The sequence below is a fragment of the Halopelagius fulvigenes genome, assembly GCF_055398025.1.
Genome location: NZ_AP043846.1, coordinates 771,461 through 825,724, shown reverse-complemented (window position 1 = coordinate 825,724; position 54,264 = coordinate 771,461). Strand labels below are relative to the sequence as shown.

Annotated in this window: 58 protein-coding genes and 1 pseudogene (2 of these 59 only partly in view); 28 read left to right on the top strand and 31 right to left on the bottom strand. The window is 67.6% G+C overall.

Features of this window, described 5'->3' with window-relative positions; genetic code table 11:
- A protein-coding gene (locus ACZ522_RS08750; RefSeq protein ID WP_379692826.1) for a DUF8015 family protein crosses the window boundary here: on the top strand, positions 1 to 184 show its 3' portion. The gene continues 35 nt to the left of window position 1, outside the view; the window shows 184 of its 219 coding nt (coding positions 36–219); its start codon lies beyond the left edge, outside the window; it ends in the stop codon at positions 182 to 184.
- Positions 185 to 398: 214 nt separating this feature from the next.
- Positions 399 to 1,358, top strand: a complete 960-nt coding sequence (locus tag ACZ522_RS08745) for a nucleoside hydrolase (protein ID WP_379692828.1) — start codon at positions 399 to 401, stop codon at positions 1,356 to 1,358.
- 7 nt (positions 1,359 to 1,365) lie between these two features.
- On the opposite strand, the gene ACZ522_RS08740 is transcribed toward ACZ522_RS08745, so the two are convergent.
- From ACZ522_RS08740 to ACZ522_RS08730, 3 genes are all read right to left on the bottom strand, one after another.
- Positions 1,366 to 2,205, bottom strand: a complete 840-nt coding sequence (locus ACZ522_RS08740) for an ion transporter (RefSeq protein WP_379692830.1) — start codon at positions 2,203 to 2,205, stop codon at positions 1,366 to 1,368.
- A 76-nt stretch (positions 2,206 to 2,281) separates the two neighbouring features.
- Positions 2,282 to 2,701, bottom strand: coding sequence for a hypothetical protein (locus ACZ522_RS08735; RefSeq protein ID WP_379692832.1), 420 nt, complete (start codon positions 2,699 to 2,701; stop codon positions 2,282 to 2,284).
- 140 nt (positions 2,702 to 2,841) lie between these two features.
- Positions 2,842 to 5,001 carry an alkaline phosphatase PhoX gene (locus tag ACZ522_RS08730; RefSeq protein ID WP_379692834.1) on the bottom strand — a complete coding sequence of 720 codons (2,160 nt, stop codon included), beginning with the start codon at positions 4,999 to 5,001 and terminating at the stop codon, positions 2,842 to 2,844.
- A gap of 326 nt (positions 5,002 to 5,327) precedes the next feature.
- Between ACZ522_RS08730 and ACZ522_RS08725 the strand changes: the two genes are divergently transcribed.
- A complete protein-coding gene (locus tag ACZ522_RS08725) occupies positions 5,328 to 6,971 on the top strand; it encodes a spermidine synthase (RefSeq protein ID WP_379692836.1) in 1,644 nt (547 codons plus the stop codon).
- A 6-nt stretch (positions 6,972 to 6,977) separates the two neighbouring features.
- Here ACZ522_RS08725 and ACZ522_RS08720 read toward each other — a convergent pair whose 3' ends face one another.
- Complete coding sequence (locus ACZ522_RS08720) at positions 6,978 to 8,243, bottom strand: CBS domain-containing protein (RefSeq protein ID WP_379692838.1); 1,266 nt, start codon at positions 8,241 to 8,243, stop codon at positions 6,978 to 6,980.
- A gap of 231 nt (positions 8,244 to 8,474) precedes the next feature.
- Between ACZ522_RS08720 and ACZ522_RS08715 the strand changes: the two genes are divergently transcribed.
- Positions 8,475 to 9,803, top strand: coding sequence for an erythromycin esterase family protein (locus ACZ522_RS08715; RefSeq protein ID WP_379692840.1), 1,329 nt, complete (start codon positions 8,475 to 8,477; stop codon positions 9,801 to 9,803).
- A 59-nt stretch (positions 9,804 to 9,862) separates the two neighbouring features.
- On the opposite strand, the gene ACZ522_RS08710 is transcribed toward ACZ522_RS08715, so the two are convergent.
- Positions 9,863 to 10,720, bottom strand: a complete 858-nt coding sequence (locus ACZ522_RS08710; protein ID WP_379692842.1) for a hypothetical protein — start codon at positions 10,718 to 10,720, stop codon at positions 9,863 to 9,865.
- A gap of 166 nt (positions 10,721 to 10,886) precedes the next feature.
- Between ACZ522_RS08710 and ACZ522_RS08705 the strand changes: the two genes are divergently transcribed.
- Positions 10,887 to 11,753 carry an SDR family oxidoreductase gene (locus ACZ522_RS08705; RefSeq protein WP_379692844.1) on the top strand — a complete coding sequence of 289 codons (867 nt, stop codon included), beginning with the start codon at positions 10,887 to 10,889 and terminating at the stop codon, positions 11,751 to 11,753.
- Positions 11,754 to 11,759: 6 nt separating this feature from the next.
- Here the strand turns inward: ACZ522_RS08705 and ACZ522_RS08700 are convergent, their stop codons facing one another.
- Complete coding sequence (locus tag ACZ522_RS08700; RefSeq protein WP_379692846.1) at positions 11,760 to 12,833, bottom strand: NAD(P)/FAD-dependent oxidoreductase; 1,074 nt, start codon at positions 12,831 to 12,833, stop codon at positions 11,760 to 11,762.
- 310 nt (positions 12,834 to 13,143) lie between these two features.
- Positions 13,144 to 14,295: a sugar-transfer associated ATP-grasp domain-containing protein gene (locus ACZ522_RS08695; RefSeq protein ID WP_379692848.1), complete on the bottom strand. Its 1,152-nt coding sequence runs from the start codon at positions 14,293 to 14,295 to the stop codon at positions 13,144 to 13,146.
- Positions 14,296 to 14,425: 130 nt separating this feature from the next.
- Here ACZ522_RS08695 and ACZ522_RS08690 point away from each other — a divergent pair, with 130 nt between their 5' ends.
- Positions 14,426 to 15,268 (top strand): GNAT family N-acetyltransferase, encoded by an 843-nt coding sequence (locus ACZ522_RS08690; protein WP_379692850.1) that lies wholly within the window; start codon positions 14,426 to 14,428, stop codon positions 15,266 to 15,268.
- Between the two features lie 17 nt (positions 15,269 to 15,285).
- Here the strand turns inward: ACZ522_RS08690 and ACZ522_RS08685 are convergent, their stop codons facing one another.
- Positions 15,286 to 16,116, bottom strand: coding sequence for an aldo/keto reductase (locus ACZ522_RS08685; RefSeq protein WP_379692852.1), 831 nt, complete (start codon positions 16,114 to 16,116; stop codon positions 15,286 to 15,288).
- 159 nt (positions 16,117 to 16,275) lie between these two features.
- Between ACZ522_RS08685 and ACZ522_RS08680 the strand changes: the two genes are divergently transcribed.
- Positions 16,276 to 16,725, top strand: a complete 450-nt coding sequence (locus ACZ522_RS08680; protein WP_379692854.1) for a hypothetical protein — start codon at positions 16,276 to 16,278, stop codon at positions 16,723 to 16,725.
- Between the two features lie 91 nt (positions 16,726 to 16,816).
- Positions 16,817 to 17,059, top strand: a complete 243-nt coding sequence (locus ACZ522_RS08675) for a PRC-barrel domain containing protein (protein WP_379692856.1) — start codon at positions 16,817 to 16,819, stop codon at positions 17,057 to 17,059.
- 18 nt (positions 17,060 to 17,077) lie between these two features.
- Here ACZ522_RS08675 and ACZ522_RS08670 read toward each other — a convergent pair whose 3' ends face one another.
- On the bottom strand, positions 17,078 to 17,725 hold the full coding sequence (locus tag ACZ522_RS08670) for an ERCC4 domain-containing protein (RefSeq protein ID WP_379692858.1): 648 nt from the start codon (positions 17,723 to 17,725) through the stop codon (positions 17,078 to 17,080).
- Positions 17,726 to 17,830: 105 nt separating this feature from the next.
- Here ACZ522_RS08670 and ACZ522_RS08665 point away from each other — a divergent pair, with 105 nt between their 5' ends.
- Complete coding sequence (locus ACZ522_RS08665; RefSeq protein ID WP_379692860.1) at positions 17,831 to 18,379, top strand: hypothetical protein; 549 nt, start codon at positions 17,831 to 17,833, stop codon at positions 18,377 to 18,379.
- Positions 18,380 to 18,462: 83 nt separating this feature from the next.
- A complete protein-coding gene (locus ACZ522_RS08660) occupies positions 18,463 to 19,038 on the top strand; it encodes a cupin domain-containing protein (protein ID WP_379692862.1) in 576 nt (191 codons plus the stop codon).
- A 198-nt stretch (positions 19,039 to 19,236) separates the two neighbouring features.
- Here ACZ522_RS08660 and ACZ522_RS08655 read toward each other — a convergent pair whose 3' ends face one another.
- Positions 19,237 to 19,479: a DUF7127 family protein gene (locus tag ACZ522_RS08655; protein WP_379692864.1), complete on the bottom strand. Its 243-nt coding sequence runs from the start codon at positions 19,477 to 19,479 to the stop codon at positions 19,237 to 19,239.
- Between the two features lie 95 nt (positions 19,480 to 19,574).
- Between ACZ522_RS08655 and ACZ522_RS08650 the strand changes: the two genes are divergently transcribed.
- A complete protein-coding gene (locus ACZ522_RS08650; protein WP_379692866.1) occupies positions 19,575 to 19,973 on the top strand; it encodes a DUF2267 domain-containing protein in 399 nt (132 codons plus the stop codon).
- A gap of 356 nt (positions 19,974 to 20,329) precedes the next feature.
- Here the strand turns inward: ACZ522_RS08650 and ACZ522_RS08645 are convergent.
- Positions 20,330 to 21,232: pseudogene (locus ACZ522_RS08645) on the bottom strand (baeRF10 domain-containing protein); the annotation flags it as partial.
- A gap of 177 nt (positions 21,233 to 21,409) precedes the next feature.
- Between ACZ522_RS08645 and ACZ522_RS08640 the strand changes: the two are divergent.
- Positions 21,410 to 22,186, top strand: a complete 777-nt coding sequence (locus ACZ522_RS08640) for a YihY/virulence factor BrkB family protein (protein WP_379692868.1) — start codon at positions 21,410 to 21,412, stop codon at positions 22,184 to 22,186.
- Between the two features lie 220 nt (positions 22,187 to 22,406).
- On the opposite strand, the gene ACZ522_RS08635 is transcribed toward ACZ522_RS08640, so the two are convergent.
- A complete protein-coding gene (locus tag ACZ522_RS08635) occupies positions 22,407 to 22,895 on the bottom strand; it encodes a YciE/YciF ferroxidase family protein (RefSeq protein WP_379692870.1) in 489 nt (162 codons plus the stop codon).
- Positions 22,896 to 23,089: 194 nt separating this feature from the next.
- On the opposite strand from ACZ522_RS08635, the gene ACZ522_RS08630 reads away from it, so the two are divergent.
- The gene (locus tag ACZ522_RS08630) at positions 23,090 to 23,932 is read left to right on the top strand and encodes a hypothetical protein (RefSeq protein ID WP_379692872.1); all 843 of its coding nucleotides are present in this window, start codon (positions 23,090 to 23,092) and stop codon (positions 23,930 to 23,932) included.
- 96 nt (positions 23,933 to 24,028) lie between these two features.
- Here the strand turns inward: ACZ522_RS08630 and ACZ522_RS08625 are convergent, their stop codons facing one another.
- Positions 24,029 to 24,199: a hypothetical protein gene (locus ACZ522_RS08625; RefSeq protein ID WP_379692873.1), complete on the bottom strand. Its 171-nt coding sequence runs from the start codon at positions 24,197 to 24,199 to the stop codon at positions 24,029 to 24,031.
- Between the two features lie 130 nt (positions 24,200 to 24,329).
- Between ACZ522_RS08625 and ACZ522_RS08620 the strand changes: the two genes are divergently transcribed.
- From ACZ522_RS08620 to arcD, 9 genes are all read left to right on the top strand, one after another.
- Positions 24,330 to 25,271, top strand: a complete 942-nt coding sequence (locus tag ACZ522_RS08620; RefSeq protein WP_379692875.1) for a pectinesterase family protein — start codon at positions 24,330 to 24,332, stop codon at positions 25,269 to 25,271.
- Between the two features lie 246 nt (positions 25,272 to 25,517).
- Positions 25,518 to 27,914, top strand: coding sequence for a hydrogen gas-evolving membrane-bound hydrogenase subunit E (gene mbhE / locus ACZ522_RS08615; RefSeq protein ID WP_379692877.1), 2,397 nt, complete (start codon positions 25,518 to 25,520; stop codon positions 27,912 to 27,914).
- A complete protein-coding gene (locus ACZ522_RS08610) occupies positions 27,911 to 28,375 on the top strand; it encodes an MnhB domain-containing protein (RefSeq protein WP_379692879.1) in 465 nt (154 codons plus the stop codon). The genes mbhE and ACZ522_RS08610 overlap by 4 nt, the downstream gene beginning before the upstream one ends.
- Before the next feature lie 46 nt (positions 28,376 to 28,421).
- Positions 28,422 to 28,766 (top strand): sodium:proton antiporter, encoded by a 345-nt coding sequence (locus tag ACZ522_RS08605; RefSeq protein ID WP_379692881.1) that lies wholly within the window; start codon positions 28,422 to 28,424, stop codon positions 28,764 to 28,766.
- Entirely contained in the window at positions 28,763 to 30,370 is a 1,608-nt protein-coding gene (locus ACZ522_RS08600; RefSeq protein ID WP_379692883.1) for a complex I subunit 5 family protein, read from the top strand. The genes ACZ522_RS08605 and ACZ522_RS08600 overlap by 4 nt, the downstream gene beginning before the upstream one ends.
- Entirely contained in the window at positions 30,367 to 31,032 is a 666-nt protein-coding gene (locus ACZ522_RS08595) for a Na+/H+ antiporter subunit E (RefSeq protein ID WP_379692885.1), read from the top strand. The genes ACZ522_RS08600 and ACZ522_RS08595 overlap by 4 nt, the downstream gene beginning before the upstream one ends.
- Positions 31,022 to 31,315 (top strand): MrpF/PhaF family protein, encoded by a 294-nt coding sequence (locus ACZ522_RS08590; RefSeq protein WP_379692887.1) that lies wholly within the window; start codon positions 31,022 to 31,024, stop codon positions 31,313 to 31,315. Before ACZ522_RS08595 ends, ACZ522_RS08590 begins: the two co-directional genes overlap by 11 nt.
- Positions 31,316 to 31,390: 75 nt before the next feature.
- The gene (gene mnhG, locus ACZ522_RS08585; protein WP_379692889.1) at positions 31,391 to 31,732 is read left to right on the top strand and encodes a monovalent cation/H(+) antiporter subunit G; all 342 of its coding nucleotides are present in this window, start codon (positions 31,391 to 31,393) and stop codon (positions 31,730 to 31,732) included.
- A 226-nt stretch (positions 31,733 to 31,958) separates the two neighbouring features.
- The gene (gene arcD / locus ACZ522_RS08580; RefSeq protein WP_379692891.1) at positions 31,959 to 33,413 is read left to right on the top strand and encodes an arginine/ornithine antiporter ArcD; all 1,455 of its coding nucleotides are present in this window, start codon (positions 31,959 to 31,961) and stop codon (positions 33,411 to 33,413) included.
- A 285-nt stretch (positions 33,414 to 33,698) separates the two neighbouring features.
- Here arcD and ACZ522_RS08575 read toward each other — a convergent pair whose 3' ends face one another.
- From ACZ522_RS08575 to ACZ522_RS08550, 6 genes are all read right to left on the bottom strand, one after another.
- Positions 33,699 to 34,175 (bottom strand): hypothetical protein, encoded by a 477-nt coding sequence (locus ACZ522_RS08575; RefSeq protein ID WP_379692893.1) that lies wholly within the window; start codon positions 34,173 to 34,175, stop codon positions 33,699 to 33,701.
- 284 nt (positions 34,176 to 34,459) lie between these two features.
- Positions 34,460 to 35,236 (bottom strand): SDR family oxidoreductase, encoded by a 777-nt coding sequence (locus ACZ522_RS08570; RefSeq protein ID WP_379692895.1) that lies wholly within the window; start codon positions 35,234 to 35,236, stop codon positions 34,460 to 34,462.
- A gap of 64 nt (positions 35,237 to 35,300) precedes the next feature.
- Entirely contained in the window at positions 35,301 to 36,026 is a 726-nt protein-coding gene (locus ACZ522_RS08565; protein WP_379692897.1) for a fumarylacetoacetate hydrolase family protein, read from the bottom strand.
- A 102-nt stretch (positions 36,027 to 36,128) separates the two neighbouring features.
- Positions 36,129 to 36,359, bottom strand: coding sequence for a hypothetical protein (locus tag ACZ522_RS08560; RefSeq protein ID WP_379692899.1), 231 nt, complete (start codon positions 36,357 to 36,359; stop codon positions 36,129 to 36,131).
- Between the two features lie 182 nt (positions 36,360 to 36,541).
- Positions 36,542 to 37,513 (bottom strand): aldo/keto reductase, encoded by a 972-nt coding sequence (locus ACZ522_RS08555; protein WP_379692901.1) that lies wholly within the window; start codon positions 37,511 to 37,513, stop codon positions 36,542 to 36,544.
- A gap of 115 nt (positions 37,514 to 37,628) precedes the next feature.
- Positions 37,629 to 38,156: an SHOCT domain-containing protein gene (locus ACZ522_RS08550; protein ID WP_379692903.1), complete on the bottom strand. Its 528-nt coding sequence runs from the start codon at positions 38,154 to 38,156 to the stop codon at positions 37,629 to 37,631.
- A gap of 110 nt (positions 38,157 to 38,266) precedes the next feature.
- Between ACZ522_RS08550 and ACZ522_RS08545 the strand changes: the two genes are divergently transcribed.
- Entirely contained in the window at positions 38,267 to 39,004 is a 738-nt protein-coding gene (locus tag ACZ522_RS08545) for a GIY-YIG domain-containing protein (protein ID WP_379692905.1), read from the top strand.
- A gap of 37 nt (positions 39,005 to 39,041) precedes the next feature.
- Here ACZ522_RS08545 and ACZ522_RS08540 read toward each other — a convergent pair whose 3' ends face one another.
- Both ACZ522_RS08540 and ACZ522_RS08535 read right to left on the bottom strand, forming a co-directional pair.
- The gene (locus ACZ522_RS08540; RefSeq protein WP_379692907.1) at positions 39,042 to 40,106 is read right to left on the bottom strand and encodes a deoxyhypusine synthase; all 1,065 of its coding nucleotides are present in this window, start codon (positions 40,104 to 40,106) and stop codon (positions 39,042 to 39,044) included.
- A gap of 69 nt (positions 40,107 to 40,175) precedes the next feature.
- The gene (locus ACZ522_RS08535; protein WP_379694528.1) at positions 40,176 to 40,940 is read right to left on the bottom strand and encodes a Nif3-like dinuclear metal center hexameric protein; all 765 of its coding nucleotides are present in this window, start codon (positions 40,938 to 40,940) and stop codon (positions 40,176 to 40,178) included.
- A gap of 374 nt (positions 40,941 to 41,314) precedes the next feature.
- Between ACZ522_RS08535 and ACZ522_RS08530 the strand changes: the two genes are divergently transcribed.
- Positions 41,315 to 41,683, top strand: a complete 369-nt coding sequence (locus ACZ522_RS08530; RefSeq protein ID WP_379692909.1) for a DUF8097 family protein — start codon at positions 41,315 to 41,317, stop codon at positions 41,681 to 41,683.
- 265 nt (positions 41,684 to 41,948) lie between these two features.
- On the opposite strand, the gene speB is transcribed toward ACZ522_RS08530, so the two are convergent.
- Entirely contained in the window at positions 41,949 to 42,782 is an 834-nt protein-coding gene (gene speB / locus ACZ522_RS08525) for an agmatinase (protein WP_379692911.1), read from the bottom strand.
- A gap of 5 nt (positions 42,783 to 42,787) precedes the next feature.
- Positions 42,788 to 43,162, bottom strand: coding sequence for a translation initiation factor IF-5A (locus ACZ522_RS08520; protein ID WP_379692913.1), 375 nt, complete (start codon positions 43,160 to 43,162; stop codon positions 42,788 to 42,790).
- A gap of 194 nt (positions 43,163 to 43,356) precedes the next feature.
- On the opposite strand from ACZ522_RS08520, the gene ACZ522_RS08515 reads away from it, so the two are divergent.
- Positions 43,357 to 43,893 carry a hypothetical protein gene (locus tag ACZ522_RS08515; protein ID WP_379692915.1) on the top strand — a complete coding sequence of 179 codons (537 nt, stop codon included), beginning with the start codon at positions 43,357 to 43,359 and terminating at the stop codon, positions 43,891 to 43,893.
- A 90-nt stretch (positions 43,894 to 43,983) separates the two neighbouring features.
- Here the strand turns inward: ACZ522_RS08515 and ACZ522_RS08510 are convergent, their stop codons facing one another.
- The 3 genes from ACZ522_RS08510 to ACZ522_RS08500 all read right to left on the bottom strand — a co-directional run bounded on the left by ACZ522_RS08510 (position 43,984) and on the right by ACZ522_RS08500 (position 46,597).
- Entirely contained in the window at positions 43,984 to 44,469 is a 486-nt protein-coding gene (locus tag ACZ522_RS08510; RefSeq protein ID WP_379692917.1) for a DUF5518 domain-containing protein, read from the bottom strand.
- Between the two features lie 67 nt (positions 44,470 to 44,536).
- Complete coding sequence (locus ACZ522_RS08505) at positions 44,537 to 46,216, bottom strand: ABC1 kinase family protein (RefSeq protein ID WP_379692919.1); 1,680 nt, start codon at positions 46,214 to 46,216, stop codon at positions 44,537 to 44,539.
- Positions 46,217 to 46,228: 12 nt separating this feature from the next.
- Positions 46,229 to 46,597, bottom strand: a complete 369-nt coding sequence (locus ACZ522_RS08500) for an Hsp20/alpha crystallin family protein (protein ID WP_379692921.1) — start codon at positions 46,595 to 46,597, stop codon at positions 46,229 to 46,231.
- Positions 46,598 to 46,730: 133 nt separating this feature from the next.
- Here ACZ522_RS08500 and ACZ522_RS08495 point away from each other — a divergent pair, with 133 nt between their 5' ends.
- The 3 genes from ACZ522_RS08495 to ACZ522_RS08485 all read left to right on the top strand — a co-directional run bounded on the left by ACZ522_RS08495 (position 46,731) and on the right by ACZ522_RS08485 (position 50,809).
- On the top strand, positions 46,731 to 48,002 hold the full coding sequence (locus ACZ522_RS08495; protein WP_379692923.1) for a molybdopterin molybdotransferase MoeA: 1,272 nt from the start codon (positions 46,731 to 46,733) through the stop codon (positions 48,000 to 48,002).
- On the top strand, positions 47,999 to 49,975 hold the full coding sequence (locus ACZ522_RS08490; RefSeq protein WP_379692925.1) for a molybdopterin biosynthesis protein: 1,977 nt from the start codon (positions 47,999 to 48,001) through the stop codon (positions 49,973 to 49,975). Before ACZ522_RS08495 ends, ACZ522_RS08490 begins: the two co-directional genes overlap by 4 nt.
- A 111-nt stretch (positions 49,976 to 50,086) precedes the next feature.
- Positions 50,087 to 50,809, top strand: a complete 723-nt coding sequence (locus ACZ522_RS08485) for a HalOD1 output domain-containing protein (RefSeq protein WP_379692927.1) — start codon at positions 50,087 to 50,089, stop codon at positions 50,807 to 50,809.
- Here the strand turns inward: ACZ522_RS08485 and ACZ522_RS08480 are convergent, their stop codons facing one another.
- The 5 genes from ACZ522_RS08480 to ACZ522_RS08460 all read right to left on the bottom strand — a co-directional run.
- On the bottom strand, positions 50,810 to 51,490 hold the full coding sequence (locus ACZ522_RS08480; protein WP_379692929.1) for an HAD family hydrolase: 681 nt from the start codon (positions 51,488 to 51,490) through the stop codon (positions 50,810 to 50,812).
- 91 nt (positions 51,491 to 51,581) lie between these two features.
- Entirely contained in the window at positions 51,582 to 51,950 is a 369-nt protein-coding gene (lwrS, locus tag ACZ522_RS08475) for an LWR-salt protein (RefSeq protein ID WP_379692931.1), read from the bottom strand.
- A gap of 4 nt (positions 51,951 to 51,954) precedes the next feature.
- The gene (locus ACZ522_RS08470) at positions 51,955 to 52,230 is read right to left on the bottom strand and encodes a 4a-hydroxytetrahydrobiopterin dehydratase (RefSeq protein ID WP_379692933.1); all 276 of its coding nucleotides are present in this window, start codon (positions 52,228 to 52,230) and stop codon (positions 51,955 to 51,957) included.
- 42 nt (positions 52,231 to 52,272) lie between these two features.
- The gene (gene hemA, locus ACZ522_RS08465) at positions 52,273 to 53,655 is read right to left on the bottom strand and encodes a glutamyl-tRNA reductase (protein WP_379692935.1); all 1,383 of its coding nucleotides are present in this window, start codon (positions 53,653 to 53,655) and stop codon (positions 52,273 to 52,275) included.
- Positions 53,652 to 54,264, bottom strand: the 3' portion of a protein-coding gene (locus ACZ522_RS08460; RefSeq protein ID WP_379692937.1) for a precorrin-2 dehydrogenase/sirohydrochlorin ferrochelatase family protein. It continues 35 nt past the right edge of the window; the window shows 613 of its 648 coding nt (coding positions 36–648); its start codon lies beyond the right edge, outside the window — the gene reads right to left on this strand; it ends in the stop codon at positions 53,652 to 53,654. The genes hemA and ACZ522_RS08460 overlap by 4 nt, the downstream gene beginning before the upstream one ends.

Genomic DNA, 54,264 nt, shown 5'->3' with positions numbered 1-54,264 from the left:
CGTCGGCGTCTTCGTGAGCATGGTTCTCGGCGTCGCCGTCGGCACCCTCACCTCGGTGTCTTCGAGTCTCTCCGTCGCGGGGTTCGGCGTCGTCGCCGCCGCGTTCATCGGCCACGGTCTGTTCGTCAACGGCCCCGTGGACGACCGGAGCGACCTGACCGACGAAGTGGACACGCTGAACTGAGGCGCGGAACGCCCGGGCGGGCGGTTCGACCCGCGGTCACGATTCTACCGACGCGATACCGACGACTTCCACCAGCGGAATCGACCGCTCCGTCCGCGTCGCCTCCGTCGCGCCGCGCACGACGCCCCACACCCGGACTCGCTTCTCCACCCGATGAGGTAAGGTATCTTACGGATCACGGCGGTTAAGAACGTCCGCTTCGAAGGAGGAGGTTATGTCTCGTCGAGTTATCGTCGATACGGACACTGCGGGCGACGACACGCAGGCGATACTCCTGTTGGCGGCCGCGGACTCTATCGACTTGGAGGCGGTCACCGTCGCCCCGGGGAACGTCGAGTTCGACTACCACGTGGAGAACGCGAAGTACACCCTCGATGTAGCGGGACTCGCGGGCGAGGTGCCCGTCTACGAGGGCGCACGCCGGCCGTTGGTGAAGGACCACGAACACGTCCCGCACATCCACGGCGAGGGCGGACTCGGCGGCGACTTCTTCCCGGACACGGGCGTCCCTTCCGCCGACGGGTTCGCGCCCGACGCCATCGCGGAGGCGGCCCGCGAGTCGCCGGGCGAGATTACGCTCTGCTGCATCGCGCCCCTGACGAACGTCGCCCTCGCCCTCCGGCGGGAGCCCGAACTGAACGAACTGCTGGACGAGGTGTGGGTGATGGGCGGGGCGGTCAACACCCTCGGCAACGACACCCCGTCGGCGGAGTACAACTTCTGGGCCGACCCCGACGCCGCGAAGATGGTCGTCCGGGAACTCGACGTGAATCTCGTCGATTGGGGCCTCACCGTCAGGGACGCGACGTTCGAGGCGGAGTTCCTCGACCGACTGGCGGAGATAGATACCGAGTACTCGGAGTTCTATCGGACGGCGACGAAACGGGTGCGGGAGTTCAGTCGCGAACGCCGCGGCGAGGACGCGACGACCCAACCGGACTCTTTGACCGCGGCGTGCCTCGTCGCGGACGACGAACTCGTCACCGAGTCCTCGCGGTACTTCGTGGACGTGGACGAACGCGAGGGGATGACCCGCGGGTACAGTCTCGTAGACGAGTTGGGCATCACCGACGGCGAACCCCGGACGCGCGTCGTCGAGTCGGTGGACGAGGACCTGTTCCGGGCGATGTTCGAGTCGATGCTCGCGGAGGGCGCGCCCGAGAAGCCGCTCTGACTCCCCTCTACCGCCGCGAATCGTACTCCTGATAGATGACGTGGCCGCACGCCTTGCAGTGGGAGGCGTCCGGGTCGTGGTGCGAGAGGCCGCAGTTCGGGCAGGTGACGTTCACCTTCCCCTTGTTCGACCACTCGCGGACAATCTTCCCCGCCTGCCACGGGACGAGGACGATGGCCGCCAGAATCGACGCGACGGTCACCAACCGACCCGCCGCCGTCACCGGCACGATGTCGCCGAACCCGACGGTGGTCAGTCCCACGACGGCGAAGTAGAAGGCGTCCCCGAAGTTCGAGACGCCGGGGTTCACCCGGTGTTCGATGCTGTAGAAGAGGCCCGCGGTGACGAAGAAGATGGACAGCACCGTCAACAGCAGCTTCGTCACCCGAAGCGTCTCCGCGGAGACGGTGCCGAAGAAGAACTCCTCGTCCTGCGTGAACCGGAAGAACCGCAGGATTCTGACGACTCGGAGCACCCGGAGGAAGCCGATGTTCGCCGCGAGGGGCGTCGGCAACAGCAACACCGCGAACGTCGGCAGGAGAGCCAGGAAGTCCACCATCGTGTACGGACTGAGAAACTCGGCGGCGGTGTCGCGCGCGCCGTACAACCGAAGCAGGTACTCCGCGAGAAACAGCACCGCGATACCGACTTCCGCGCGCCAGAGGAGGGTTCGAGTCGTCTCTGAGAGGGGATACGTCTCCGCGACGAAGATGCCGACGAAGACGAGGTTCCCGAGGAGCAACGCGACGTCTATCGCCTTCCCGAGCCTCGTCCGGTGGTCGAGGAGGTAGAACCGGACCGTCTCGCGGAAGTCCGTCTCGTCGGCGGGGAACGCTCGGCCACCCATGTGGGTGTCCCTTACGGCACGACGGGGAATAGCGTGTCGGCGCGGCGTGCCGACGCCGAACGGGCGAGGCGGGCGACTACGTCTCGCCCATCTCCGCCGCGCCCTCGCGTATCTCCGTCGCCCGTTCGCGGACCCACGAGACGTACTTCTCGACTTTCACCGGTTTCACGCCGTAGAACGACGCCACCCAGTTCACGTCGGTGCCGGGTTGGGTGAGGAAGTACGCCGCCAGCGTGTCACGTCCGGCCTGAATCACCTCCGGCGGGACGCCCCGTTCCCCAGTTCCGGCCTCCTCGAAGCCGTTGACGTCGAAGTACACGTCGGCGTACAACTCCGCCATCTCCGGGTCCTCGAACTCGACGCCCCGGTGCTTCGGCGCTTCGAACCGGTAGCGCCGACCCTCCGGCGCGTCGTACGCGACGATTCGCACGCCGAGGATGTACTCGCGGTGTATCGATTCTGTCGTCTCCGTCGTCGTCTCGTCTAATTTCGCCATGGTTAGGTGAGTGATGAGCGCTCGGTCGGGCGACTCGGAACGCGCCGGGCGCAGTCCGCGCGGACCGCGCCGTTTCGACGGTTCGCCGGGAGTCGGAACCCTCCGTCGCCGTCGATGGTTTCGGCCCTCTCGGAGTCGCTTCAGTTGCCGTGGCCGTTTCCGTTGCTGCCGTTGCCGTCGTTCCCGTTGCCGTGACCGTTACTGCCGTTCCCGTTTCCGTGACCGCTGTCCTCGGTCGTCTCCTCGCTCTCGTCGCCGCCGTCGTCGCCGTCGTCTTTCAGTTCCGGCGGGGTGTAGACGTACATGCAGTCGTTCTTGTAGGAGCGACCGAACTGGTCGGCGTCCTCACAGCAGAGGACCCGCCCGTCGTCCATCACGTAGACGTTGTCCACGTTCACGAGTGCGTCGTTCGCCACGTCGGCGGGGTCGGTGGCGTCCGGGCCGACGATGACGGGTTCGAGCGTCGAGATGTTGTAGTCGTCTTCGAGTTTCCCGCGGTAGACGAGTCCGCCGTCCACGCGTTCGGTCCGGATGTCGCCCGCGTCGTCGCTCATCCCGTCGTTGACCTCGGAGATGCCGATGTAGACGTAGTCGCCGGGTCCGGCGTCGTCGACGCTGTCGATGCCCTCGCTCTTGCGGAACTCGACGGTCGCGCCGATCTCCTTGGCGGCGGCGCGGGTTTCGAGGAACGGCACCTTCCGGAGGTCCTCCCGCCCCCTGTCGGCGACGGTGGACTCGGGGTCCTCGCTCCACAGTTCGCCCCACTCTTTGATCTCCTCGTCGGTGATGTAGTTCCGGTTCCCGTTCTCGGCGACCTCCTTGTCGGCCTCTTCGAGGGCCGCCTGGAGGTCCTCCTCCCAGTCGGTGTCGGCGTGGGTTTCGAGGTAATCGACCTGCGAGACGTCGTCGTACTCGGCTATCCACTCCGCTATCTCCGCGTTGCTCGCCCTGCTCAGCGGGAGCCACTCGATTTCGAGTTCGGCCTCGGCGGGGGACTTCTTCGCCGCCGCCTCCTTGTTGGTCACCTTCGCGGCGTAGAGCGTCCCCTCCACGTCCATCGGGTCGTCGTAACTCGGGATGGGTTCGTCCGCGACGAACTTGTAGAAGCCCTTGTTCGCGCCGTCGGAACTGACGTAGGCTGTCTTCTCGTCGCTCTGGATGTCCGGGCACTCCCACGCCGCCCGTCCGAAGACGTGGTACTTCACGGGCTTCGGCGTCTCGGACTCGGGTTCGCGGAAGTCGACGATGTAGCCGGTCCGGTAGGGGTTCGGGTAGTTGTCGGGGATGGGCGTCTTCGTGTTCTCCGTGTATCCGCTCGCCTGGTCCACCCGTTCGGCGCCGAGGTAGTACGCCAGCAGTTCGACGCCGCCGAGGGCCCAGTACCCCTGCACGTCCCACGACTCCTCGCCGTAGTACTCGTCGATGGCCGCCTGTATCTCGCTGGGGTTCGGTCGGTTCCAGAACTGCGCGCCGCCGCGGTGGCCGACGCCCGTGCCGTCCTCGACGATGTCGCTGACGGTGGAGGTGTACGCGGTGCGCGTGTGAGCGTACTCCTCTTCGGACGTGAGCGGCGTGTTCCACGGGCTGACGTCGCCGTAACAGTTGATTCGGGTGCCACCGAGGCTCCGCAGTTCCTCCGTGTTCGAGAGGTTGACTGCCTCCTCTAGGTCTGCGCTCCACACACCTTTCTCGTCCTGACTGATGGGCATGCGGGTGACGTTCCCCGGACTCGTCTCGAAGTTCGTGAACAGCAGTCCCTCGGTGCCCGCTTCGTTCGTGGGGATGAACTGGTTCATGTCGGGCTGATACCCGAAGTCCGAGTACCGAGAGCCGGCGAACTCGTCGATACTCAGTCCGTCCGGCGTCAGCGGCATGCCGAGGTCCTCGTTGTTGCCGAGGTTGTCGCCCTCTCTGGCGAGGAGGGTGTACTCGCCCTCCGCGGCGCGAACTCTCCTCCGTTCTTCCTCGGTGTTCGGGACGCTCAGTTCGTCGAAGTCGCTCCCCTCCTCGAACTGATACCCCTTCACGTACCCGATACCGCCGCTGTTGAACGGTTCGGGGTTCTCCCGACTCGGGTGTTGCAGGCTGAAGATGAGCGTCCCGTCCGGAAGGATGAACGGCCCGGTCACCTCCGCGCCGAGCGCCGTCGAGGCGAACCGCGTTATCTCCCCGTCTACGCTCGGTGCTTTCTCGGTGTCTGTGTCCTCTTGCTCGCCGCTGACGACTCCTCCGGCCACGCTCGCGCCGACCGACGCGGCGAGGGACGTCGCCATCAACTGCCGCCTGTTAAACTCTACCATGCATCAAATGTGCTATCCCTGTCACTATAATTATTTTTATAATGTGTCTAACAATATACACGTAATATAATTATTTCTAATTATCTTCATCGCCCGTTCCGTACCTTTCGTCGTTGAATACGGGCGTATCCGGCGTAGATAGCTTACGTGTGGATAATTTCTCTATATAGACAATTTAGATACTGTGAGATAGCCGGGCGTGATACATACATAAATTATCTAATTTATTCTGATTCGGTTGCCAGAAATATCTCGTTTCTTACCATAGTTCGGCGGCACCGCCGCTCCCGTCGAACACTTAATTGGTCCTCGTCCGTACTCCGACCATGGCGACGCTCCCTGCGTCCTCGCTCCGACTGTCGAAACCGGAGGTAGCGGTGTTCTCCTCCGGCGTGGCCAGCATGGGGTTGGAGATTCTCGCCGGGCGGATGATAGCCCCCCAGTTCGGCAGCAGCATCTACACGTGGGGGAGCATCATCGGCGTGTTCCTCGCCGCGCTCAGCCTCGGCTACTACCACGGCGGGCGGCACGCCGCCTCGCGCGCGTCGGACGACCGGCTGGTGAAACTGTTCCTCGCCACCGCCCTCTACGTGGCGGGCGTCATCTTCTTCGGCGACGTGATGCTGCAGTCGGCCGTCGCCTTCCCCCTGCCGAGTCGGTTCGCCTCGCTCCCGGCGGTGACGCTGCTGTTCGGACCGCCGACGTACCTGCTGGGGTTCGTCAGCCCCTACGCCGCGGAACTCTCCGAGAAGGAGGGAACCGGCGAGGCGTCCGGCCACGTCTACGCCGTCGGCACCGTCGGCAGCATCGTCGGCGCGTTCGCGACGACGTACTTTCTCATCCCCGCGCTGAGCGTCGCGCACATCGGTCTGATCTTCGGCCTCCTCTCCGTCGGCACCGCCGTCTACGTCGCCCGCCCCTCGATAGGTCGGGAGCGCGCGGGGCGGAGTTTGGCCGTCGCCGCCGTCCTCGTCGTCGCCGCCGCCTCCGGCGGCGTCGGCCTCTCCGCGACGGGGAACGTCGTCTACCACACGCAGACGCCGTATCAGGAGTTGGAGGTGGTCGATAGGGGCGACACCCGGACGCTCTACCTCGACGGCCAACCGCACAGCGCGATGGACTTGGACGACCCGAACGCCCACGTCTTCGACTACACGCCGTACTTTCACCTCCCTCTCTTGATGACCGACGACGTGGACCGAGTGTTGTTCATCGGCGGCGGCGGGTTCACCGGGCCGAAGCGCTTCGCCGCGGAGTACAACGTGACGGTGGACGTCGCCGAGATCGACCCAGAAGTCGTGGACGTCGCGAAGAAGTACTTCGCGGTGGAGGAGTCGGAGAACCTCACCATCCACACGACGGGCGGCCGCCAGTTCCTCCAAGAGACGAACCGGACGTACGACCTCATCGTCCTCGACGCGTACAAGAAGGACAAGGTGCCGTTTCAGTTGACGACGGTGGAGTTCATGCGACTGGCGAACGACAGACTCACCGAGGACGGCGTGCTCTTCGCCAACGTCATCTCCGCGCCGAGCGGTCCGGCCTCGAAGTTCTACCGGGCGCAGTACAAGACGATGTCGCGAGTGTTCCCGCAGGTGTACAGCTTCCCGACGCGGGAGGGCGTCGTCGTGCAGAACATCGAAGTCGTGGCGACGAAGAACGCGACGCACGTCTCGCAGGCGGAACTCAGAGCCCGGAACGAGCGGCGGAACATCGGCATCGACCTCTCCGAGGAGATTTCGACGTACCGCGACGAGGAAAAGACGGGGGACGTGCCGGTGCTCCGCGACGACAGGGCGCCCGTCGATGCCCTGCTGGACCCGATGGTCGGGCAACGCTACGTCGTCGGCGAGGCGGGCGACGCGAACGCGACGGCGTCGAACAGGTCGGACGCGGACGCGACTGCGACGGCCGGTGCGGCGTCGGACGCGATTCGAGCGCCGGAGGCGACGCACGCGGCGGCGGACTGACCGACCCTACGCCTCTCCTTCTTCCTCTTCCCCTTCGAGCCACCAATCGACGATGCTCTCTACCTGCTCTTGTTTCTTCGCCGTCGGCCGGTCGTTTCGCTCGGTCATGTCCCGGCCCTTGTCTTCGAGGACGTTCTCCTCGACTATCTCGCTGGCCGTGCCGAACGACGCTTCCGCGCCGTACTCCTCACCGGAGCCGAAGAACCGCCCCTCGTCGGTGAACAGCCTGACTGTCGTCTCGACCAGCGGCATCCCGCGGAGGCGTTCCTCGTGTTCGTGGAAGACCACCTTCGCTTCGAGGATGTTCATCTCGGTGCGTTTCGCGTCTATCTGCTCGATTCGCTTCGCCACGTCCTCCCGCGAGAGGGTGTCCAGCATCTTCACGTTGAAAATCTGGACGGGGATGCGCTCCTCGTCGGTGTTCGTGAGGGCGTCTAAGGCGTCCGTCACCGTCACGATGCCGATGACTTCGCCCGTCCCCTCGCCGACGACGACGAGCGACGAGCAGTTCTTCTCCAGCATCTCGCCGATGGCGTCGCCGAGTTGTTGGTCGGGCGTCGTCGTGTACACCGTCGGCGTCATCACGTCTCGGGCGGGCAGATCGAGGAGCCGATCCTCGAACCCCGCGCGTTCGCCGTATCCGCCGCTGGACGCTCGGAAGTCGGTGGTGGACCCCTCGCCGCCGTGCCCGTCGAAGCCGCCGGCGTCCCCGCCTTCCTGTTTCTCCACCTGTCGGACGGTGAAGTCCACGAGGTCCGCGATGCTCACCATCCCCTCGGCGTTGCCGTCCTCGACGACGGGCACGCGCGAAATCTTGTTCTCGATGAGGTGGTTGATGACCTGTCCGACCGTCGTCTCGCGTTCGACCGAGATGAGGTCCCGTGTGTACACGTCCTCGACGTCGAGGGTGTTGAGGTTCTCCTGAACCTCCTCGACGATGTCCATCGCCTTCACGACGCCGACGAACCGGTCTCCCTCGTCGAAGACGGGGAGTATCTTCAGTTCGTTCTCGACCATCAGGCGGGCCACCTCGCGGACGTCCTCGTGACGGGACACCTGCGGCGGGTCGATGGCCACGTTCATCGCCGTCTCGTCCGGCGGGTGGTGCGACGACAGTAACTGTTTCTGTGAGACGACACCCTCGAACGACCCGCCGTTCGTAATGATGATGACGCGGTCCTCGTTCGTGTCGAACGCCCCGCGGAGTTTCGACGCCGGCGTCTTCGCGTCCTGTTCGACGTAGTCCGTCGAGACGACTCCGTCAATATCCATGCTGTTCGCACTTCGTCCCCCACCCGCTTGAGAAGTGGGCCAATAGACTCATATCCACCTTCGATTCGGCCGCGGCGGTTCCCGTCGGACCGTCGGACCGCGCTACTCTGCCGGCGCACCGACACCGTGTACCGTCGCCCTTGCGTATGCGGGCGGAGTTCACTTGCCGCGGAGTGGGGTACTGTCTCGTATGAACGCGACTCCGACGGAACGCCCGGAGGTGACGGACGGATGAGCCTCGGACGCGGCGAACGGCGCGCCGAGGGGATGGACGCCGCCGTCGAGGCGGTGCGGCGGAACGCCCGCGACCTCTCGGACCCGAGCGACCTCGACAGACTCGTGGAGGCGGCGTCGGACGCGTCGGTCGTCATGATCGGCGAGGCGTCCCACGGAACCAGCGAGTTCTACCGCTGGCGCGCCCGCCTGACGGCCCGCCTGATCCGAGAGACGAACGTCTCGTTCGTCGGCGTCGAGGGCGACTGGACGGACTGTTACGACGTGAACCGCCACGTTCGACACCGGCCGGACGCGTCCGACGACACGATGGCGGTCCTCGGCAAGTTCGACCGCTGGCCGACGTGGATGTGGGCCAACTGGGAGGTGACGGAGTTCCTGCGGTGGCTTCGGGAGTACAACGAGGGCCGCGCGCGGTCGGAGATGGTCGGCTTCTACGGCCTCGACGTGTACAGCCTCACGGAGTCGATGGAGGCGGTGTTGGACTACCTCGAAGACGTGGACCCCGAGGCGGCCGAACGGGCGAAGGACGCCTACCAGTGTTTCGAACCGTACGGCGAGGACGCCCGCGAGTACGGCCGTTCGACCCGCATCGTTCCCGGCGACTGCGAGGACGAGGTCATCGAGGTACTGGCCGACCTGCGCCGGAACGCGCCGGAGTACGACGGGGACGACGACGAGTCCGTCTTCGCCGCCGAGCAGAACGCCTTGGTCGCGAAGAACGCCGAGGAGTACTACCGGTCGATGGCGCGCGGGAACTCCTCGTCGTGGAACGTCCGCGACGAGCACATGATGGAGACGCTCGACAGACTGCTGAACCGCGACGATACCGAGGGGACGGCGGTCGTCTGGGCGCACAACACCCACGTCGGCGACGCCCGGGCGACGGACATGACGGACCGGGGCGCGGTCAACATCGGCCAACTCGCCCGCGAGCGATACGGCGAGGACGAGGTTCACCTCGTCGGCTTCGGCACCCACCGCGGGTCGGTCATCGCCGGCCGGGCGTGGGACGCGCCGATGGAGCGGATGTCGGTGCCGGAGGCGAGAGACACCTCCTACGGCGACGTGTTCAATCGCGCCGGCGTGAACGACTCCTACCTGTTGTTCGACGAGTTCGACGCCTCGGCCCTCGAAACCTCGCGGGGGCAACGCGCCATCGGCGTCGTCTACCACCCCGACCGGGAACTCGGGAACTACGTGCCGACGGTGCTTCCCGAACGCTACGACTCGTTCGTCCACGTCGAGGAGACGTCGGCGCTGCATCCGCTTCACCTCGAACCCCACCGAGAGACGCCGCCGGAGACGTTCCCGTGGGGCGTCTGAGCGGCGACGTAAAATAGGGCGGCGGCGACGTGCTGCCGTCCGACCACCGACGCTCGCGGTTACTCCTCTCCTTCCTCGCTCTCGTCGCCGTCCTCTCCGATCACGTCTTCGACCACGTCCTCGTCCACGTTCATCTCGCCCGGTTCCGGCGACTCCGATTCGACGTCTCCGTCCGCCAGTTCGTCCACCTCCTCGGCGTTTCGCTCCTCTTCGGGGAGGTCCTCGCTCTCGTCAACCGCGCCTTCGCCGTCGGTCGCCATCGTCTCGTCCTCGTCTTCGTCCTCCTCGCCGCCGATCGCTCCCGTCTCGTCCTCGTCTTCGGTCTCTTCGTCGTCGGCCGCTTCTGTCTCGTCCTCGTCTTCGTCTTCTTCGTCGTCGTCGTCCGTCCGTTCAGCCTCCACTTCGACTTCCGACTCGACTTCGAGTTCGTCTCCCTCGCGCTCCAGTTCCGTCTCGGCTTCGACCTCCACCTCGACGCCTTCGCCCGCCTCGATTTCCACCTCCGTCTCGACCTCTATCTCCTCTTTCTCCTCGTCCTCGTCTCCGCCTTCGGCCGCCTCTCCTTCGTCCTGCGATTCGTCCGACCCCCCGGCGGGGACGACGCTCTCGGGGTCCTCTCGCACGTCTTCGATCGTCTGTCTCACCTCGTCGGGTTCCGGAACCGTCTCGCGCACCTCGCCGGCGGACGGGACCGGTGCGCCCGACCCGGCCTTCCGGGTGGCGAGGTACGCCAACGCGAGCATGCCGCCGCCGACCATGGCGGCCTTACGAAGGAGGGCCGAATCGGACGGCATCGCCCCTCCGGACGACTCCGACCGCACGGCGTCCATCACCGTGCTCGACTCCTCGCTCATCGTGCTCGACTCCTCGCTCACCGGCTCTGACTGGTCTTTGCGGAAGAATGCTGTCAGACTCATAACACACTTCGTTGTTCTCCCGCGAGGAAGTGCGTTTGGGCCCGGTCGCTCCTCGCGCCCCGTCGTCGCGGTTCGCGTCCGCCGCCGCGCGTCTCGCCGCCCGCCGCGGACGAGCGTACCACCTCGCCTGAATTACGCCTAACTGCCCGGCGGCGCATCTCACCGAATGGGAGAGACGGTTCTCGTCACCGGTTGTTCGTCGGGTATCGGCCGCGCGACTGCGCTTCGGTTCCGGGACGCGGGGTGGACGGTGTACGCCGCCGCCCGCGACACGGACGAGGTGCGCACGCTCGAAGACCGGGGTTGTCGGGTCGTCGAACTCGACGTCACCGACGAGGCGTCGGTCGAAACCGCTCTCAGTCGGATCTTCGAGGAGGAGGGCCGCCTCGACTGCCTCGTCAACAACGCGGGCTACGGCCAGTTCGGCGCGGTGGAGGACGTGCCGATGGAGAAGGTCAGACGGCAGTTCGACGTCAACACGTACGGCCCGATTCGGCTGATGCGCGCCGTCCTCCCCCGGATGCGGGAACGCGGGCGCGGGACGATTATCAACGTCACGGCGGGATTCGGCGGCCTGACGGTGCCGGGACTGGGAATCTACACCGGGTCGAAGTTCGCGCTGGAGTCCGTCAGCGACGCCCTCCGCCAGGAGACGGCGGGAACCGGCGTGAACGTCGTCTGCGTCCAACCCGGGCTGGTGGCGACGCCGTTCTACGACCGCGCACTCGAAGAAGTCGAGTCGGTCGAACACACGCCGGCGTACGCCGACCTCTACCGCGCCCTCGGATCCATCGGCGTCGTCCGCGAGGGCGGCCCCGGAATCAACCGCCCCGAACGAGTCGCGGCGACGATCGTCGCCGCCGCCACCGCCGACCGCCCGGACCCGACGTACCGAGTGGGCGCACTCGCGGCGTTCGGAACGTACGCCGCCGCCGTCGTCCGCGGGCGTCTCCGCGCCGCGGCGTCGAGGGTCGGCCTCGAAGTCGCCTCGAACGGCGCGGTTCAGCGCTTCCTCCGGCGGCGGCGCGAGTGAGGGTCGTCACTCGCGCTCTACGCGCCCCTCCTCCGGCGCGGGTCTCCGAAGGCCGGCGTGTTCGTCGAGGCCGCGGACGCGGCGCATCCGCGCGCGGACGTCGCCCGCCGCGCCCGGAACCGGGAAGTCCTCCGCCGAGTCGAGTTCTTCGAGCGAGAGGGGGTACGTCCGGAGGCTCTTGTGCAGCGCGATGCCCGCGCGCGCGCCGTCGCCGACGGCTACCGCCGTCTGGTTCTGCCCGTGCGTCACGTCGCCGACGGCGTAGACGCCGTCGACGCTCGTCTCGAAGTTCTCGTCCACCTCGACTGCTCCGTCGTCGTCGAGTTCGCAGCCGAGAGCCTCGGCCAAGGCAGTGTTGTACTCCTTGCCGTACATGGCGAACCCGCCGAGGTACTCGCGGTCCGACCGGTCGGCGAAGCGCAGTCCGCCGAGCCATGGGTCCTCGGCGTCGTCGTCCGCCGGAAACGCGGAGACGACGTCCGTGTCGATTCGCTCGATCGGGTGCGCGCCGAGTCGGTCCTCCGTCTCGTCGCTCCACTCGGGGTCCGCGCCGTTCAACAGCAACTCCACGTCGTCGGTGAAGTTGAGCATCAGCATCGCCACCTCCGCCGCGTCCTCGCCGTGGCCGAGGACGAAGACGGGGCCGTCCCCGAGGGCGTACGCGTCGCAGTGGAGGCAGTAGTGTAACCCCCGACCGGTGAAGCGCCGCAGTTCGGGCACGCCCGGTTCCTCGTCGGAGAACCCCGTCGCGAGAACGACGCGTTCGGCCGTGACCGTCGCGTGGGACGCCTCCACCCGGAACCGGCCGTCGTCGTCCCGTTCGATGCGTTCGACGGCGTCGGGGTGGAAGTCGCCGCCGTACTCTTCGAGTTGCCGGACGGCGAGTTCCGACAGTTGTTTGCCCGAGACGTCCTCGGAGACGCCGTAGACGTTGTGCACGCCTCGGACCGCCGTGTGTCGGCCGCCCTGTTCGTCGAACGCCGCGGTTCGGTGGCCGAGTCGCGTCGCGTACAGCGCAGTCGTCAACCCCGCGGGCCCGCCGCCCACGACGACGACTTCGTAGCGCGGCCGGTCGCTCATCGGTCGCGCCCGCCCGCGGGTCCGACGCCGCCGACGCGGGGCGGTCCCCCCTCGGGGCGTCGTCTCTCCGATCCCGTGCGACTCGGCGGCGACGATACGAGGTATCCGCTGGTCATGGCCGTGTCTCCCTCCGGCGGACGCAAAGTCACACGGCAGTCATTCGCAAGGTGCCGGCGCGTCCGTCGAGTCAGTCGTCGTCGCCCACCTCCGTGCTCGGGTCGATATCGACGTCCTTCTCCTCCTCGGGTGTGTCGTCTACGGACGGAAGATACCGCTTGCCGACATCTAGTCGAGACGACCGACTCCGGCGTCACGAACCGCCGGGCGGCCACTCGTCGGCGGCGACGAACTCGTCGTAGAAGTCGACCACCCGGTCGTCGGTGAGGAGCGGTCGGTTCGCCTGCACCAAGTCCACGTCGGACTGGTTGTTCCCCTCCAGGACGACGAACTCGCCCGGTCCGGTGACCAACAGATCCCACCCGACGTAGGGCATGTCGGGGAACGCCTCCGCGAGTTCGAGAACCTCCTCTCTCACTCGCTCCCATCCGGGGACCGACCGCCCCTCGATGGTCGAGCCGGTGTCGGGGTGCGCCTCGAACCAGCGCAACTCCCCGTCGAACGGGTACCGCGTCGCCCGACGGAGTTCGCCCGTCTCCTCGTCTATCTCGCAGGCGATGCCGCCTCGCGACCAGTTGTCCACGCCGCCGGACGCCGCCGAGCCGAACCGGTGGACGACGGCGGCGACGAACGCGTCGTCGTCACCGGGGTGCATCGTCATCACCCGAACCGTGTTCGGCGAATCGGGGAACACCTCCGCGGCGTAGTTCGCCTGTTCGTTGTACTCCGTGACGAGGTACCCCTCCACCGACGAGACGACGGACCGCACCTCCGAGGCGGAGGCGGCGTCGCCGTTGACGACGTAGCCCTCGCCGTCGTCCGCGACGCGGCAGATGTAGACGCCGCTTCCGCCCGCGCCCGTCGCGCTCTTGAGGACGAGTCTCTCGCCGCCGTCGAGGAGTTCGAGAATCCGGTCCGCGCCCACGTCTTCGACGTCCTCCCGTCCGGAGTCGATGGCCCCGACCAGTTCCGGGAGTCTGTCGCCGAAGCCCCGACTTCGCATCGCCGCGTAGAACTCGAACTTGTCGTCGAGGTACTTCCGCGTCCGTCCGTTGATGTGGGCGGTGTAGGCCATCTTCTCGTACTCGGAGACGTAGTCGTCGTAGTTCCGCCGTTCGTCGAAGTCGTAGAGGTAGTACGACGACGAGAGAAAGCCGTGCCGGAGCATCCGGAGGCGATTCCACGGTTCGAGCGGAACCGTCCGGCCCTTCGTCCACTCGAACATCAGGAGGTCCAACCGGAACCGATCCCAGAAGGGGAGCGACGACCGTACCGTCTCGTACGCGAACGACCCGACACCCGCCGCTCGGATGCGGTCCCTCGCGCGCCGAATCCGTTCGAGCATGCCACCGTGTACAGACAGGCCACACATACGAGTTCTGCCAGATTCGGGGAATACCGATAGGAACGCCGAAATGTCAGTGTGAGCTGAATGCCGCCCCCGCGCTTATCCCGATTGTGGTTGAACTGAGGGTATGGAACTCCGCGAACCCACCTCGGACGAGACGGAGCGAATCCGAGAGATGGTCGAAAGTTCGATGACGATGTCGTATCGGCTGAGCCCCCAGCAGATCGAGTCCATCCTCACCGACCAGTTCAGCGACGACCACCTGTCGAAGGTGATCGACAGCGACAACGCCATCGTGTTCGTCGCGGAGAACGAGATAGACGGCGTCGAGACGGCCGTCGCCGGTATCGTCGTCGGCGTCGTCAGCGACGACGTCGGCGAGATTCGGTGGCTCCTCGTAGACCCCGAACATCAGGGTGCGGGCGTCGGCACGGAACTGTTCGAGTCGGCGGTGGAGGCGCTCCGGGACCGAGACGTGGACCACGTGGAGGCGGCGACGCTCGAAAAAAACACCGAGGGCGAGCAGTTCTTCGAGAAGTTCGACTACGTCCGGACGGAGGAGCGGACGGTCGAACTCGGCGACGAGTCGCTGGTCGAGTACGTCTACACGGAACCGTCGGCCGCGTCCGACGAGACGGACGCCGCGGGTACGGACGCCGCGAACACGGATACGGACGAACTCGAGTTCCCCGACACCGAAACGGAGGACGGCGTCAGACGCGCGACGACCGACGACGGGCAGACGGTGTACCTCGGCACCGACGACGAGGAGGACAAGGAGTCCGGCACCGACGCCCCGTTCTTCGTGACGTACACAGACGAGGAGATGAGCGAGCGGTACGGCTACTACTGCTCGAACTGCGGGTCGCTGGACGTCATCGTGGACGACATGGAGCGCATGGAGTGCAGCGAGTGCGGAAACAGCCACGCCTCTCGGTCGAGAGAGGCGTACGACGACTCGTACCTCTGATCCGACGGTAACCCGCCTCAGCGCGGAATCCCGTACGTCTCGTCGTCCACGTCGATCATGTAGACGCGCTTTTCGGTGTCGATGTCGTCGATTCGGCCCACGTCGTCGGCGTCGAGTTCCCAGTCGCCCACCTCGAAGTTCGAGCGGATGTGCTCGGGCGTCGAGGACTTCGGAATCGTGACGACGCCCTTCTGAACCTGCCACCGCAGGACCACCTGCGCGGGCGTCCGGTCGTACTCCTCGGCCACGTCCCGAATCACCGGGTCCTCAAGCACTTCCGTCCGGGCCAACGGCGCGGCGGCGGTGAGCACCACGTCGTTGTCCTCGCAGTACTCCAAGAGGTCCTCCTGATACAGCCACGGGTGGAACTCCACCTGATTGACGGCGATGGGCACGTCGGCCACCTTCAGCGCGAACATCAGTTGGTACTTGCTGAAGTTGCTCACGCCTATGTTCCGCACCTTTCCCTCCTCGTGGAGGCGTTCGAGCGCCTGCATCGTCTCGCGCAGCGAGATGGTCGGGTTCGGCCAGTGGATCAGATACAGGTCGAGGTAGTCCGTCCCCAATCGGTCGAGGCTGGCCTCGCAGGACTCCAGCACCGACTCGTAGTGCAGGTTCGACGGCAGGACCTTCGAGGTCAGGAATATCTCCTCGCGGTCGTACTCCGCGAGGACCTCCCCGATCTCGGCCTCGTTCTCGTACCCCTCAGCCGTATCGACGTGGGCGTACCCGGCGTCGAGCGCCGCCCCGACGGACTCTTTGACCGTCTCGCCGCCGATGTCCCACGTGCCCGCTCCGACCTGCGGTATCTCGTCGCCGTTCGGAAGCGTTCGGCTCGGAATGCTCATACGCCCGTCAGTTCGGCGGAGTCGGGCATATGTCTGGTGACGCGGTGGGTCGCTTGCTGCCTTCGACCGCCGAACCGCCGAATCGCGGAGCGACACGTTCTCGAATCCCTACTCGTCCGCCTCAGCGCTTTTTCCGCTCCGGGGTGTAGCCCGGTACGTATGCTTGACGTGACCGGCGGCGCGGAGGACGCGCTGTTTTGGCTCGGAAGACACGGCATCGAGACGGAAGAGAGGCGCGTCGTTCTCCCGGACGCGGTGTACGAGATAGGACTGCTCAGCGCCGACGACTCGGTGTACTGGGCGGCCGACCCGGACATCCCCGCCGCGTACATCTCCAACAACGAGTCGCTGTTCGAGGACGACGACGGCGTGTTGCTCGCCGGGTCGGGCGAGATTCACCCGGGCGAACGGGTGGAGGTGCCGACGTTCCTCTTCGAGTCGCAGGAGGCGGGCCGCGAGGAGACGGTCACCATCCTCCCGCCGGGGGAGACGGCGCACTTCCTGACGAACCCCGAACTACAGAACGTCGGCGTCTGCATGGTCGCGCCGGAGGGCGTCGTTCAGGAACTGTTCGACGCGCGACTCGGCGACGGCGCGCGAAGCGCGTGAGGCCGCCGCGCGACCCCCGGTGAACGCACCGAACCCACTTGAGCGACCCGGCACCGACGTTTTGGTGGTCGCGGGCGTACGCGAAACCGACATGACTGCCGAACTCTCGGACGACGACCGCGGGAAGACAGTCGTGAGCGGAACCGAGCGCATCGGCGTGGTGACGGACGTTCGGGGCGACCGAGCGTACGTAGAGCCCGAGTGGGACAACGTGGACGAGGGCCTCAAGCGGACGCTCGGCTGGGACGAAGACGACGACACCTACACCATCGAGGAGTCGGCGTTCACGACGGTGCAGAACACGGAGGTTCGCCTCCGCTCGGACCTGTTCTGATCCAACGGCCGAACGCCGTCACTCCGCGTCCCTGAACGCCGAGTGGATGGCCTCCGCCCGCTTGGGGCCGATGCCGTTGATGGCCATCAACTCCTCGGGCGACGCCGCGACGAGGTCCTCGACGGCCGGGTACGCCTCGTAGAGTCGTCCCGCCGTGTCGGTGCCCACGCCGTCGATACAGCCGTACATCCGCTTGGCGGTCGGCGCGTCGAGCGCCGTCACCGACCCGTTCGGAAGCGCCGGCGCGGACGGTTCCTCGACGTGCTTTCGGCCGAGTCGGACGGCCATGTCGACGAGTCGGTCCCGGTCGGAACAGGGGATGACGGGCGTCCCGAGTCGGGCCGTAATCGACGCCGCCGACCCCCGGACCGCCGGGGCGGGCACCCCCTCGTCGCCGTCCGCCGGCAGTTCGGCCTCCAAGAGGACGTACGAGTGTTCGTACGATTCGCTCAGCCTCCGAACTTGGTCGCGGAGGTCGGGGGCGCGCCGACCGATGAGCGTGCTCACGTAGTCCGAGAGCGTCTTCCGTTCGACGCCGACGTCGCCGATCACCACGTCGCCGGCGGCGAGGCGGCGGGACTCGACGGACGCGACGTCCGGGTGCGCGCGAACCGCCTCCGCCACGGCGGCGGGTTCCCTGTCGTCTACGACGACTGCGAGTGACATCCGTGCCACGGCGGTACGCCGGCGACGACCAAGAGTTCGCCGCCGGAAGCGAGCGGGGGACGTCCCGCCCGAGAGACTAACTGGCGCCGCCCCCGACTCTCGGTGATGGTCAACGCGTTCTGGCTCGACCGCGACCTGCAGACGGCGGTCGAATGGCTCGTCGACAAGCACGTGACGAGCAGCGTCTTCGAGTGTTCGATGGTGCTGACGACCGCGGCGCAGTTGAACGGGGCCGAGGGCGAGGACCTGTACTTCACGCACCCGAACCATCCGCTCACTCAGTGGGCCGCCGACTCGTACGACAACTGGCGTCGCCTGCGGGCGTACACCGAGGCGGCGCACGACGAGTGGCGGTACCGCTGGGACCACGCGCCGGAGAGGCGACACGGCTGTTGGGCCACCGTCGAAACGCTCGACCCCGAGGCGGTCCGCGAGTTGGAGTGGCCGACGGAGGCGGCGAGCGACCCCCCGCAGGTCACCGGCGAGTGGACCGCGCCGGACTACGTGGACGCCTACCGCTACTACTACGCGAACGAGAAGCGGCACCTGTTCCAGTGGTCGAAGGACCGAGAGGAACCGCCGTGGATAACCGAGTACACGGTCGACGCGGACGAGTCCGGCCGACCGGAGAGCGTCGGCGGCGGGCGGGACTGACCCGACGCGGCCGAATCCGTCGGACGCGGCGAACGAACGCATACGACGCTTCGGACCGAGAGTACCGGTCGGAGGACGACGACATGGTATCTACGGGCGACGTCATCGAGAACCCCGCGACCGGAGAGCGAATCGCGTTCCGAACGACGGCCGCCGACTCCGGCGGGCGAGCGGTCGAGTTCGACTACTTCCTCGACCCGGGCGGATTCGCGGTCGGGAAGTTCGACCACGTCCACCCCCGACAGGAGGAGCGAATCCACGTCCGGAGCGGCGAGCTCGGCGTTCGAATCGACGGCGACGAGTGGACGGCCACGCCCGGCACGCGGTTCGCCGTCCTGCCGGAGACGGCGCACACGGTGTGGAACGCCGGCGACGACGAGATGCACGCGGTAGTCGAACTCCGTCCGGGGTTGGATATCGAGTCGTTCTTCGAGACGATGTTCGGTCTCGCCCGGGATGGAAAGACCGACCGGCGAGGGATTCCGAGCCCGCTTCAGTCCGCGGTCCTCGCACGCGAGTTCCGCGACGAGATTCGACCGCCCGCCGTCCCCGGCCCCGCCGTGAACGCGCTCACGTCCGTCTTGGCTCCCGTCGGTCGGCGACGGGGGTACCGCGCCCGGTATCCGCGCTACGCCGACCGAGTGTCGGACGAACGCTGACGGCCGGCGCGTGCGACACGCTACGTCGAGTATCCTCGGCGGCGTCACCGCGACGCCGGTCGTCGAAGCGTGGTCGGGCGAGTCGCCGACGGTCGAACCGCCGGACACGCCCGGCTGAGTACGGGGGAAGTTCCGGTCGAGAAAGGCGACGTCCGCGAGTTCGAGGGTCGTTCCCGCGCCCTACCGACGCTCTCGGCGTCACTCCTTGATGAGGAGGATGCCGTCGTTGGTGGTTATCTCGGTCGCTTCCGGCGGCACGTCGAACTCGAACTGCCGGTCGCCCGCGACGACGATGGCCGTGTCACCGAGGATGTCCACCGTCGCCTCGACGCCGGCCCCGAAGTCGATGGCGACGACGTTCTCGCCCTCGTAGTCTCGGTGGGCGATGGTGATGTCCTCTTGCTCGCTCGCCGCGGAACGCAGCTGTCGGGGTGCCTCCATACACCCGAAGTTGGGTCCGTCCGTCCCTAAGTGCTGTGCCCGCCTCCCCCGCGTCGCCAGTAGACTGAAGCGCCGCGCGACCCACTTTCGGAGGTGTGAATCGGGACGAACTACTCGACGGAGTCGCGCGACGAGCCCAGTTAAAATCGCACGACGAAGCCGAGCGAGCGACGCTGGCGACGCTCCAGACGTTCGGCGAACACATCTCCGAGGGGGAGGCCGAGGACGTCGCCGAGAGACTCCCGGACGACTACGAGGAGACGGTCACCGACCGGAGCGACGCGACGCCGAAGCAGTTCTCCGCGGAGGGGTTCGTCCGGAGCGTCGCCCGACGCGAACGCGGCGACGTGGGCGGCGAAGAGGCGAGGACGCACGCCCGCGCGGTGTTCGCGACGCTCGCGGACGCCGGCCTCGAAGACGAACTGGAGGACGCGCGGTCGCAACTGCCGGACGAGTTCGACACGCTGTTCGAGACCGACGGCCTCGCCGACTGACGTCCCGCGGGTTCACCGGCGGGTCGGGGTTTCGCTCCGCGCTCTCTCTTCTCGGCGCCGAGGGACGGCGAGTCGGCAGTGACTGCGCCGGCCCGCGTCGGTCTGCGCCGGCCCGCGTCGGTCTGCGCCGGCCCGCGCCGGCCCCCGCGTGTCAGTCGGTGGGGAAGCGGAGAATCGCGGCCACGCCGAACGCCTCCTCGAAGCGCGCGCCGTCGTCGGAGTCCGGCGGGACGGCGACGAACGCGCCGCCCTCCTCGGTCACTCGTTCCTCGTACTCGCGCAGGTCCTCGACCGGGCGCGCCGGAGACTAAGAGCGTCTCCACGGCGTCGAACTCCAAGGCTCGCTCGACTTCCTCCTCGCCGTAGGCGACGTCGTCGTCGCCGTCGTCTCGGAGGCCGTCGCGGAAGCGTTCGAGGGCCTCGCGGACCGCCTCCCCCTCCGCGTCGTTCATCGCGTCTCGCCCCTTCTCGGTGAGTTGCGTCAGTCCCTGCTCGGTGGCGTACTCGACGGAGAACGACCCGCCGACGACCGCGTCGCGGAGTCTGTGGTCGAGGTGGTCGCCGTCAGCGAACTCCTCGACGGTGACCGTCGTCCCGCCGACCAGCAGTCCGTCCACCGCGAGCGCTCCGTCCTCGCGCGATCCGTCTTCGAGGAACGCTCGCTTCGCCTCGGCGGCGACGTCGTCGAAGAACTCCTCCTTCTGGCGCTCCCTGTCGCGTTCGAACCGGTCGGCCGACTGCCCGCCGGCCTTCGTCTTCCCCATCACGTCGCTGTCTATCGTCTCGACCACCTCGACTCGGTCGCCGTCGAACCGGCCCAGCGCCGCGCCGCCGCGTTCGACCACGAGGAGGCCGTACGTCGGGGAGTCGCCGGCGGCGGTCTCCAGCGCCTCCGCGTCGAACTCGTTCGACCACTCGTAGCGCGCCTCCCGAATCGGGGTCGGCAGGTCGTCGAAGACGTACTCGCTGACGTCCTCTCCGTCCCCGGTGACCCCGACGTAGAGGACGAGTCCGCCATCCGGCGTCTCGTCGTACTCGTGGAGGATCTGCTGGGCCCGTTCGAGCACTGTCCTCCGGGCCTTCGACGACTCGTCGGCGTGGATGTACTCGGCCTCGGCGTGGTCCTCCTCGACCCGTTCGAGCGTCTCGCCGAGCGACTTCTCGGGCGGGACCGCGACCGTGAGCAGGTCGTCCCCGCCGCCGGACGCGTTCGATACGGCCTCGATGCGCTCTCGGAGTTCGTAGTCTGACGTAGTCATCGGTAGGATACGGCGACCGCCGTCCCGTCCGCATCGCTCGGTGACGACGGTTTACCGGAATACGCCGCTCGGGCGCTTGTATCTCCCGGCCCCGTCGCATTCGGGACGACGCGTTCCGCCCCCCGGCGACGCGAGTCGGCCACAACCGGGTTCAACGGAGCGTCCGTGCAATCTCGTATGTCAACCGTCCGATCCGTCGTCGACCTCGCGAAGGACCGCAATCTCACCTACCTCGCGGCGGGCATCGCCTACTACGCGTTCGTGTCGATAATCCCGCTGATGCTGCTCGCCGTGGCGCTCGCGTCGTTCTTCGGGGGGCAGGCGCTGGCCGACCGAATCACCAGCATGCTCAGCCAGCAGATATCGTCCGCCGGGACGCAAATCGTGACGCAGACGCTGACCAGCACCGCCGGCCGAGGGGCCGCGTCCGTGGTCGGGTTCGTCGCGCTGCTCTGGAGCGCGCTGAAACTGTTCCGCGGCCTCGACCAAGCGTTCGACGAGGTGTACGCCGACGAAATCGACGTCTCGATAGTCGAGCAGATAATCGACGCGCTCGTCGTAATCGTCGGAATCGCGCTCGCCGTCGCACTCGTCGTCGCCGTCGGCATCGTGCTCTCGATACTGAACCTGCAGATTCCGTTCGCGAACGTGCTCGGAACGGTCGTGCTGATTATCGTGCTGACGCTCGCGTTCCTGCCGATATACTACGTGCTTCCGCCGGTCGACGTGTCGGTGAGAGAGGTGCTACCGGGAACAGTCATCGCCGCCATCGGCTGGGTGCTGCTCCAAATCGGCTTCCGAATCTACGCGGCCAACGCGGGACGCTACGCCGCCTACGGCGTCATCGGCGCGGTCCTGCTCTTCGTCACGTGGTTGTACTTCGCCAGCATCGTGATGCTCCTCGGCGCGGCGGTGAACGCCGTCCGCCGGAGGGCGCCGACGGAGACGCTATAGGCCGCCGCGGAACCGGTTTTCGACCCCGCGGCCGTGCGACGAGCCGACGGTCGGCGTCGGGCAAACGTCCGTGTGTCTGTTATCGTCGAGTGCAGTGTCTAACGAGCCTCTTCGACGGTGCGTGACGGACAATCCGGCCTCGGCGCTCGATCGTCACCGGCTCGAAGACCGATCTATAGGCGCTCCGCGCGGAATCAGAAAAAAGAGCGTCGGCGCGGAATCAGCCGGCGACTTCCTCTTGGTCGAACTGCTCGCTCGCCTCGGTGACCTCTTCGAGCGCGTCTTCCTCCTCGCGGAGCGTCTCGGCCAACGTGTCGGCGACGTCGTCGTGACCGGTCTTCTGAGCCAGCGACGTGAGGTTGCCGTAGGCGGCGATTTCGTAGTGTTCGGTCTTCTGTCCGACGCCCATGTTGTATCGGTCGAGCACGTCGCCGTCATTCTCCTGCGCGAACTGCTCGTGTTCGTCGATGAGCGAATCGACGACCTGCTCCTGTTTGGTCTGGGGCTCTTCGCCCAGCTGCTCGAACACCTGCTCCAGTCGGTTTACGTGTTCCTGCGTCTCGTCGCGGTGCTCCGAGAACGCCTGACTGGCGGCTTCGTCGTCCGTCTGGTCGGCGAGCGTCCCCAGCGCATCGAGGAGTTGTTGTTCCGCGTAGTACAGTTCCTGCAGGCCTTCGACGAAGAGCTCGTCCATCGAGTCGGTAGTCATGGTTCGTCTACTCTATTGGTGCATCCGCTCCATGAGCGACCGGGCTGTATGTGCAGGCCGGTCGAACCCTCGGTTCCGTCGGCCGACGCGAACTCTCGACGGTCGCTCGACCGACGACACCCGAGTTGTCTTTCGCGGCGTCTTTCAGACACTCCTGAGATGAACCTAAGTGATTTCGGACTGTCATACTACGTATGTCCAGTGATACCACGGGACAAGGGGTACGGATGGTCGGAGAAGGGGGAGAGGGGCAGTCGAAGCGGCGGGCGGTGTTGAAAACGGTCGCGGCCGGCGTCGGAGGTGCGGTACTGCCCGTCGGGACCGTGGCGGGATCGGGCGGGGGAGCGACGGAGACATCGCTACACACGCTGACGCTCTCGGCGAACGGCCCGGTCGAGTACACGCTCACCGTGGACGGGACGCTGGAACCCGACACGGAGGGCGGTGACTTCTCCGCGGACTCCGACGAGGACGTGTATCGACCGACCCGCGATGCATACTTCGGAGCCAGAGACGAGACGGGACCGATACCCGAGAACGCGGGGGGAACGACGTATCTCGGCGATCGGATGCTCATCACCGGGCGACTGTCGACGCTCGAGGTCGATCCCCGGGAGGGGTACGACGCGAACGTCTACCTCGACGAGTCGCTCACGAGCGTCTCCGAGATCATGGACGACGGAGAGGGGCCGGAACTCGACGGATACCACTCGCTGATGATCACGGCGAACGGGCCGACGCGGTACGAGGTGCTGACCATCGCCGATCGCGGCGAGATACAGACCGACAGCGGGGATTTCTCGGCCGACTCCGACGACGAGACGACGACCAACGACGACGGGACGGTCACCGCAACGGACGAGACGGGACCGATACCCGAGAACGCGGGGGGAACGACGTATCTCGGCGACCGGTACCTCCTCTCGGGGACCGTCGAGGAGTTCGACTTAGATTACGAGCCGATGCGTTACGACCTGAACGTCTATCTCGACGAACAGGACGTCGACCCCGACGTAGTCCGAAACAACGAGTTCTGAGCGGCGACGGGGAGCACCCGCCGCCGCTTCTCGCTCCGCACCGACGCGGTGAACGCGGCGGTCGGCCCGAAACCCGAGCGATCCGGCGTCGACGGGTCAGTTCGCGATGAACCGAGCCAGATAGACGATCGGAATCACCGGTATCGCCAGTCCGGTGACGAGGAGGAACGCGGCGATGACTAGTTTCTCTCCCCGACTCGAGTCGTCCCATATCGACCGCCACATGTCGTCGATACTCCGTGCGGTTCGTTGTACGAGTCCGGCCATGTCGGGTCGTCGCGCGCCAGACGGTTGTACTATCCGGCCAGCGACGGGCACTCTTCCGGTCCGGATTCGGACGGGGGACGCGGACAGGAGACAAAGAGTATGGATAGGTGGAGAACGTAGTGGCGGGCCGATGGACTCGGGCGACCTCGACGGGTACGACTACGTCGTCGATGCGGAGGGAAGCGGCGATTACGAGAGTATTCAGGCGGCGATCGACGGGGCGAAGTCGTTCCCCCGGGAACGTATCTCGATACTCGTGCGGGAGGGCGTGTACGACGAGAAAGTGACGGTCCACTCGTGGAACCCCGAAATCAGCCTGATCGGGGAGGGAGAGACGGAGACGATACTGACGCACGACGACCACTTCGAGAAGATAGGACGGGGGCGGAACAGCACGTTCTTCACGTACACGCTGAAGGTCTGCGGGAACGACTTCCGAGCGCGTAACCTCACGGTACGGAACACCGCCGGGGCGGACGAGGGACAGGCCGTCGCGCTTCACGCGGAGGCCGACCGAGCCGAGTTCGCGGACTGTCGGTTCGTCGGAAATCAGGACACGGTCTACGCCGGCGGCGAAGGCTCTCGACAGTACTTCCGCGACTGTCACGTCGAGGGGACGACCGACTTCGTGTTCGGGGGGGCCACGGCCGTCTTCGAGCGGTGCGACATCCACTCGAAAGCGGACTCGTACGTCACGGCCGCGTCCACGCCCCGAAACCAACCGTTCGGATTCGTCTTCGCGGACTGTTCCCTGACCGCGGACCCGGGGGTTTCCGACGTGTACTTGGGCCGCCCGTGGCGGGACCACGCGCACGTCGCGTTCGTCCGCACCGAGATGGGTTCGCACGTCCACCCGGCCGGGTGGCACAACTGGTCCCGCCCGGAGGCCGAAGAGACGGTCACGTACGTCGAGTACGATAACCGGGGGCCCGGAGCGAAAACGGACGAGCGAGCGGATTGGTCCGCGGAGTTGACGCCGACGGAGGCCGAGACGTACACCAAGGAGAACGTCCTCCTCGGCGGTGCTCCGCGGCAATCGGCGGAGCGGTGGTATCGAGCCGCCGCGCGGTGACGTTCGGGCGTCACCGCGCGGTAACGTCCGGCCATCGAACCCGACGTGAACCCTCCCCGACGAGTAGAGGAGAGACGGCGCTTCCGCGTAATTCGCGTTTGCTCGGGGCTCTCTCGGCAGAGCGGAGTTTAGGAGGGATTCTACTGTCCGGAGAACGGTCATCAGGTACTTTGGAGACGACATCCAATGGCGGGCAGAGGCCGACTACGGTGGCAACTGAGCACCGGCCGACACCGACGAACACTGATGGCACCAAACCTAACAGTCGTTACGACTATCGTCGCGCTTCCCTTCGTCGCCGCACTCCTCTCACCGCTTATCTATCGCGTCCTCGGCGAACGGACCGGCTACGCGGCGGCCCTCGTCGCGGCGGCGAGTTTCGGGCTTCTAGTGACGCAAGTCGGCGGTCACGGCACCGTTAGGGCGTCGTGGGTCCCCGCCCTCGACGTGGGGTTCCAGTTCACCGTCGACGGGTGGGGACTCCTCTTCGCGCTCTTGGCCAGCGGTATCGGCGTCCTCGTGTTCGTGTACTCGGCGCGGTACATGCACGGCGAGGACGGCCTGGCACGCTACTACACGGCGCTTCTGGCGTTCATGGGCTCGATACTCGGCGTCGCGCTCGCGTCCGACCTCGTGCTCATCTTCCTGTTCTGGGAGCTGACCAGCCTCTGTTCGTTCGTGCTCATCGGCCACCACACCGACGACGCCGAGTCGCGCTACTCGGCGCGGATGGCCATGGTCGTGACCGTCGGCGGCGGCCTGTGCCTGCTCGCCGGCCTCCTCGTACTCTCGGTGGCGGCGCGGGACGCCCTCGGCCGCGTGACGTTCGACCTGGCGGCGATGATAGCGAACGACGAGGCGATGCGCGCCGCCCTCCGCGAGTCGGGGCTGTTCGTGCCGGCACTCGTCCTCGTCGTCGTCGCCGCGGCCGCCAAGTCCGCGCAGGTGCCGCTCCACTTCTGGCTGCCGAACGCGATGGTCGCTCCGACGCCCGTCTCCGCCTTCCTCCACTCCGCCACGATGGTGAAGGTGGGCGTCTACTTCATCGGCCGCGTGCGCCCCCTGTTTTTGAGTCCCGAGTGGGTGCTCCTCGTCGCGACGCTGGGACTCCTGACGATGGTCGTCGGGGCGCTCTTGGCGGTGGCCTCGACCGACATCAAGCAGTTGCTCGCCTACTCGACGGCGAGCCACCTTGGGCTGATGGTCGCGGGCTTCGGCTTCGACGTCGTCTACGGCGGCGAGGCGGGCACGTTCCACCTGCTCAACCACGCGCTGTTTAAAGCGCCGCTGTTCCTCGTCGCGGGAATCGTCGCCCACGAGGCCGGCACCCGCACGCTCGACGACCTCGGGGGGCTCTGGCGGGACCTCCCGATAACGGCCGCCGTCAGCGGGGTCGCCGCGTTGAGCATGGCCGGCATCCCCCCGTTCAACGGCTTCTACTCGAAGGAACTGCTGTTCGAGGCGGCCTACGAGGTCGCCCACGAGGCCGGCGGACTCGCCTGGCTGTACCCCGTCGTGGCGACTGTCGCCAGCGTGTTCACCGTCGTCTACTCGCTGAAGTTCCTCGCGATGTTCTTCGGCGAGCGCCGAGCGCCGGTCGCGGACGTCCACCGGCCGCCGGTCGCGCTGGTCGCACCCCCCGCCCTGCTGGCCGCCGCGGCGGTCGTCGTCAGCGTCGCGCCGCAACTGGCGGTCGACACCATCGTCCAGAGCGCCGTCGAAGCCACCACCGTCGGCGAGGCGCACCTCGAAGTTGGACTGCCGACTCACCTCTCGCCCCCGGTCGCGATGTCCGCCGTCGCTATCGTGGGCGGAGTCGCCGCGTACCCATTCACGGGGCGTCTCGCGGCGGTCATCGAACGCGGCGTCGATGCTCCGGTTCCCGTGCGACCCAGCGGGTGGTACGACTGGCTCGTCTCGACGGCGGCGGCGACCAGCGCCCGGTTCGGCCCGTTCGTCCACAACGGCCTCCTGCGGACGTACGTGACGTGGATCGCGGCGGCCGGGAGCCTGCTCGCGCTGGTCGGCTTCGCGGCGACCGGGGGAGTTCCCGGCGTCGAGAGGGTCGGCGTACCGCTCTCGGTCGCCGCCGTGTTGGCGATAGCCGTCCTCGCGGGCGTGGCGGTGACCGTCGCCTCGTCCCACGTCGTCGGCGTCCTCACGCTGTCGATTCTCGGATTCATGCTCGCCATCTTCTTCATCCTCGCGAGCGCGCCGGACCTCGCGCTCACGCAACTGGTCGTCGAGACGCTCGTCCTCCTGATCTTCCTGCTCGTCCTCCAGCGGTTGCCGTCCTTCTACTCGGACGTCCGACCGCTCGTACTCGCCCGCGACGCGGGCGTGTCGGTTCTGGTGGGCGCGATGGCGTTCGCGTCCGTCCTCCTGACGGCGCCCGGTCCCGACGCCGACCCGACGAGCGTCGCCGCCTACTACGCGGAGCAGGCGGTCCCGGCCGGCGGCGGCACGAACGTCGTCAACGTCATCCTCGTGGACTTCCGGGCGTTCGACACGCTCGGCGAGTTGCTGGTCGTCACGGTCGCCGCACTCGCCATCCTCGTGCTCGTGACGATGCGGACCCGAGGCGAGGAGACCGTCGGCGACAGCGAGGAGGGACCGATCCCCGACGGAGGTGACTCGCGGTGACGACGACGATAATGCGGACGACGGCCCGGATGACCGTCCCCATCGTGCTCGTCCTCTCGATCTGGCTATTCCTCCAGGGTCACAACCTGCCCGGCGGCGGGTTCATCGGCGGCGTCCTCACCACGACGGCGTTCGTGCTGATCTACGTCGCCTACGACCTCGACTACTTGGAGTCGGGAGTGCTCGACAGGGAGGTCGACCCCGGAACCAGCATCTTCGAGCACCGCACGGTCACCGCCTACCGCCGCACGTTGCTCTCGGGGCTGGCGGTCGTCCTCGGCAGCGGCGTCGCCGGAATGCTCGTCGGCGACCCGTTCTTGACCCAGACGTACGTCCACCTCGAGCACATTCCGATCTACCACGAGGTCGAACTCGCCAGCGCGCTCGTGTTCGATCTGGGCGTGTACCTCGTCGTCGTCGGTAGCCTCCTGACGATTACCTCGGTGGTGAGTGCCGAATGACACGCAACACAGAGATACTGTCTTTCCGATGTGGAGTTGATACCCGATGAGCGTCGTCCTCGCAGGTACGGTCGGCGGGTTGTTCGCCGTCGGAACCTTCCTGCTGTTGCGGCGGGACCTGGTGCGTGTCGTCTTGGGGGTCGCAGCCATCTCTCAGGCCACGTTCGTCTACCTCATCGCGATGGGCGGCGTCGACGAGGGGACCCACGACCTGGTGCCCGTCCTCGCGACCCACGGCGGCGGAGTCCCCGAAATCGCCGACCCCGTGGTGCAGGCGCTCGTTCTGACCGCCATCGTCATCAGTTTCGGGACGACCGCGCTGGCGCTCGTCCTGTCGTACCGCGCCTACGAGGAGAACGGAACCATGGACGTCACGGAGTGGATGGGATGAGTTCGCTCGTCATCGCGCCGCTGTTAGCCGCGCTCGGTACCGCCGTGCTCACGCTCGCGCTCGGCCAGCGGCCGCAGATTCAGCGCGCGACGAGCGTGGCCGGCGCCGCCGCGTACGTCGCGGCCGTCGCCACCGCCGTCTGGGTGTTCGTCCTCGCGCCGGCGGCGCCCGGCGCGGCGGCCTACCACGTCGGCGGCTGGCCCGCCCCCTTCGGAATCACGCTCGTCCTCGACGGGCTGTCGGCGTTCATGCTGACTATCGCGGCGGGCGTCGGATTCGCGTCGATCCTGTTCTCGGTCCGGTACGTGAGTCACGAGAACCAGCGCGTGTACTATCACCCGCTGTTCCACGTGCTCATGGTGGGCGTGACCGGCTCGTTCCTCACCGGCGACCTGTTCAACCTGTTCGTCTGGTTCGAGGTGATGCTGATCGTCAGTTACGTGTTCGTCGCTTTCTACGGAACCGACTACGCCACCGCGGCGTCGTTCCGCTATCTGGTGATGAACGTCCTCGGAAGCGCACTCATGCTCGTGGCCATCGGCGGCCTGTACGCCACGATAGGCACGCTCAACATGGCCGACATGGCCCGGCGGTTGGCCGACCCCGCCGCGTACGGCGTCGACCCCGCGCCTGCAGTCGGCCTGTCGGCCCTGCTGCTCGCGGTGTTCGCGCTGAAGGCCGGCCTCGTCCCCTTCCAGTTCTGGGTGCCAGCCGCCTACACCGCCGCCCCGCCGCCCATCACCGCGATGTTCGCCGGCGTCACGAAGAAGGTCGGAATGTACGCGGTCGTCCGCCTCTACTTCACGGTCTTCGCCGCCGACTCCGTCTCCGTCGAGTTGGCCGGCATCGCCGGCGTGTCGCCGCTCGCCTTCCTCGCGCCGGTGCTGGCAGTCATGGGGATGGCGAGCATCGTCGTCGGCGGGTTCGGCGCCGTCGGTCAGGACCGACTGGAGGGCGTGTTCGCGTACTCGAGCATCGGCCAAGTCGGTTTCATCGCGATCCCCATCGCCATCGCCGCGGCGGCCGACCCCGGGGGGACGCTCCGCGGCGTCGCCATCGCGGCTGCGCTGGTGTTCGCGCTCCATCACGCGCTCGCGAAGGGGCTTCTCTTCCTCTCGGCGGCCGCCGTCGAGGATGCGACCGGGACGGACAACCTGCTGGACCTCGGCGGCGTCGCCGGCCGCTCGCCGGTGCTCGCGGGGGCCGTCTTCGTCGGCCTCCTCTCGCTGATCGGCCTCCCGCCGCTGACGGGATTCTTCGGGAAGCTCGTCGCGTTCGACGCGGCGGTTCGGGGACTCGCGTCCGGTTCCGGCGCGCTGTCGGCACTCGCGTTGGCCGCGTTGCTCCTCGGCGCCGTGCTCACGATCCTGTACACGACGCGGGTGTGGGTCGGCGGCTTCTGGGGGTCCGAGACGCCGGCGGTCGAACTCGCGACCGTCGAGTCCGGTCAGGTCGCGATCCTCGTCGCGCTCGCGGCGGCCGTCGTCCTCGTCGGCGTGGGGTTCGACCCGGTCTACCGGTTCGCCGAGACGGCGGCGAACGCCGCCGTCGACACCGATGCCTACGTCGACGTCGTGGGCCTCGGCGGAGGTGGTGGCGCGTGACCCGCAGTTGGCCGGTCATCGGCGTCCTGTTCGGCGTCATCTGGGTGTTCATCCAGGGGCCACCGCTCGCGTTCGAACCGCTCCTCGGGGCGCTTTTGGTCGGCCTCGCGGTCGGGTTCCCCCTGTCCTACATCTTCCGGCGCCTGTACGCGGACACCGTCGACCTCGGTCGGTCGCTTCGCGGAGTCCCGTACGCGCTACTCTACGCGCTCGCGTTCGTCAGGGAGGCGGTCGTCTCCAGCCTCGACGTCACGTACCGCGTGCTCGCGCCCTCTGGACCGATCGACCCCGAGGTGATACTCATCCCGTTGCGGGTACAGACGGACCTCGGGGTGACCACTATCGCCAACAGCATCACGATGACGCCCGGTTCGCTCACGCTCGACTACGATCCGGAGGAGAACGCGCTGTACGTCCACGTCATCGACGGGAGAGCGCCCGAGGAGATCGTCGCTCCGATCCGCGACTGGGAGGACTACGCGCTCGTCATCTTCGACGAGGAACTGTCGGCGGGCGACCCCGCGCCGGACTTCGCCGTCTACCCGCCCGACCGGACGCATCCCGTCCTCGAACAGGCCGCCCCGGAACCCGAGAGCGAGGCCGAGGCGGAGGCGGATCCGGCGACTGAGGAGGCGGCGGGAGGTGACGGCGATGGCCGCTGAGGGGACGATAGTGCCGGTCGTAGACGCCGCGATCGTCCTCGTGGTGCTTCTGAACCTGCTGTGCGGCTACCGCGCAGTCCGGGGCCCGACGGTCCCCGACCGCGTGGTCGCGCTGGACGCCATCGCGACGAACGTCGTCGCCATCGCCGTCCTGTTCGCCATCAAGACCGACCGGGGCCTCTTCGTGACCGTCAGCCTCGTCCTCGCGATTATCGCGTTCCTCTCGACGGTCGCGGTCGCGAAGTTCGTCACCGAAGGCGACATCATCGTTACGCGGGAGTGACCACAGCATGTACCACCAACACCGAACGCGACGGACCGTTCCGACGAGTCAGCGGGTCGCCGGAGGTGACCGCTGATGGTCGAAGTGGAAGCGGTACGGACGTGGGTCGTCGTCGGCCTGGTCGTCGTCGGGTCGTTCTTCCTCACGGTCGGGACCATCGGCCTGCTGAGGCTCCCGAACGTGTACAACCGGATGCACGCGACGAGCAAGCCGGCGACCATCGGTACGGTCTCCATCTTCCTCGCCGGGTTCGCGTACTTCGGTCCCGGGGGTGCCGGCCTCTCGTCGCTCATCGGTATCGTCTTCCTCTTTCTGACGGTGCCGACCGGCGCGCACATGATATCGCGGGCGGCGGAACAGATCGGCGTCCCGTTCCTCGGGTCCGTGACGTGGCCCGGCAAGTCCGACGACGACTAGGAGCGCAGTACGGTCGTTCCTCCTCCTCGAAACTGTGTGGATACTGAGTGCGTTCGCTGCGCCTGCAGGCTCACCGAGTGCGACGCTCGCGACTCTCACCCGAGGAGACCCCGTCGGCACACTCTTCGCTCCCTCGCGCTACCGTGCGGGGAGGTAACAACTCTGATGCTCTATGCGAATAAAATCCATCTCCTTAATACCCTTCAGTTATTATCGCCCGGTACACGTGCCATCTCTGAACCTCGAACCACTGACGTACGAGGACATCCCGTCGGAGCGGCGTCCGAGCCTCCTGCAGGCGCTTATCCCCGTTCTCGGGGTCGTCCTGTTCCTCGGCGTCGGCTCCGGGTATCTGAAACTGGCCCCGCACGGGCCGCTCCTCTGGAGTATCGTGCTGACCGGCGCGGTGGGCAAGTACTGGCTCGGCTACTCGTGGGAGGACCTCTACGAGGGTCTCGCGGACAGCCTCCTGATGGGCTTGCAGGCCATCCTCATCCTGTTCGTCATCTACGCGCTCATCTCGACGTGGATCAGCGCCGGGACGATTCCCGGGCTCATGTACTACGGGCTCGCGGTGTTGACGCCGGACGTCTTCCTGCCGGCGACGGCGCTGCTCGCGATGGCGGTCGCCTTCTCCATCGGTTCGTCCTGGACCACGGCCGGCACCCTCGGCGTGGCCTTCATCGGCATCGGCTCGGGCCTCGGCGTGCCCGCCCCGATGACCGCGGGTGCCATCCTCTCGGGCGCCTACGCGGGTGACAAGCAGTCGCCCCTCTCGGACACGACGAACCTCGCGGCCGCGGTGACCAACACCGACCTCTACGACCACATCCGCGCGATGCGCAACGGGACCATCCTGGCTTTCGGCCTCTCGGTCGTACTCTACGCGATTCTGGGCCTGCGTGCGGGCGACACGATTCCCGCCGGCCGCGTCGGCGAGATCCAGAGCGCTCTCGTCGGGACGTACGACCTCTCCGTGCTGGTCTTCGTGCCGCTCGTCGTCACCTTCGGGCTGGCGCTCTACGGCGTCCCCGCGCTCCCGACGCTGGTCGCCGGCGTCTTCGCCGGCACCTTCACGACGGTCCTCGTCCAGGGCCGCTCGTTCACCGCCTCCTGGGGGGTCTTCCTCGACGGGTCGGCCCCCGAGACGGGGATGACGCTCGTGAACGACCTGCTGGCCAGCGGCGGCCTCTCCGGGTCGGCCTGGACCATCTCGGTCGTCGTCGCGGCCCTCTCGCTCGGCGGACTCCTCGAGCGAACCGGCGTCCTCGCCGTGCTCGCCCACTCGCTCGCGTCGGCCGTCCGCGGCCCGCGCAGCCTGGTCGTCGGGACCGGCGCCTCGGCCGTCCTCGTCAACGCGTTCTCCGCCCAGCAGTACATGAGCATCGTCGTCCCGGGGCTCACCCTCCGGAACCTCTACGACGAGTACGGGCTGGCGGGTGACGACCTCTCGCGGGCTATCGAGTCCGCGGGCACCCCGACGGGTGCGCTCTTCCCGTGGCACGCCGGCGCAGTCTACATGTCCACCGTCTTCGGCGTGGGAACGCTCGCGTACGCCCCGTACTACTTCTTCGGGTTCCTCTCGCCGCTCGTCCTGTTCGCGACGGCGCTCCTCAGTGGACGGTACGACGGGACGACCGACGCCGACCCCGCCGAGTCGCCGACGGTGGCCGACGACTGACGAGTCGGATTCGACCTCGGAGTTCCGGTTCGGCTCCGATTGCGCCGCTACAGAAGTCAGCCCTATTCGGTGGATATCCTTCTCTGTGCACCGTAACCTCACGTACTTGGCATCGGGGAGTGCCTGCTACCGTCGTCGGTGAATGCCGCGCGCCGGAAGACGGTGGCGGACGTGCGAACCAGTAGCCTCCTCTGCCGGGCCTGAAACGCAACCGGGACGAAAAATAGTCCGACACCGACCGACGAGATCGCCGAACCGGAGTCGGACCGCGCTCTAACCGCGCGGTTAGCTACTCGACGAACTGTCGGACGAGCTACTTCCTCCGTCCATCTTCTCGCCAGCCTCTTCGGTCTTCTCGGCGGCCTTCTCGCCAGCCTCTTCGGTTTTCTCAGCGGCCTGTTCGCTGGTCTGTTCGGTCTTCTCGGCGACTTTCTCGCCCATCTTCTGGACCTGTTCGCCGGTCTTCTGCGATCCCTTCTCGACGCGCTCGGCCGCTGTCTCGCCGCTCTGTTTGATGGTCTCAGCGGTCTGCTTGGACATCTTCTCGGTCCGGTCGGAGGTCTTACCCACCGCGCTCTTGAGCTTCTTTACCGATTTCTTCGACCTTGTCATCCAGTAGCCGACCGCGAGAGCGCCGCCGATGAGCAGTATCCTCGGAATGGTCACGAAACCGTTCGACTCGTCCGCCGGTCTGATTTCGACTATCTTGTCGTCTGATTCTTTGATGACGTCTACCACTGCTTGCTGAATCTCCTCGTCCATGCTGGTCCTCGAAGAGCCGGAGGAACTTCTGAGCGTTGGGCGTTTCATGAGTACTCGTAGACTGTAGGGACGCGCCACCGAAAACTATTATCGCCGTGACAGATCCGTCGCGTACCTTCAGGTGTGAGATAAGGTAGACGAAAGAGAACAGACGCACGAATCGAAGGCCTCGGCACTCATAGGGCTCGTCACCGTCGGGTGCCACCCCGCTCGGAGCGGTGCCGTCGTCATCGGCCACGAGACGTTACTCCCTCGGGCGGCAAGTCGGTTGCCGTTCACGCCCGTCAGGTGTGGCTCAGGCCGCCGTCGACCACCAACGACTCGCCGTTGACGTAGGAACTGAGGTCGCTCGCCAGAAACAGCGCGGCGTTGGCTATCTCCTGCGGTTCGCCGTACCGGCCGGAGGGGATGCGCTGTTTGAGCATCTCCGAGGCGATGCGTCCGCGGACGCCGCGTCCGAGCGACGAGTCGGCGAGCATCTGCGTCTTACTGAAACCGGGGTGAATCGCGTTGACGCGGATGTCGCCGCCGAAGCGATCCGCCAGCGCGTACGTCATCAGCCGAACCGCGCCCTTCGACGCGCAGTAGGCCACCAAGTCGCCGGTGCCGACGATGCCGCCGGCGCTGGACATGTTGACGATGGTGCCGCCGCCGTCTTCGAGCATCCGCTTCGCCGCGGCCTGCGCGCCGAAGAACGTCCCCTTGACGTTGACCGCCATCAGTCGCTCGAACGCCGCCTCCGTGACGTCAAGGAAGTCCTCGTCGCCGGCGATGCCGGCGTTGTTCACCATGACGTCGATTCCGCCCAACTCCTCGGTCGCCTCCACGGCTACCTCCGTGTCCGCGGGGTTCCGCACGTCGCACTCAACGTAGTACGCCTCGCGGTCCGTCTCCGACCGGACGAGTTCGGCCGTCGGGACGCCGCCCTCCCGCGGCGACTCGGTGACGTCCGCGACGACGACGTCCGCGCCGTTCCTCGCGAACGTGCGACTGATGGCCCTGCCGAATCCGCTCGAACCGCCGGTAACGACCGCCGTCTTTCCGTCGAGGAGAAGTGACATGGCCGTTACTGTCTCTCAGTCCACAAATGCGTACGGGCGGTCGAAGCGGCGAGACGCCGGTGTCTTACGACTCCTCAACGATGGTGTTCCGAAGCGTCCCGACGCCCTCGTACCGGATTTCGACCTCCTCACCCGGTTCGACGAGTCCGGGATTTGCCGGACTGCCGAACGAGACGACGTCGCCGGGGCGGAAGGTGTACCGTTCGGAGAGGAACGAGACGACTTCCTTCGGGGAGAACAGCATCTGCGCCGTCGTCGCCTCCTGCCTGCGTTCGCCGCCGACGTGCGTCGTCATCTCGATGTCCGAGGGGTCGACGTCCGTCTCTATCCACGGGCCGAGGGGCGCGGACGCGTCGAACGCCTTCCGCGCGGTTCGTCCTGGTTGGTCGAGGGCGTCCAAGTCGTTCAGGATGGTGTAGCCCCGAACCACGTCGTCCACCTCGTCCTCGCCGATATCGTGACACCTGCGGTCGATGACCGCCGCCAACTCCCCGGCGTACGTTAGTTCCTCGGTCCACGAGGGGTACTCGACGGGCGCGCCCGGGTCGTGGACCGACGCGGGCGGCTTGATGAACCAGTCGGGCGCGTCCGGAACGTCGTAGTCCATCTGGTCCAACGTCGCCGCGAAGTTCCGACCGACGCAGTAACACGCCGACGGTTCGCAGGGCGCGAGAAGCGTCGCGTCCCCGTCGTCGCCGATACCGTAGGTGTCCCCGTCCGCCGTGACCGTCCCGTCGTCGTACTCGCCGGTTCGGATGCCGTCCGGCGTCTGGACGCGTGCGAGTCGCATACGCTCACACCGGACCGCGGACAACTTACTATTTCGGTCGCGGCGACTGTCAGGGTCGGACGACGGGTCACTGTGAGAAGGGAGCGACTTCGAGGAGACCGGTCACTCGGGGTTCGGCATCGCCTCGTTGGCGTCGTCGGCCAAGTTCCGCAGGCGGCGCGTGTCCGTCGCCGAAAACGACCGCTGACAGCGATCCACCCACGAGTCGGTGTCGTCTGCGGCGTCCGCACTCGGTTCCGCGGCCGTCGCGTCTCGCTTCTCGGACGGGTCGGGGGTCGGTCGGGGGTCGGTTCTCGACTGCGGTTCTGTCGGGTTACGGGTGTGTGTGCTCACGTGCGTGGGGGTTCGCCGGGGTCGGTCGTACGCCTGTGCGGGGCCAAAAACGAGTCAACGGCGTACGGGTACGACCGACATCACGTTTCGACGGAGACGCGCGACTATAATGAACGTTACTGATAGAACAAAAACGGCGGCGCGACGGGCCTCGGGGTTCGGCCGCCCGGGCCGCGGCGGTCTCAGTCGTGTCCGGCGACGGGGACGGGTTCGTACGGCTCTTCGAGGTACTCGATATCCGACTCCGAGAGGTCGATGTCGAGGGCCTCGACGGCGTCTTCGAGGTGTTCGACGCTGGAGGTGCCGACGATGGGCGTCGTCACCCACTCCTTGTGGAACTGCCACGCGAGCGCGATTTGGGCCATCTTCACGCCCCTCTCCTCCGCGAGTTCCTGCACGCGTTCGTTCACGTCGGGGCCGCCGCCGCGGGTGTACCCGCGTTCGAGCGACGATTCGTGTTCGCCGCGCGTCGTCGCGTCGAACTCATCGTGCGGGCGCGCGAGGAACCCCGCCGCCAGCGGACTCCACGGCATCACGGCGATGTCCTCCTTCTCGCAGAGGGGGAGCATCTCGCGTTCCTCCTCGCGGTACGCGAGGTTGTAGAGGTTCTGCATCGAGACGAACCGGTCGAGTCCGAGGCTGTCGGACGTGTGCAGGGCGTCGGCGAACTGGTGCGCCCACATCGACGACGCGCCGACGTGCCGGACCTTGCCGCGGCGGACAGCGTCGTCTAAGGCCCGGAGCGTCGTCTCGATGGGCGTGTCGTAGTCCCAGCGGTGGATCTGATAGAGGTCCACGGTGTCCATCCCCAACCGTTCGAGGGAGTTGTCGAGTTCCTGCTCGATGGTCTTCCGCGAGAGGCCCCCCGAGTTGGGGTCGTCCTCGTCCATCTGGCCGTACACCTTCGTGGCGACGACGAACTCGTCGCGGTCGTACTCTCCGAGCACCTCGCCGAGAATCTCCTCCGATTCGCCGTACGAGTAGACGTTCGCGGTGTCGAAGAAGTTGATTCCGAGCTCGATGGCGCGTTCGATGAGTTCGCGGCTCTCCTCCCTGTCGAGCGTCCACTCGTCCCAGTTCGTCCCGAAACTCATGCAGCCGAGACAGATTTCGCTCACCGTCGTGCCCGTCCGTCCGAACGTGGTGTACTCCATGGCGGGGCCAACGGACGGCCGGCGCAAAAAGATACGTCAGGGCCACCCTCCCGCCGGTTGGCCCCGACGCCGACGCCTCGTTTCCGACTCCGACGCTCGTCCTCGATCGCGGCGCTCAGCGTCGCTCGTCGCGGAGCAGTTCGCGCCGCTCGCGTTCGGCCCGCACGTCGTCCACCGAGTCGTTCGCGACGAGTCTGTCCACCCGCCGTTCGAACTCCCGTTCGTCTATCTCGCCGGCGACGTACCGCCGTTTCAGGTCCTCCAGCGCGTCCTGCGCCCTCTCCTCGGGCGACGGCTCCGGTTCGGACACCGCCTCGGAGAGGCCGAGCGTTCGGAGCGGCGGGTACGTCCGCTCCGCGAACTCGGCGAGGCGTTGGACGCGCCCGCCGCGCGGGACGGACGCGCGTCGGGCGAGAGCGTACACGAAGCCGACGCTTCCGAAGACTGCGCCGAGGAGCGCGAGGCCCGCGAGCGGAACCCACGGAAACGCGAGTTCGAGGGCCGCGCCGACGACCGACGCGCCGGTCACGAACGCCGAGCCGACGACCAACGCGCCGTATCCGAGGACGACGGCCAGAAGCGTCGCCGACAGGAGGAGGACGACGACGGAGATGCCGAGGAGGCGGTCGCGGAGGAGACTCATCGTTACCCGACGGTACGACGCCGCGAGTTGCTATATCTGTCGGAAATCGAAGGGCGAAAATCCGTCATCTCGAACGAACCGTTAAATAGGGGGACGAGACACCGAAGCGTGTGACCGAGACGACCCGAACCGCCGACCTCGACCACCTCTACGACCTGTTCGACGACCTCGCCGCGCGCGTCGGCGGTCCGCGGCGGTTGGCCGACTGTCACGGCCGCATGGACTGGCCCGACCGCGGCGTCTACTTCTTCTTCGCGCCGGGCGAGACGCGGGCGTCGTCGGGACAACTCCGGCTGACGCGCGTCGGAACCCACGCCGTGAGCGAGGGGAGCAAGACGACGCTGTGGGACCGCCTGAAACAGCATTACGGGACGGGGAGCGGGAGTTCGGCGCACCCCCACGGCGGTAATCACCGCGGGTCGGTGTACCGACTACGCGTCGGCGAAGCGCTCGTCGAACGCCACGGACTCGCGGACAACTACCCCGACTGGGGCGCGTCTCGAATCCCCGACGGCCGACCGCGGGGCGAGGTGCGCGACGAGGAGTACCCGCTCGAGCGGTGGGTGAGCGTCTATCTTCGGAATCAGCCGTTTCTCTGGGTCGAAGTCCCAGACGCCCCCTCCGCCGAGAGCGACCGGGCGAGAATCGAGCGGAACGTCATCGCGCTCGCGAGCAACTACGACGGTCCCGTCATCGACGGCCGTTCAGCGGACTGGCTCGGGAGACATAGCCCGAGCGCGGAGATACGTGCGTCGGGGCTGTGGAACGTCGACCACGTCGGGGAGGAGTACGACCCGAAGGCGTTGGAGACGCTCGCGGCGTACGTCGCCGAGACGGATCCGTTCTGAACTTCGGCGTCTGCTGCTTCCGACCTCCGTTGACCGCTCAGAACTCCAGTTCTTCGGCGCGTTCGCGCGCCCCGGCGGCGACCAACGGGAGCGTGACCGTCGCGTCGCCGACGACGGTGACGTTCTTCGCGGACTTCTCCAGTTTCCCCCACGACCGGGCCTCGTCTAACGTCGCGCCGGAGAGGCCGCCGGTGTGGTCGGGGTCCATCGTCAGTTGGACGGCGTAGTCGTAGGCGTCGGGGATGGTCAGCATCGTCTGGAGGACGTAATTTTTGGGGACGCCCCCGCCGACGACCATCGCGCCCGCCTTCTCCGCCTCGAACGCGAGATCAGAGAGGTGCGTCATGTCCTTCAGTGCGTCCAGCGCGAACTCCGAGGTCTGCGAGTATATCCACGCCTGAATCCCGAGCACGGAGTCCTGAATCGCCGGGCAGTAGATGGGCACGTCGTTCTCGTAGGCCGCGGCGGCGACGCCGGCGTCCTCCTCGATGCCCTCCTCCCTGTTCCGTTCGAGGTTCGCCCGCCCGAGTTCGGCGGTGAACTCCTGTATGGAGACGGTCCGTTCGACGTTCGGGAAGACGTTCTCGCGGAGGTGGCCCTCGAACAGCGCGAAGTACTCCTGCGGCAGGTAGACGTTGTAGATGCGGTCTACCTCCTCGTCGCGGAGGTGTTCGTCGTGGTCGCGCGTCGTCTCGCCCGTCGGTTCGGCGTCCTCGTTCGAGGGGTGGGGGTCGTGCGGTTCCGCCCGGCCGTGGTGGTGCTTGCCGCCGACGGCCTCGATGGCGTCGTGGGTGAGGTTCGCGCCCGTCGTCACGAGGGCGTCGATGTGGCCGTCGCGGATGAGGTCCACCACTATCTGGCGCATCCCCGTCGGCACCATCGCGCCCGCGAGGCCGAAGAAGTTCGTCACGTCGTCGCGGGCCAGCATCTCGGCGTACGTGTCGACGGCTCGGTTGACGTTCGCCGCCCCGATGCCCGCCTTACCGTACTCCGCGGCGAGTTCGCCGACGGTCATCCCCGCCTCGACGCGGGCGTGACCGATGGGGTTCTCCGCGAACTCCTCGCGGTTCGGTGGCTGGTACTCGTGGTCGTCGTCGCTCATGCGTACGCTTGCGCGGCGGCCGGATTTGAACGCGACGATGCCGGTCCGAGCGAAACGGGACTTCCCCTCTCAGAGTCCGGTCGGGTGGTCGATGTACGTCGTCTCCAGTCCCCACTCGTCGGCGAGGGCGGCGAGGCTCCGGACGCCGAACGTCTCCGTCGCGTAGTGCCCCGCGAGGAAGACGTTGATTCCGGCCTCCTTGGCCTCATGGTACACCTTCTGTTTCCCCTCGCCCGTCACGAACGCGTCCGCGCCCGCTTCGACGGCCTCGTCCAGCCAATCGACGCCCGACCCGGTGACTATCGCCACGTCGGTCACCTCTTCGGGGCCGAAGTCGAACACCCGCGTCGGGTTCCCGTCGTCGTCGAGAGCGTCGAGTCGTTCGCGGAGTCCCTCGACCGTGTACGAGTTCGAGGCGCGGCCCGCCTGCCCGATTTCGACCGGCCCGAGCGACCCGAACGGCTCTCTGGCTTCGAGTCCGATGTGGTCCGCGACGCCCGCGGCGTTCCCGCGCGTCTGGTGGCCGTCGAGGGGGAGGTGCGAGACGTAGAGGGCGAGGTCGTTCTCGACGAGCGGTTCGATCCGATCGTACGCGCGGCCGATCACCCGGTCGAGGCCGCCCCAGACGAGGCCGTGGTGCGTCACGAGGAGATCCGCGTCCGCCTCGACGGCCGCCTCGATGGTCGCCTCGGCGGCGTCCACGGCGAAGGCGACGCGTTCGACCGACCCCTCCGCGGGGCCGACCTGCAGTCCGTTAGCGCTGGCGTCCACGTCGGCGAACTCGTCGGTGTTCAGTTCCTCGTCGTAGCGGGAGACGACGTCCGAGAGGTCCATACCGCTCCGGTCGGCCTCCCGACGCTTGTATCCACCCGGTTCGACCCGGTGGACCGCCTCGCCGACGGCCACGACGCCTTTGTACGTCGCCGGGCTACTACCGATCCCGTTCGCTCAGAACGGGACGGAACGAGTTCCGCGGCCTCGGCCGCGGGTGTCCACAATGGGTAAGTTCAGCAAAGCATTCCTCATCTGGCGACGACTGCCGCGACGGTACAAGCGTCGCATCACTAGCAAGGCACGACGCCTCGTCCGACGCGTCACCGGAAGGTGACGCGCGAGGGCCCACGCTCGCTTCCTCTTTCCCCCCTTTCGCGGTCACCCGTCCTCGCCTCCACAGAAATGTATATCAGATGACAGTCGCAGGAGTACGTATGGTGTCCCGCCGACGGGCGGTCGCCGAGTTCCTCATCTCGGTCGCCGCGCTCGTCACCCAAACGTACAGTCGAAACGTTCTGAATCGACACGAGGAGTACGACGACCCGCCCTCGCTCTCGGCGAAGGGAGTACTCGCCGGCACGCTCTACCAACTCGTCTACCACTCGGCGTCCGACCGCGACTGGGGGCGGATACGGTCGAAGAGGTATCGAAGGCTCGCGTATGGTCTCTGCTGGGCTGCGGTCCGGCGGCGACTGTTCCCGAGCGACGAGTTCCGACACGGGTTCGATACCGGCGGCCTCGTGGGGACGATTCTCTACCGGCTCTGGTACGGCGTTCTCCACCCGGTGTCCGGTTCGGAGTAGCGCGCTCGGAATCGGACCGGACTGACCACCGGAACTGCTGAAACCGCCAGCCTCCGTCGGCGCGTCAGAGGACCTGTGAGCCGATACGTCGACCGACGACCGTGTTCCGAGGCCCTCCGTGTCCGAACTGCGGGAGCGAGCGGTGGACGAAGAAGACGCGCCCCGACGACTCGTGGATAACGTTCGGCGGGCACGACGCGGACCACGACCTTCACCGTTGTCTGCCGTGTTTCGCGTCGTTCTCGCCGGAGAGCGACGGGTCGGATTAACGCTCCGCCGCCGACCGCCCCGCGGCGGCGTGCGAGAAGACGAACTCGCGGAGTAGCTTCCCCGAGAGCGACGCCGCTTGCCCGTCGTCTCTGTCGTTGACCTCCACGACGTCGAAGCCGTCGGCGTGCGGGGCGACGGCGCGGACGATATCACGCATCTCGCGGGGTTCGAGGCCGAACGGTTCGGGCGTCCCCGTTCCCGGCGCGAACGCCGGGTCCGCGGCGTCGATATCGACGCTCAGGTAGACCGACCGGCCGTCGAACCGGTCGCCGGGGTCCCACGACGCCGCCCCCTCCGGCGGGACCACGGTCACGTCGTCGTCTTCGGCGCGGTCCCACTCCGCTTCGGACCCGGTTCGAGCGCCGACGATCACCGCCTCCTCCGCGCCGAGTTCGTCGAGGACGCGGCGCGTGAGCGTGGCGTGACTCCACTCGTTGCCGTCGTACTCGGTTCTCAGGTCGAGGTGCGCGTCGAGGCAGACGAACACGTCCGGTTCGACCGCTTCGACGCCCGCCGCGGTGACGGTGTGCTCGCCGCCGAGAAGCAGGGGGACGGCGTCGTCCCACACCGCGTCCGTGAGCGTACCGCTCACCCACTCGACGTACGCCTCGGCGTCGTCCCACGGGTGGACGTCGCCCTCGTCGTGCACTCGGAGGTCGGAAAAGCGCAGGCCGGTTCGCCGGTCGTAGTCGTCGAACGTCCGGGCGAACCGCCGGATCCTCTCGGGGCCGAATCTGGTCCCCGGTCGAAACGAAGTCGAGATATCCAGCGGGGCGCCCACGACGACGTACGCGGCGTCGTCACGCGACTCGGTCGCCCCGGGGAACATCTCGATTATACGATCTTCCGCTGTCCCTCGTACTCGAGGTACTCTATCTCGTCTTCGGGCGAGAGGTCCTCGCCCTCGGGGATGCGCATCGTGAACGTCTCGTACGTGTCGAGGTCCATGATCTGAGCGTCGTCGTCGGTGACGGAGACGACCTGCCCCTGCTTCCGCTCGATGATGGGGACCCACACCTTCGCGTCGACCGGTTGGGAGAGCGAACGCTTCCGGCTGTCGAAGACGCCCTTGCCCTCGATGCGGGCCTTCGCGCTGCCGTGCTTGCCGGGCTTTGCGGTGCTGTAGGCGTTTATCTTACAGGGAGAGTCGTCCATCATCACGTAACTTCCTTCCTGCAGTTCGCGGACCTGCTTCTGCTCTTTCGCCATATCTCCGCGTTATCGGGTTGTGGGTATAAACGGTTTGGAAACGCCGCGAGGGGCGATAGCGACGCGTGACACCCGAGAACACCTCTCTCCGACCTGCGGTCCGGGCCCCCGGGACGCCCGATTTCGACTCCCACCGTTCTCTCTCCCGATAACTGCGTCCGAGTCTATACATACTCGGACGGCGGATCGGGGGTATGCGAGCGTCCACACCCCCTTCTGCCTCCGCCGCGGACCCCGTCGAGACGGTGGTCAGGCGACTCTCGGTCCCCGCGGGGACGGAACTCGCCCGGTCGCTCCTCCGGGGCGTCGGGGCGGACGCGATGGAGCGTCACGGCGCGTTCTCCGCCGCGTTAGGCGCGGTTCGCGCGGTGAGTCGTCGCCTCGACGTCGACGTTCCGGAGGTGTGCGCCGCGGCGGCCGAACTCGGCATCGACCCCCGCGACGCCCTCGCCGCCGAACGGAAACTGGAGGCCGAACTGTCGCCACCCGGCGACCGAGACGACGTGGAACGACTCTCCTCGCGCATCACGGCGTACGCCGTTCTGTTGGACGCGTTGGAGAACGGCGTCTCCCCGGACGACCTCTCGGCGTCGGTCGACGACACCGCGGAGTTCGACGCCGCGGCCGTCAGCGACCACCTCGGCCGACTGAAAGCCGACAAGGCGATGGCGCAACTCGGTTTCCGCCTGTACGACATCGCCCGCGACGACGACGAGTCCGACGCCGAGTAGGCGGTACGCGTCGCTCGAACGTTCGGAGTTCCCTCAGCCAACGGAGCGACGTCGTCCCTCGCGCCTTCCGCCGCGTTCGGTCTCCCGCCGTCACGTCTCTTCGTTCGGGTCCGTCCCCAACCACCCGACGTTGCCCTCCGTTCCGCCGTCGGTCGTCACCCGGCCGTCCGCCGCCGGGCCGTCGCCGCCGGAGAGGCGGTCCTCGCGGTGTCGGCGGACGAAACTGCCGACCGTCCCCGCGACGGCGTTCGGAAGCGTCACGGAGAGGAGGATTCCGGTCGTCGCCGCGCCCGGCGTGGTGAAGAACGGGGCGAGATACTCGTAGGGAAACGGGAGCGTCCCGTCGCCCGTCACCGCGAGGACGACGAGTCCGGGGATGAGGAGCGTCCCCCACGCCAGAGAGGAGAGGAGGCCGTGCCACGCCCCGTCGGAGGATTCGGGGCCGACGACGTACCCGGCGAACACGCTTCCGGCGAGGCCACCGACGAGCGTCACGCGACCCGTGATCGCGAAGACGAGCGCTTCGCTACACGCCGCTAGCGCGAACCCGGCTAGCACGGCCCGCCAGCGAGTCATACCGTGCGTATGGAAACTCCTCCAGTATAAACGCATCCTCCCGAAACTCAGGTCTGATACCGACGCGTCACTCGTCGCCGCGGCGTTCGCGGAGGTTCTGGCGGGTGAACTGCGGCGTGGCGCGAACGCCTCGCTTCGACCGGAACGACCGGTACAGGAGGACGGCGACGGGAATCGTGAGCAGGGCGGCGACGGCGGCGGGAACGACGCTCGTCCCCTCGAACGCGTACAGAATCGACGTCGAGAGCGCGCCCACGGCGAGGAGGATGCTGTAGGCGATGCGGCGCGCGAGTCGGTCGAAGACGCCGTTTTTGTCCTCGACGCGGATGTTGACGCTGAGGTTCTCCCGTTCGAGGCGGTCGAGCGTCCGGTCGAGCTTCGGCGGGACGGTGAACAGCGCCTGCGAGGTGTCTCTGGCCTGCCTGCCCGCGTCTCTGGCCAGTTCTCTGGCCGTCTCCTCGTAGTACCCCTCCTCGCGGAGGTACGCCGTCGCCACCGCGATGAAGTCGAAGTTAGGGTCCAACGTGACGCAGACGCCCTCGACGACGGTAGCGACGCGGAGGACCAAGGCGAGATTGCGGGGCAGGCGGAGGGGGAACTCGTAGATGGTCGACTCCACCTGCTCGATTATCTGCTGGACGCGGTACTGTTCGATGTCCTCGCCGCGGGCGTCGGCGATGGCCAGTTCCATCACGTCGCCCATCACCTGCCGGTCGGCCTCCGGCGAGAGCGTCCCCATCTCGATGAGGGCGTCCAGGATGCCGTCGATGTCCTGGTTGGCGATGGAGACGTAGAAGTCCACGATCTTGTCCTGGATGAACGGTTCGACCTTTCCGGACATCCCGAAGTCGTAGAAGATGATGCGCCCCTCGTCGTCCACCGCCAGATTCCCCGGGTGGGGGTCGGCGTGGAAGACGCCGTCGTCGATTATCATCTGCAGGTAGACCCGTTGGAGCGTCGTCGCCAGTTCCGTCCGGTCGATGCCCATCTCGTCGAGGGCCGCGACGTCGTTTATCTTCGTCCCCGGGAGGTACTCCATCGTGAGGACGCGTGGCCCGGAGCGTTCCTCGACGGGCGCGGGGATGCGGATGGCGTCGTCGCCCCGGAAGTTCGACCGAATCTGATCGAGGATGCGCCGTTCGCGGCTGTAGTTCATCTCCTGTCGGATGGTCTTCGCGAACTCGTCGGCGAGATTTTCGAGGGAGAACGCCCGTCCCTCCCCGATGAAGCGCCTGACGACCGGCAGCGACCACCGGACGACCCGGAGGTCCGCCTCCACGAGCTTCTCGATGCCGGGGCGGCGAACCTTCACCGCGACGGGGTCGCCGTCGTACTCGGCGGTGTACACCTGCCCGAGACTCGCGCCGCTTATCGGGTCGGGGTCGAACACGTCGAACGCCTCCGAGACGGGGCCGAGTTCCGCCTCCAGGACCTGACTCGACTCCTCCCACGGGGCCGGCGGCACGTCGTCCTGCAAACTCGACAGCACCTCGATGTACTCCGGCGGGAGGATGTCCGGGCGCGTCGAGAGCAGTTGGCCGAGTTTGATGAACGTCGGCCCGAGCGTCAGAAGCGAGTCGAGCAGAATCCCCGCCCGCCGCACCCGCATGTCGGGGGTGACGCTCCGGGACCCGCCGAACAGGAAGAAGCGACGGCGGTCTCTCGCGTAGGCGACTATCAGCGGGAAGAACTGGTAGACGACGACGAGGAACCGCCAGTACGCGCGTAAGTTGACCAGCGTCACCACCTCACCGCGAGGTCAGACGCCGTCCTCGTCAGCGGTAATCGGGATGGTTCGTTCGGGCGCGGCGGTTCGCTTGGGGAGGCGAATCGTGAGGACGCCGCGTTCCATCTCCGCGTTCGCCCCCGCGCCGGTGGCGTCCGGCGGGAGGGGGAGTTCGGCGTCGAGGAACAGCGACCGGTCCTCGCGGACGTACTGAAACTCAGCCGGAAGCCACTTCTCGCGTCGCGCCTCGATGGTGAGGCGGCCGCTTTCGACTCCGATTTCGGCCGTCTCCGCCGTGACGCCGGGGAGGTCCAACACGAGGAGGTACGCGTCTTCGGATTCCAACAGGTCGGCGAACACCGCGTCGGGGAGTTCCTGAAGCGCGTCCCGCAGTGCAGACATACGCCGACGTAAGTGTGCCTCGGGCTAAAACCCCCCGGTCGCGGCTGTCGATTCCGGCCGTAAGGCCTTTTCCGGACGGACGGTCCGCCCGGCGCTACGCCCCTTTTTGGTTCCGGGCGCGCAACGGTCTGACATGGACGCAGCGGACTCCGATTCGGACGACCACGGGGCGGACCGACGCGCCGCCGGGTTCAAAGACCGGACGCGGGTCGCCGCCGCCCGGGAGACGCTTCTCTCGGCGGCGACGCCCCACGAACGGACGGAACGACTCCCCCTCGGACCCGCGGACGGACGGGCGCTGGCGGAACCGGTCGCGTCGCCGCGGCCCGTCCCCGGGTACGACCGGGCGGCAATGGACGGATGGGCGGTGCGCGCGCGGGACACGTTCGGCGCGTCGGGTCGGTCGCCCGAGATTCTCCGCGTCGGGGCCGCGGAGGCCGAACCCGACGCGGAAGTCGCCCCCGGCGAGGCGGTTCGGGTCCACACGGGGAGCGAACTCCCGCCGGGCGCGGACGCCGTCGTGATGATAGAGGAGACGGAGGCGGTCGGCGACGAACTCGAAGTGTTCGACGCCGTCACCGAGGGCGAGAACGTCGGCCCGGTCGGCGAGGACGTCGCGGAGGGGCAACACCTGTTCGACGCCGGCCACAGACTCCGGCCGTCGGACCTCGGCCTCCTCAAATCGGTCGGCGTAGACGAGGTGTCCGTCTACGAACGGCCGACCGTCGGCGTGATTCCGACGGGCGAGGAACTCGTCCAACACGACCCCGACCCCGGCGAGATAGTCGAGACGAACGGGCTGACCGTCACCCGTCTGGTGGACCGGTGGGGCGGCGTCCCCACGTACCGGAGCGTCGTCACCGACGATGAGGCGGCCCTCCGCGCGGCCATCCAACGCGACCTGACGAAGGATATCGTCGTCACCACCGGCGGGTCGTCCGTCGGCGAACGCGACTTGGTGCCCGAGGTGGTGGCGGAACTCGGCGAGGTTCTCGTCCACGGCGTCGCCCTCAAACCCGGCCACCCCGTCGCCCTCGGTATCGTCGAGGAGACGCCCGTCGTGATGCTCCCTGGCTACCCCGTCGCCTGCATCGTCAACGCCGTGCAGTTCCTCAGGCCACTGCTCAAGCGCGTCGGCCGCCTGCCCGACTCGCCGTTCCCGACCGTCGAAGCCCGACTGGAACGCAAGATCCCGAGCGAACCCGGCGTCAGGACGTTCGCTCGCGTCCGTCTGGACGCCGAGGAGGGCGAGAACGACCGGGTCGCCACCCCCACCCGCGCCTCCGGGTCGGGCGTCCTCTCCTCCGTCGCCCTCGCGGACGGGTGGGTCGTCGTCCCCGAGGACCGCGAGGGGTACGCCGAGGGTGAGACCGTCGCCGTCGAAGACTGGGAGTGGTCCGCGTGAGCTCGCGCAAGGAGTTCCGCGATTTAGCACCGCCGGAGGAGGCCCACGAGGCCATCGCGTCGTTGGACCTCGAACCGGACCCGGAGACGGTCCCCCTCTCGGAGGCGCGGGGGCGCGTCCTCGCGGAGCGAATCGACGCCGAGTTGGACGTGCCGGGGTTCGACCGCGCGAGCATGGACGGGTACGCCGTCCGCGGCCGGGACACCTTCGGCGCGGACGAGGCCGACCCCGTCAAGTTGGACCTCGTGGGCGCGGTCCACGCCGGCGCGGAACCGGACGTGACCGTCGGCGAGGGCGAGGCGGCCGAAATCTCCACCGGCGCGGTGATGCCGCCCGGCGCGGACGCCGTCGTCGTCGTCGAACGGACGGAGGAACGCGACGGGCGGGTCGTCGTGCGGACGGCCGTCGCGCCGGGCGACAGCGTGATGCTCGCCGGCGCGGACGTGGCCGCCGGCGCGCGGGCGTTGGGACCCGGAACACGCGTCACCCCCCGCGAGATCGGCCTGCTCTCGGCGCTCGGAATCAACGAGGTGCCCGTCCGGGGGCGACCGACCGTCGGCATCGTCTCGACGGGCGACGAACTCGTCCGCCCGGGCGAGGAACTGCGGAGCGAAGCCGGACAGATATACGACGTGAACAGTTACACCACCGCCGCGGCCGTGGAGGAGGCGGGCGGCGAGGCGCGCCTCTACCCCCACGCGGGCGACGACTACGAGGAGATGGAGCGAATCCTCGTGGAGGCCGCCGAGGAGTGCGACTTGGTGCTCTCGTCGGGTTCGACGTCCGCCTCCGCCGTGGACGTCATCTACCGCGTCATCGAGGAACGCGGCGAACTCCTGCTTCACGGCGTCGCGGTCAAACCGGGCAAGCCGATGCTCGTCGGGCGCGTCGGCGACTCCGCGTACGTCGGTCTGCCGGGCTACCCCGTCTCCGCACTCACCATCTTCCAGACGTTCGTCGCGCCCGCCGTCCGCCGCGCCGCCGGCCTCCCCGAACCCCGCACCGCGACCGTCGAGGGGTCGATGGCCGTCCGCGAACGCTACGGCGAGGGGCGACTCCGTCTGATGCCCGTCGGCCTCGTCGAAAGCGGGCCGGCAACGGCCCGAAGCGGAGGCGGTGACGCCGCCGAACGAAGTTCGGCTGGCCACCAGACGAAGTCTGGTGAAACCGCCGACGACGAGGCGGGCGAGACGCTGGTGTACCCCGTGGACAAGGGAAGCGGCGCGACCACTTCCTTGGTCGAGGCCGACGGCGTGGTGGAGGTCCACCCGGACACGGAGTACCTCGCCGAGGGCGAATCGGTCGAGGTGCGCCTGTTCTCGCCCGACGTTCGCCCCCCGACGCTGTTCGGCGTCGGCGAGGACGACCCCGCCCTCTCGCGCATCCTCGACAGACTCGAACGACCGCGATACCTCGCGGTGGGGAGCCGAGACGGCCGCAGACGCCTCCGCGGCGGCGTGCCCGACGCGGCGGTGGTCGCGGGGCCGAGCGACCGCGAGGTGGAGGCGGTCGAACTCGGCGGGTGGACGCGCGAGTGGGGACTCGTCGTCCCGCCGGGCAACCCCGACGGCGTGACCGGTCTCGCGGACCTCGCCGACGAGGACCTGCGGTTCGTCAACCGCGACACCAACTCCGGACTCCGCGCGAGTCTGGACGACGCGGTGGCCGAGGTGGCGGCCGACAGGGAGACGACGAGCACCGAACTGACCGACGCCATCGACGGCTACGAACTGGGGACGAAGGCGTACGAGAGCCCCGCCCGCGCCGTCGTAGACGGGAACGCGGACGCGGGCCTCGGCCTGCGGCAGACCGCCGAGTCCCTCGATTTGGGGTTCGTCCCCCTCGGGACGGAGACGGTCCGCGTCTGGGCGAACCCCGACAGGACGGAGAAGGCCGGCGTCCGCGAGTTCGAACGCGCGATTGACGACGCCGGGGACGTGTTCGATTCGCTCGCGGGCTACGACCGCGACTGACCGCCGCCGAGTCCCTCCGAGCGCCGCCGAACGCCCTCGAACCCCGGAAAGTGGCGGTCGCCTGCCGCGTTCGAGGGAAAACGCTATGTACCCCTCTTGGTAGGTACTGTCATGATACCGGCCCAGACAGTGTTGCACGTGGACGACGACCCGAGCGTGCTGGAGTTATCCCGGGCGTCGTTCCGACGGGCCGGCGACGCCGACGTGACGGTGGTGACCGCTGCGTCGGGTCCCGAGGGGATGGCCGTCCTCGACTCCCGGCGCGTGGACTGTATCGTCAGCGACTCGGTCGCCATGCCGGACGGAACGCCGTTCGTCGCGGCCGCGCGCCGCGCGCACCCGGCCGTCTCCATCGTCCTGTTCACCGCCAAGGAGTGGGACGACGTTCGCTCCGACGCGGCCGCCGCCCGCGTCGAGACGTACGTTCGGAAGGCCGACCCGGGCGACTTCGCGCGGGTGATAGCGGAGGCGAGGACGCTCGCCCGGCGGGGCAGAGCGAACGAGGAGGAGAGAGAACCCCGGCCCGACGGCGGCGAGTGGGAGTTCGTCACCGCGCACGACTGGGAGACCGACGACGAACTCAGCACGAGCATCGTCGTCGCGTTGGCCGCCTACACCGGTCGAGACGCCGACGAGACGGGACCGCTGTATCCGACCGTGGACGCCGACGTGTTGGACGCGTTGCTCCGCCCGCCAAGCGACGACTGTGACTACGACGTGCAGGTTCGGTTCCCGTACCGGTCGTGGGAGTTCACCGTCTCCAGTCGGGGTGAAATCGGAATCAGAGCGGCGAGGGACGGCGCAGCCGACGAGTCGTACCCGAATCGAGCGTAGTTACCGTTCGAAGCCGCCGTCGGCGGCGACGTCGGAACCCAGGTCGGCGAACGACTCGACGCGGTAGTCGGCCAGCACGCACCGGCCGCGCCGTTCGGGCGGGTGCCGTTCGACGTGGATGCCGTGGAGGCCGGCGTTCCACGCCGCGCCGATATCGCTCGCGCCGTCGCCGGCGAGGACGCCCGCCCCCGCGTCGTCCGGGTCGAGGCCCAACCGTTCGATGGCGTGTCGGACCGGCGCGGGGTCGGGTTTCCACCCGAGGTCGGCCGTACAGCAGACGATGGTGTCGAACCACTCCCGGATGTCGAGATAGTCCACCACGGGGTCCGTGAGGAACTGCTGGCAGTGCGTCACGACTCCGACCGGCACGCCCTGCGACCGGAGGTCGGCCACCAAGGCCGCGGCGTCGTCGTGGAGGAACGTCGCCTCGGCGCGGGCCTGCGGGTCCTCGACGGCGTGGAAGGCGTCCCAGAACTCCTCGGGGTCGAGACCCCACTCGCGGAGTCGCGGGTCGCGCGCGCCGCCGAGGCCGTGCCAGAGGATCTCGGCCTCGCGGTCGGTGAACCCCCGGCCCAACCGGTCGCCGACCCGGTCGAACGTCTCGCGGGTGTACGACCACTCGACGTCGACGACCGTCCCGTCGAGGTCGAACAGCCAGAAGTCGTACGCGTCGGCAATCATGGACGAACCGATAGGTAGCGACGAGATAAGTCTGTTGCGCCCGTTCGCGCCGCCGGGAACGACCGCCGCCCGGCCGCCTTCCACGGCCTCTTCACGGCCTGACGTGTATCGAACTGCCGAGGTACTTCGTGAGCGTTTCGTCTACCGCGTCGGAGTTGAACAGGTCGAGGTTGTCGGCGATCTCCGACTTCAACGCGTCGAGGTACTCCTCGTCGGTCCGCAACTCCCTGAACGAGACGGACTCGACGGGGGCCGAGAGCCACTCGGCGGCGAGTTCGCGGGCGTATCGCTCGTCGTTGACCTCGCCGCGCCAGAGGGCGTCCCGGAAGAACAGCCAATCGCCCTCGCCGGGGGGGTCCGCGTCCAGTTCGACGACGGCGTCGAACGCTCGCGGATCCGTCTCCACGCCCGGAGCGGTTTCGAGGGCGAATCGCACCTTGAAGACGTACGCCGCGCGCAACGGACTACACCTCGTCGTCGAACAGGCCGGCCAGACGGATGTCCTTGTCCGTGATGCCGCCCTCCTCGTGGCTCGTCAGGCGGACTTCGACCTCCTTGTACCCGACGCGAATCTCCGGGTGGTGGAACTCCTCTTCGGCCACCTCGCCGACGCGGGTGACGAACTCGATTCCCTTCAGGTAGTCGTCGAACTCGTACGTTTTCGTTATCTCGTCTCCCTCGCGGTCCCACCCCTTCGGGAGCTTTCGCTGTATCTCGTCGTCGCTGAGCAGGTCTGCCATGTGAGAGAGTGTCGGACGGATTCGGGATAACGCTTCTCCCCGTCAGTCGTCCGACAGGCTTTCGAGGACGTGCTGCGGGATGTCCTCGTCGGGACTCGGGTTCGCGTCGGCCGGAACGCCGTCCGGTCGTCCCTCGGACGACTCCTCCGAGGCGTCGCCGCCCGAGAAGCGGGGCATCTCGCCCTCGAAGTCGGGGTTGAACAGTCGCATGGCGGTTTGGATGGTGGACCAGTCGTCCTCGGCGGCGGCGTCGCGGAGACTCTTCGTCGGCGCCGAGAGCAACTGCCCGACGAGTGCGTCCGCCATCGACGCCACCGTCTCGCGTTGCTCCGGCGTGAGAGAGCCCTGCGACTCCAGTTTTGAGAGGGCGGTCTGGACCTCTCGCTCCTTGACGCGTTCGGCGGACTCGTACATCGCGCCGATGGCCTCGTCGGCGCGCTTTCGCTTGTAGGAGTCCAGGAGGCGGTCGAACTCGTCGTCTATCATCGCCTCGACGCGGCGCGCCGCCTCCTCGCGGAGCGTCCGCGTCTCGTCGGTCACCGCTTCGAGGGCGTCGATGTCGCGGACGACGACGCCCGCCACCTCGTCCGCGGCGGGGTCCACGTCGCGGGGTTGGGCGATGTCGATGAGCATCGTCTCGCCCGCGTCCGCAACCTCGGGTTCCGAGATGACGTACGTCGGACTCCCGGTGGCGGTGATGACCACGTCCGCCTCCGCGACGGTGCCCTCGACGGCGTCCAACGGGACGGCGCGGGCGGGACTGTCCACCAACTCCGCGAGGTGTTCGGCGTTCGAGAGCGTCCGGTTCGCTACGACGACTTCCTCGACGTCCGCGGCGGCCAACGCCTCCGCGGCGAGGCGGCCCATCTCGCCCGCGCCGACGACGAGTGCGGTCGCCCCCGCCACGTCCACCTCGGACGCCGCGAGTTTGACCGCCGCCGACCCGAGGGAGACGGCCCCCTCGTTGATGCGCGTCTCCGTCCGCGCGCGTTCGCCGACGTGAACCGCCTTCGTCAGGGCGTCGTCGAGGACCGGTCCGACCGCCCCGGCCTCCCGCGCCGACTCGGCGGCGCGCTTGAGTTGGCCGAGAATCTGGTCCTCGCCGAGGACGAGCGATTCGAGTCCGGCGGCGACCCGCATGAGGTGCCGCAGACTCTGCTCGTGGTCCATCTCGACGACTGCGCCGTCGCGGACGTCGGGCGCGAAGTCGTCGAGGGCGGCCCGCCCCCGCGCGACGGCGTCGGTGACGACGTACGCCTCCGCCCTGTTGCAGGTCTGGATAGCGAACGCCTCCTCGACGCCGTCGCGGGAGAGAAGACACTCGACGACGTCCTCGGCGTCGGTCGTCGATGCGGACTCTATCTCCTCGATGCTCGCAGACTCGTGCGAGACGCGGACGCCGGTTATCACTCCGGCGTCTCTCATCGGTCACCCCCCATCGTGTTACGTATCACGCGGTCTGCCTCTTGGCGGGGATTAGATTCCCCCGTACGTAAAGCCTTCCAAACGCGCGGAGACCGTACGACCGCTCGCACGGCGTCTCGGCGCTTCTCCGGCGCGTAGCCGTCACGCTTCAGTTCCGCCCGCAGGTCGCCGGTCAGGTCGGCCATCGCCCCCGCGCCGTCGAGTTCCGACTCGACGCGTTCGCGGAGGTACTTCGCGAGGGCGGGACTCGCGCCGCCGGTGGAGATGGCCGCCGTCACGTCGCCGTCCGTCGCCGTCGCGGGGACGACGACGCTCCCGGCGTCCCGGCCGCCGCTCTCGTCGGCGCGGTTGACCAACGCGCCGCGCTCTCGGGCGGCGCGTTCGGCCGCCTCGTTCACCGCCTCATCGTCCGTCGCGGCGACGACGAGGGCGGGGTCCGTCCGGGCGACCCACGATTCGACGTCTTCGGGGCTCGGAGCCTCGCGGACGCGTTCGGCCCCGCCGAACTCCTCGTCCGCAAAGTCGGGACTGACGACGATAACCTCCGCCTCCGCGGCGAACCGGCGCGCCTTCCGCGCGCCGACGCGTCCGCCGCCGAAGACGAGGACC

Coding starts and splice junctions, on each gene's coding strand:
- ACZ522_RS08745 (WP_379692828.1), top strand. CDS start 399: ATGTCTCGTCGAGTTATCGTCGATACGGACACTGCGGGCGACGACACG.
- ACZ522_RS08740 (WP_379692830.1), bottom strand. CDS start 2,205: ATGGGTGGCCGAGCGTTCCCCGCCGACGAGACGGACTTCCGCGAGACG.
- ACZ522_RS08735 (WP_379692832.1), bottom strand. CDS start 2,701: ATGGCGAAATTAGACGAGACGACGACGGAGACGACAGAATCGATACAC.
- ACZ522_RS08730 (WP_379692834.1), bottom strand. CDS start 5,001: ATGGTAGAGTTTAACAGGCGGCAGTTGATGGCGACGTCCCTCGCCGCG.
- ACZ522_RS08725 (WP_379692836.1), top strand. CDS start 5,328: ATGGCGACGCTCCCTGCGTCCTCGCTCCGACTGTCGAAACCGGAGGTA.
- ACZ522_RS08720 (WP_379692838.1), bottom strand. CDS start 8,243: ATGGATATTGACGGAGTCGTCTCGACGGACTACGTCGAACAGGACGCG.
- ACZ522_RS08715 (WP_379692840.1), top strand. CDS start 8,475: ATGAGCCTCGGACGCGGCGAACGGCGCGCCGAGGGGATGGACGCCGCC.
- ACZ522_RS08710 (WP_379692842.1), bottom strand. CDS start 10,720: ATGAGTCTGACAGCATTCTTCCGCAAAGACCAGTCAGAGCCGGTGAGC.
- ACZ522_RS08705 (WP_379692844.1), top strand. CDS start 10,887: ATGGGAGAGACGGTTCTCGTCACCGGTTGTTCGTCGGGTATCGGCCGC.
- ACZ522_RS08700 (WP_379692846.1), bottom strand. CDS start 12,833: ATGAGCGACCGGCCGCGCTACGAAGTCGTCGTCGTGGGCGGCGGGCCC.
- ACZ522_RS08695 (WP_379692848.1), bottom strand. CDS start 14,295: ATGCTCGAACGGATTCGGCGCGCGAGGGACCGCATCCGAGCGGCGGGT.
- ACZ522_RS08690 (WP_379692850.1), top strand. CDS start 14,426: ATGGAACTCCGCGAACCCACCTCGGACGAGACGGAGCGAATCCGAGAG.
- ACZ522_RS08685 (WP_379692852.1), bottom strand. CDS start 16,116: ATGAGCATTCCGAGCCGAACGCTTCCGAACGGCGACGAGATACCGCAG.
- ACZ522_RS08680 (WP_379692854.1), top strand. CDS start 16,276: ATGCTTGACGTGACCGGCGGCGCGGAGGACGCGCTGTTTTGGCTCGGA.
- ACZ522_RS08675 (WP_379692856.1), top strand. CDS start 16,817: ATGACTGCCGAACTCTCGGACGACGACCGCGGGAAGACAGTCGTGAGC.
- ACZ522_RS08670 (WP_379692858.1), bottom strand. CDS start 17,725: ATGTCACTCGCAGTCGTCGTAGACGACAGGGAACCCGCCGCCGTGGCG.
- ACZ522_RS08665 (WP_379692860.1), top strand. CDS start 17,831: ATGGTCAACGCGTTCTGGCTCGACCGCGACCTGCAGACGGCGGTCGAA.
- ACZ522_RS08660 (WP_379692862.1), top strand. CDS start 18,463: ATGGTATCTACGGGCGACGTCATCGAGAACCCCGCGACCGGAGAGCGA.
- ACZ522_RS08655 (WP_379692864.1), bottom strand. CDS start 19,479: ATGGAGGCACCCCGACAGCTGCGTTCCGCGGCGAGCGAGCAAGAGGAC.
- ACZ522_RS08640 (WP_379692868.1), top strand. CDS start 21,410: ATGTCAACCGTCCGATCCGTCGTCGACCTCGCGAAGGACCGCAATCTC.
- ACZ522_RS08635 (WP_379692870.1), bottom strand. CDS start 22,895: ATGACTACCGACTCGATGGACGAGCTCTTCGTCGAAGGCCTGCAGGAA.
- ACZ522_RS08630 (WP_379692872.1), top strand. CDS start 23,090: ATGTCCAGTGATACCACGGGACAAGGGGTACGGATGGTCGGAGAAGGG.
- ACZ522_RS08625 (WP_379692873.1), bottom strand. CDS start 24,199: ATGGCCGGACTCGTACAACGAACCGCACGGAGTATCGACGACATGTGG.
- ACZ522_RS08620 (WP_379692875.1), top strand. CDS start 24,330: ATGGACTCGGGCGACCTCGACGGGTACGACTACGTCGTCGATGCGGAG.
- mbhE (WP_379692877.1), top strand. CDS start 25,518: ATGGCACCAAACCTAACAGTCGTTACGACTATCGTCGCGCTTCCCTTC.
- ACZ522_RS08605 (WP_379692881.1), top strand. CDS start 28,422: ATGAGCGTCGTCCTCGCAGGTACGGTCGGCGGGTTGTTCGCCGTCGGA.
- ACZ522_RS08600 (WP_379692883.1), top strand. CDS start 28,763: ATGAGTTCGCTCGTCATCGCGCCGCTGTTAGCCGCGCTCGGTACCGCC.
- ACZ522_RS08590 (WP_379692887.1), top strand. CDS start 31,022: ATGGCCGCTGAGGGGACGATAGTGCCGGTCGTAGACGCCGCGATCGTC.
- mnhG (WP_379692889.1), top strand. CDS start 31,391: ATGGTCGAAGTGGAAGCGGTACGGACGTGGGTCGTCGTCGGCCTGGTC.
- ACZ522_RS08575 (WP_379692893.1), bottom strand. CDS start 34,175: ATGGACGAGGAGATTCAGCAAGCAGTGGTAGACGTCATCAAAGAATCA.
- ACZ522_RS08570 (WP_379692895.1), bottom strand. CDS start 35,236: ATGTCACTTCTCCTCGACGGAAAGACGGCGGTCGTTACCGGCGGTTCG.
- ACZ522_RS08565 (WP_379692897.1), bottom strand. CDS start 36,026: ATGCGACTCGCACGCGTCCAGACGCCGGACGGCATCCGAACCGGCGAG.
- ACZ522_RS08555 (WP_379692901.1), bottom strand. CDS start 37,513: ATGGAGTACACCACGTTCGGACGGACGGGCACGACGGTGAGCGAAATC.
- ACZ522_RS08550 (WP_379692903.1), bottom strand. CDS start 38,156: ATGAGTCTCCTCCGCGACCGCCTCCTCGGCATCTCCGTCGTCGTCCTC.
- ACZ522_RS08540 (WP_379692907.1), bottom strand. CDS start 40,106: ATGAGCGACGACGACCACGAGTACCAGCCACCGAACCGCGAGGAGTTC.
- ACZ522_RS08535 (WP_379694528.1), bottom strand. CDS start 40,940: ATGGACCTCTCGGACGTCGTCTCCCGCTACGACGAGGAACTGAACACC.
- ACZ522_RS08530 (WP_379692909.1), top strand. CDS start 41,315: ATGGTGTCCCGCCGACGGGCGGTCGCCGAGTTCCTCATCTCGGTCGCC.
- speB (WP_379692911.1), bottom strand. CDS start 42,782: ATGTTCCCCGGGGCGACCGAGTCGCGTGACGACGCCGCGTACGTCGTC.
- ACZ522_RS08520 (WP_379692913.1), bottom strand. CDS start 43,162: ATGGCGAAAGAGCAGAAGCAGGTCCGCGAACTGCAGGAAGGAAGTTAC.
- ACZ522_RS08515 (WP_379692915.1), top strand. CDS start 43,357: ATGCGAGCGTCCACACCCCCTTCTGCCTCCGCCGCGGACCCCGTCGAG.
- ACZ522_RS08510 (WP_379692917.1), bottom strand. CDS start 44,469: ATGACTCGCTGGCGGGCCGTGCTAGCCGGGTTCGCGCTAGCGGCGTGT.
- ACZ522_RS08500 (WP_379692921.1), bottom strand. CDS start 46,597: ATGTCTGCACTGCGGGACGCGCTTCAGGAACTCCCCGACGCGGTGTTC.
- ACZ522_RS08495 (WP_379692923.1), top strand. CDS start 46,731: ATGGACGCAGCGGACTCCGATTCGGACGACCACGGGGCGGACCGACGC.
- ACZ522_RS08485 (WP_379692927.1), top strand. CDS start 50,087: ATGATACCGGCCCAGACAGTGTTGCACGTGGACGACGACCCGAGCGTG.
- ACZ522_RS08480 (WP_379692929.1), bottom strand. CDS start 51,490: ATGATTGCCGACGCGTACGACTTCTGGCTGTTCGACCTCGACGGGACG.
- ACZ522_RS08470 (WP_379692933.1), bottom strand. CDS start 52,230: ATGGCAGACCTGCTCAGCGACGACGAGATACAGCGAAAGCTCCCGAAG.
- hemA (WP_379692935.1), bottom strand. CDS start 53,655: ATGAGAGACGCCGGAGTGATAACCGGCGTCCGCGTCTCGCACGAGTCT.